This is a genomic window from Nocardioides dokdonensis FR1436 (assembly GCF_001653335.1).
GTDB lineage: Bacteria > Actinomycetota > Actinomycetes > Propionibacteriales > Nocardioidaceae > Nocardioides > Nocardioides dokdonensis.
In genome coordinates, this window is record NZ_CP015079.1 from 1475043 (window position 1) to 1531888 (window position 56846).

Consider the following 56846-nt stretch of genomic DNA (forward strand, 5'->3'; position numbering starts at 1 on the left):
CTCGCCCTGATGAAGCTCTCGCCGGTGGCGCCCTACCGGTGGGCGGCCACCATCTACATCGAGTTCTTCCGGGGGCTGCCCGCCCTGCTCGTGATCTTCACGTTCGCCTTCGCGGTGCCCATCGCCTTCCAGTGGCGCCCGCCGGGGGGGAGCGCCGGAGCCGGCCTGCTCGCCCTGATCATCGTCTCGGCGGCCTACATCGCCGAGACCATCCGCGCCGGCATCCAGGCGGTCCCCAAGGGTCAGGTCGAGGCGGCCCACTCGCTGGGCATGCCGGCGGGCTGGACCATGGTCTCGGTGGTGCTGCCCCAGGCGTTCCGGATCGTCATCCCCCCGCTCACCAACGAGCTGGTGGTCCTGATCAAGGACACCTCCCTGCTCTTCATCGCTGGGATGGCGATCCAGCAGCAGGAGCTCACCACCTTCGCCCGCGACTCGGTCTCCTCGGTGGGCAACTCGACGCCGCTGACGATCGCGGCCCTGATGTACCTGGCCGTGACCCTGCCGCTGACCCGTCTGGTGGCCTACATGGAGCGCCGCGGCGCGAGAGGACGATGACCACGTGACGAGCCCTGCCTACGACCACGCGATCGACGTCCAGAAGCTGCACAAGTCGTTCGGCGACAACGAGGTGCTCAAGGGCATCGACTTCCACGTCGACGACGGCGAGGTGGTCTGCGTGATCGGGCCGTCCGGCTCCGGGAAGTCGACCCTGCTGCGCTGCATCAACCAGCTCGAGGTGCCGACCAAGGGCCGGGTCCTGGTCGAGGGCGTCGACATGACCGACCCGGAGACCGACCTCAACGACGTCCGGTCCCGGATCGGGATGGTCTTCCAGTCGTTCAACCTCTTCCCGCACCTCACCGTGACCGACAACCTGACGCTGGCCCAGCGCCGGGTCAAGAAGCGGAGCAAGGCCGACGCCCGGCGCTGCGCCCTGGAGAACCTCGCCAAGGTGGGCCTCGAGGACAAGGCGGACGCCTACCCCGCCCACCTCTCCGGAGGTCAGCAGCAGCGGGTGGCGATCGCCCGGGCGCTGTCGATGGAGCCCGACCTGATGCTCTTCGACGAGCCCACCAGCGCACTCGATCCCGAGCTCGTCGGTGACGTGCTCGCGGTGATGAAGACGCTGGCCTCGGACGGGATGACGATGATGGTGGTGACCCACGAGATGGGCTTCGCCCGCGAGGTCGGCGACAAGCTGGTCTTCATGGACGAGGGCGTCATCATGGAGGAGGGCGACCCCGTCGAGGTGTTGTCGAACCCGCAGCACGAGCGGACCCAGGAGTTCCTCTCCAAGGTGCTCTGAGCCGGGCCCCAGCGGGGGCAAGCCGGGGCCTCGTGCCGCGGCACGCTGAGTCGTACAGTCGAGGCATGAGTCCCGGTGACCTGCTGGCCGACGCCCTGGGCCGAGTCGTGGAGGGCGTCGAGGCGGTGCTCGACGGCCTGGACGTCGACGAGCTCGCCTGGCGTCCCGCTGTCGGCGCCAACTCGATCGCGTGGCTGGTCTGGCACCTGACCCGGGTGTACGACGACCACGTCGCCGCTGCGGCCGGCCGGGACCAGGTGCACGTCGCGTCGGGGTACGCCGAGCGGTTCGCACTGCCGCTGGAGCGGGACGACACGGGCTTCGGCCACAGCGCCGACGACGCGGCCGCGGTGCGCGCGCCGGCCGACCTGCTGGCGGCCTACCTCGAGGAGGTGCACCGGACGGCGAGCGCCTGGATCCGCACCCTGGACCCGGCCGCGCTCGACCGCGTCGTGGACGAGCGGTGGGACCCTCCGGTCACGCTCGGGGTGCGGCTGGTCAGCGTGCTCGGCGACTGCACGCAGCACGTGGGCCAGGCGGCGTACGTCCGGGGGCTGCTCGACCGCTGACCTCCGGCCGGCAGGTCGGCTCACCGCGCCCGGGCGCCCCAGCCCACGGTCTGCGCCGCGTCCGCGATGCGCTGGGCGAGGTCGTCGTGACCCTCGACCACCAGGCCGCAGGTGAGCCGGACGTGGCCCTGCGGAGTCGGCAGCGCGGCGAACGGCGACCCGGCGCTGACCCCGATCCCCTGGCTGGCCAGGCGGACCACGGCCGCCGTCTCGTCCTCGACCGGGATCCACATGTTGAGGCCCTCGGTTCCTCCCACGCTGACACTGCGGGCGGCGAGCGCGTCCCGCAGGAGGCGCCGCCTCCGGGCGTACTCCTGCTGGGCCCGCTCCACCTGCGCCACCGCCGCCGGCTCCGTCAGCAGCCCGACCAGGATGCGTTGCAGCAGCCGGCTGCTCCAGCCCTGGCCCAGGTGGCGACGACGGTCGACGGCGCGCATGAGCTCCGGGGGGCCGCTCATGGCTGCGAGGCGCAGGTCGGGGCCGTAGGACTTGGAGAAGCTGCGGATGTGCACCGACTGCTCCGGGAGCCACTCGCCCAGGCTGAGCGCCGGGGTCGGGGAGAGGCCGTGGGCGGAGTCGTCCTCGATCACCAGCGTCTCGCCCAGCCCGACCAGCTCCGCCAGCCGGCGGGCCCGACGCCGGGTGGTGGTGACACCGGTCGGGTTCTGCCCACGGGGCTGGAGGACCACAGCGGCGACCGGGCGCTGCAGGGCCTGGGCGAACGCGTCGGGGTCGAGGCCCTCGTCGTCGACCGGCACCCCCACGATCTCGACGGACAGCGCCTCGAGCAGGTCGACCACGGGGGGGAAGCAGGGGTGCTCCACCACGACCCGGTCCCCCGGGCGCAGGGCCGTGCGGGTCACGAGGTCGAGCGCGTCCATGGCGCCGTCCACGACGGCGAGCCGAGGGGGCGGGTAGGGCCAGTCCGCGCGCAGCAGCTCGGCGAGCTCGGGCAGCACCGGGTCCTGCAGGTAGCTGTTCGGGGTGCCCGCCCGGTCGACCTGGCTCAGCACCACGCCCAGGGTGGGGAGGAGGTCCTGGTCGGGGACCCCGGTCGAGAGGTCCTGGGCCAGCGGCGCCGGCTGCGCCAGCGCACGCCGGTACCGCCCGACCCCGGCGCCGGTCACGTCGAGGACGGTGGTGCCGTGGCGCCCGGCGGTGCGTACGGTCCCGGACCGGGCCAGCAACGCCCAGGCCGAGGAGACGGTCGTCGGCGAGAGGGCGAGCTCGGTGGCGATGGTGCGGATCGGCGGGAGCTTGGTGCCCGGCACCAGCACCCCGTCCGCGATGGCGAGGGTCACGGCGGCGACGAGGCCTCGGGCCGTGGGGTGCTCCAGGCGCTCCTCGAGAGCCGACAGCAGCGCGCGCACATTTTGTAACATAACAGAGTGGCCTTTGTGCCACCCTGTCGCAGATCTACGCTTCCCGCCATGACCACTCGCATCTCGCACTGGATCGACGGACGCCCCTCCCCGGGGACCTCGGGCCGCACCTCGGCCGTCTACAACCCCGCTACCGGCCAGCAGAGCGCCGAGGTGGACCTCGCCGGCGCGGACGACCTCGAGCGGGCGGTCGCCAGCGCCTCGGCTGCTGCCAAGCAGTGGCGCAGCGCCTCCCTGTCGACACGTGCGGCAGTGCTCTTCGCGTTCCGCGAGCAGCTGCACCAGCGCAGCGACGAGCTCGCCGCGATCGTGACCGCCGAGCACGGGAAGGTGCTGGCCGACGCTGCCGGGGAGATCGCCCGCGGCCTCGAGAACGTCGAGTTCGCCACCGGGGTGCCCCACCTGATGAAGGGCGGCTTCTCCGAGCAGGCCGGCACCGGCGTCGACGTCTACTCGATCCGCCAGGCCCTCGGCGTGGTCGCCGGCATCACCCCGTTCAACTTCCCCGCCATGGTGCCGCTGTGGATGTGCGCCAACGCGATCGCGACCGGCAACGCGTTCATCCTCAAGCCGAGCGAGCGGGACCCCTCCGCGGCCGTGTTCCTGGCCGAGCTGTGGCGCGACGCCGGTCTCCCCGACGGCGTCTTCACCGTGCTGCACGGCGACAAGGAGGCGGTCGACGGGCTGCTGCGCCACCCGGAGGTGGCTGCGATCAGCTTCGTGGGGTCGACCCCGATCGCCCGCTACATCTACGAGACGGGGACCGCCCAGGGCAAGCGCGTGCAGGCGCTCGGCGGCGCCAAGAACCACATGGTGGTCCTCCCGGACGCGGACGTCGACATGGCCGCCGACGCGGCGGTCTCCGCGGCGTACGGCGCCGCCGGCGAGCGGTGCATGGCGATCTCGGTGGTCGTGGCCGTCGGTGACGTCGCGGACTCCCTGGTCAGTGCGGTCGCCGACCGCCTGCCCCGGCTGCGGATCGGCAACGGCGCCGACGACGGGGTCGACATGGGCCCCCTCATCAGCGGCGAGCACCGCGACAAGGTCGCCGGTTACATCGCGGCCGGGGAGGCCGCCGGCGCGCGGCTCGTCGTCGACGGGCGCCGGGCCTCGGTCCCGGCTGAGGGGTTCTTCCTCGGCACCACGCTGCTCGACGACGTGACCCCGGACATGACGGTCTACACCGACGAGATCTTCGGGCCGGTGCTGTCGGTGGTGCGCGTCGCCACCTACGACGAGGCCGTGGCGCTGATCAATGCCAACCCGTACGCCAACGGCACCGCGATCTTCACCCGCGACGGCGGCGCCGCCCGTGAGTTCCAGCTCGACGTCGAGGTCGGGATGGTGGGCATCAACGTGCCGATCCCGGTGCCGGTGTCCTACTACTCCTTCGGCGGCTGGAAGGACTCCCTCTTCGGCGACACCCACATGTACGGACCCGAGGGCATCAAGTTCTTCACGCGCGGCAAGGTCGTCACCTCGCGCTGGCCAGACCCCGCCACCTCCCAGGTGGACCTGGGCTTCCCCCGCACCCGCTGACCACGCCAGAGGAGAACGCCACGATGACCGAGACCTCCCTCCTGCCCTCGCTCTCCGAGGAGCAGGTGCGCCGCGACGACCGCGCCCACGTCTTCCACTCCTGGTCGGCCCAGGCGCAGATCGACCCGCTGCCGATCGCGGCGGCGCTCGGCTCGCACTTCTGGGACTACGCAGGGACCAAGTACCTCGACTTCTCCTCGCAGCTGGTCAACGTCAACATCGGTTATCAGCACCCCCGGCTGGTGGCCGCGATCCAGGAGTACGCCGGGCGCTTGTGCACGGTGGCCCCGCCCTTCGCCAACGACATGCGCTCGGAGGCCGCGCGGCTGCTGGCCGACCTGGCGCCCGGCACCTTGAACAAGGTGTTCTTCACCAACGGCGGGGCGGACGCCAACGAGCACGCGGTGCGGATGGCGCGGTTGCACACGGGCCGGAGCAAGGTGCTCGCCGCCTACCGCAGCTACCACGGCGCCACCGCCGGGGCGATCACGATGACCGGTGATCCGCGCCGGTGGGGGGCCGAGCCCGGCCTGCCCGGGGTCGTGCACTTCTGGGGGCCCTACCCCTACCGGTCGGCCTTCCACTCCAGCGACGTGGAGGAGGAGGGCGCGCGCGCCCTGCAGCACCTGCGCGACACGATCATGGTCGAGGGGCCAGGCACCATCGCCGCGGTCGTGCTCGAGACGGTCGTCGGGACCAACGGCATCCTGGTGCCGCCGCCGGGCTACCTCGAGGGTGTCCGGCAGATCTGCGACGAGCACGGCATCCTGCTGGTGGCCGACGAGGTGATGAGCGGGTTCGGCCGCTGCGGGGAGTGGTTCGCCGTCGACCACTGGGCGATCACCCCCGACCTGATCACCTTCGCCAAGGGCGTGAACTCCGGCTACGTCCCGATCGGTGGCGTCCTGATCTCCGACACCGTCGCCGCGACCTTCGACGACCGGGCCTACCCCGGCGGGCTGACCTACTCCGGGCACCCGCTGGCCTGCGCCTCCGCGGTCGCCTCGATGACGATCATGCGCGAGGAGGGCATCGTCGAGCACGCCCGCGACCTCGGCACCGACGTGATCGGGCCCGCGCTGGCCAAGCTCGCTGAGAACCACCCCAGCGTCGGCGACGTACGAGGGCTCGGCGTGTTCTGGGCCCTGGAGCTGGTCAGGGACCGTGACACCCGGGAGCCCCTGGTGCCCTACAACGCGTCGGGCTCCGACGCGGCGCCGATGGGCGAGGTCGCCGCCGAGTGCAAGCGCCGCGGCCTGTGGCCCTTCGTCCACTTCAACCGCGTCCACGTCGTCCCGCCGTGCACGACGACCGCCGACGAGGTCCTGGAGGGCATCGAGGTGCTCGACGAGGCGCTGGGCGTCGCCGATCGCTACTACCGCGGCTGACCGGGCTCCGCCTCGAGGGCGTCGGCGGCGTCGTCGGTCTCGAGCAGTGCCAGCAGAGACGTGCGCTCGGACTCGTCGACGTAGTCGGCGTAGTAGCCGTAGAGCGAGTTCTGGGCCATCCGGGCGGCCAGGGGGCCGTCGCCGGCTCGGATGGCGGCGAGCACGTCGCGGTGGTGCTGCAACGAACGATGCATCAGCTCGGTGCTGCTGTCCGAGCGGGTGATGCGGTCCGAGATCAGCGACAGCACCACGCCGCGCACCACCTCGGTGCAGACCTGGATCAGGCGGTTGCGACTGGCGCGGGCGACCTCCTCGTGGAAGGCGAAGTCGGCCTCGCTGAACGACGCGTCGTCAGCCCCGATCGCCGCCGCCATCTGCTCGATGCGCTGCTCCATCGCAGCCAGCTCGTCCTCGGTGCGCAGCCTGGCGGCCAGCAGGTTGGCCGAGCGGTCCAGGATCATCCGGAACGACACCAGCTCGGTGAGGTTGAGCTGCTCCACGTGGATCAGCATCAGCATCTGCTTCGCGAGCCGGTCGGAGGAGAAGGGCAGGATCTCGGGGCCTCGTGGGTCGCCGTGCCGCGAGCGGATCACGCCGTTGCTCTCCAGCACCCGCAGGGCCTCGCGCACGGTGGACCGGCTGGCGCCGAACTGGGTGACCAGCTCGCGCTCGCTGGGCAGCCGTGCCCCGGGCAGCAGGTCGCCGGTGGCGACCGCCGCCTCGATCTGCTCGATGATCCGTTCCGACAGGCGGACCGTCTGGACCTGCTGGAAGCTCATCGGTCCCCGCCGCCCTCGGGGGCGTGGGGCCACGCCGGCACGGCGCTGACGGGTCGCACCTGCTCGTACCAGGCCAGGACCCGCAGCACCCCGACGTCGTCGAAGCGGGGGCCGGCGACCTGGACCCCGATGGGCCGGCCGTCCCGGGTGGACCCGCAGTTGATCGTGCCTGCCGGTTGCCCGGACATGTTGTACGGGGCGGTGAAGCCGATGTGCGACATGCCCTGGCCCGGCGCGGTGAACGGCATCGGCTGCTCGGCAGGGAAGGCCGCGACCGGGGCCACCGGCGATATCGTCACGTCGTACGGCGCCGTGGCCGCGACCGTGCGCGACTGCATCTCCATGATGCTGCTGTAGCAGTCGAGGACCCGCGCCCCCGACACGTCGGCGCCCCGGTGCACCCAGTCGACGATGTACGGGAGGACCCGCTTCTTCCGGTCCGCGGGCAGCCGGCGGTAGTCGTTCCAGGACCGCACCTGCCAGAACTGGTCGAGGTCGTCCAGCAGGTCCTGGTGCAGGAACGGTGCCAGCTCGTCGACCGCGGCGCCCGCCGCTGCGAACGACTCCGCCACGGCGCGCACCGCCGCGGTCACCTCGGGGTCGACCGGTGCGCCGCACCCGGCGTCGAGGTGCAGCGCCACGCGCAGGCCACGGACGTCGATGGCCAGGTCGGACCAGGCGAGGTCCGCGGGGGGCAGGCTCGTCCAGTCCCGGTCGTCCCGACGGCTCAGCACGCTCATGAACAGGGCCGCGTCCGCCACGGTGCGCGTCATCGGGCCCGCCGCCCGACCGAGGTAGGGCTGGTCGAGGGCCACCCGACCGAAGCTGGGCTTCAGGGTGACCAGCCCGAGCCAGGACCCGGGGAGACGGATCGAGCCACCCACGTCGCTGCCGACGTGGAGCGGGCCGTAGCCACCGGCGGCAGCGGCCCCGGCGCCGGAGCTGGAGCCGCCGGTCGTCCACTCCGGGTTCCACGGGCTCCGGGTGATCCCGTGGATGCTCGAGACGCCGGACGAGAGCATCCCCCAGTCCGGCATCACGGTGGAGCCGAGCACCACGGCCCCGGCCTCCTGGGTGCGCTCGGTGATCGGCGCGTCGCGCTGCGGGACGACCGGCACCACGCCCGCCGTGCCGCTGGGCATCGGGACCCCGGCGCGGGCGACGTTCTCCTTGAGAGTCACCGGGACGCCGTCGAGCGGGCCGACGGGGGCGCCACGGCTCCACCGCGCCTCGCTGGCCCGCGCCGAGGCGCGCGACTCGTCGGGATCGCGCACCCAGAACGCGTTGAGCACCGGTTCACGTGCCTCGATCACCTGCTGGACGGCGTCGTGGACCGCCACGGGGGACAGGTCGCCGGCACGGAACCCCGCAAGCATCTCGGCCGCGGAGAGCCAGGCCAGTCGGTCGTGGGACATGCGGGCTCCTGCTCCAGTGGGTGAGGCGCAGGTCGGGATCGTCGACCCTGACACCTCTTGACTTATGAGAAGTGAGCAGCCACCGTAGCCTGAATTGTGACTGAGGTCACTGGTCAGACCAGTGGATCGGCACTCGGGAAGTCGGAGCCGTCGAAGGGAGTGTCGTGGACCGCCAGACCCTGCGCCTCGCCCTCATCCCCGGTGACGGGGTCGGGCCTGAGGTCGTCGCCGCCACCGTCCCGGTGCTGGAGGCGGCGCTCACCGTGCAGGGCGTCGCTCTCGACCTGCTCGAGCTCGACTGGGGAGGCGAGCGGTTCCTGCGTGACGGCGCGGCCATGCCCGTCGACGCCGCGGACATCGTCCGTGGCACCGACGCCGTGCTGTTCGGCGCGGTGGGCCGGCCCGACGTCCCGGACCACGAGCTCGTCTGGGGACTCATCATCGGGCTGCGCCAGCAGCTCGACCTCGCGGTCAACATCCGCCCGGTCCGGTCGTTCCCCGGTGTGCCCACCCAGGTCCGCGACACCGACGGCGTCGACCTGCTCATCGTGCGCGAGAACACCGAGGGCGAGTACGTCGGTGCCGGCGGTCTCGCCCACGCGGGCACCGGCGCGGACGTCGGCATCGAGGTGGCCGTCCACTCCCGGCCCGTGATCGAGCGGGCGGCCCACCACGCCTTCCGCCTCGCCCGGCAGCGCTCGGGTCGCCTGGCGCTGGTCACCAAGTCCAACGCGATGCGCCACGGCTACCCGCTCTGGGACCGGACCGTCCGCGAGGTCGCGGAGCAGTACGACGACGTCGAGCTCGAGGTGGTCCTCGTCGACGCGATGGCCGCCCGCATGATCCAGTCGCCGCGCTCGCTCGACGTGCTGCTGGCCGGCAACCTCTTCGGCGACATCCTCTCGGACCTGGCGGCCGTGCTCGCCGGGGGCATGGGGATGGCGCCGAGCGCGAACATCCGCCCCGGCGGGGACGTGCCCGGCATCTTCGAGCCGGTCCACGGGTCCGCCCCCGCCATCGCCGGCCGCGGGGTCGCCAACCCGGCGGCCTGCCTGCTCTCCGGCGCGCTCCTCCTCGAGGACACCGGCCACGCGGCGGCCGCGGCCGCCGTGCGCGACGCCCTCGCCGCCGCGCTGCTCGACCCTGCGCACCACACGCCCGACCTCGGTGGCGTCGCCACCACGGCCGACGTCTCGGCCGCCGTCCTGGAAGAGATGGAGAACCTCCGATGAACCTCCGACGCCGGAAGGCCGCGGCACTGCTCGCCACGGCCGGGATGCTGACGGTCTCCGCCTGCTCTGCGGGCTCCACCGACCAGGACGAGAACGACGGCGGCGACGGTGCCTCGGCCGCGTCCGGGGACCTGAGCATCGGTCTGGTCGCCGAGCCCGCGAACCTCGACTTCACCACCACCGACGGCGCCGCCATCCCGCAGGTGCTGCTCTACAACGTCTACGAGAACCTGGTGCAGCTCGACCAGGAGGGCACCGTCGTCCCCGGGCTCGCGGAGTCCTGGGAGACCTCGGAGGACGGGACGGTCTACACCTTCGAGCTGCGCGACGGCGTCACGTTCTCCAACGGCGAGGAGTTCAGCGCCGAGGACGCGAAGTTCTCCATCGAGGCCGTGCAGAACGACTGGAGCGTGTCGCTGGCCGCCGCGATGGACATCGTGGAGTCCGTCGAGGCCGTCTCCCCGACCGAGCTGGCGGTCACCCTCAAGCGCCCGAGCAACGACTGGCTCTACCGGATGACCACGCGCATCGGGGCGATGTTCGACGAGAAGGGCGTGGCGAACCTGGGCACCAAGCCCATCGGCACCGGCCCCTACACGCTGCGCAAGTGGAACCGTGGGGACTCGATCGTGCTCGAGCGCAACGACGACTACTGGGGCGACGCACCGGGCTTCTCCGAGGTGGAGTTCAAGTACTTCGCCGACCCGACCGCGCTGAACAACGCCTTCCTCACCGACACCATCGACGTGATCGGCACCGTGCAGACCCCCGAGTCGCTGGGCCAGTTCGAGGGCAACGACGACTACCAGGTGATCGAGGGCACCACGAACGGCGAGGTGCTGCTCTCGATGAACAACGAGAGCGGCCCGCTGTCCGAGCAGCCGATGCGTGAGGCGGTGCGCTACGCCCTCGACAACGAGGCCCTGCTGGAGACCTGCTGGGCCGGTCGCGGCGAGCTGATCGGCAGCATGGTGCCGCCCACCGACCCCTGGTACGAGGACCTCACCGACATGTTCCCCTACGACGTCGAGCAGGCCGAGTCGCTGCTGGACGAGGCGGGCTACGACGGGAAGCCGCTGCGTCTGCGGGTGCCCTCGCTGCCCTACGCGGTCGCGTGCGGACAGGTGGTCAAGAGCCAGCTCGAGCAGGCCGGCATCGAGGTCGACCTCGACCAGCTCGAGTTCCCCGCCGCCTGGTTGCAGACGGTCTTCACCGACGCCGACTACGACATGTCGATCATCAGCCACGTGGAGCCGCGCGACATGGGTGCGGTGTTCGGGGACCCGAGCTACTACACCCGCTACGACAACGCGGAGTTCCGCGACCTGCTCGAGGAGGCCGACCAGGCCAGCCCGGAGGAGCAGGTGACGCTGATGCAGGACGCCGCCGAGCTGCTGTCGCAGGACGCGGCCGGTGAGTTCCTCTTCGTGCTGCCGAACCTGATGGTCGCCGGCGCGGACATCACCGGGCTGCCCGAGAACGCCATCTCGGAGTCCTTCGACCTCACCAGCCTCGGCAGGGAGTGAGACACCGGCCCGGGCGCCCCGCCCGTACCGCCCACCGATGACGTCCTGACGAGAAGGGAGCGCCCGAGCCGATGGTCCTCCGCATCCTGCAACGCACCGCGATCCTCCTGGCCAGCCTCGCGGCCAGCTCGATCCTGGTGTTCGCCTTCATGGCGGTGCTGCCGGGGGACCCGGCCCGGGTGGCCCTGGGCGTCAACGCCTCGGAGGAGGCGGTGCAGGGGCTGCGCTCCCAGTTCGGGCTCGACCGGTCGCTGGTCGTGCAGTACCTCGACTGGGTGCGGGGGCTGGTGACCTTCGACCTCGGCACCTCCTACGTCACGCGGGCCCCGATCGGGGAGCTGATCGCCGACCGGCTGCTGGTGACCGTGTGGCTGGTGGTCTGCGCGATGCTGCTGGCGCTGGTGGTGGCGCTTCCGATGGGCACCCTGATGGCCGTGCGGCACGGGCGGTTGTCCGGCGTGGTGCTCACCGCGTTCTCCCAGCTCGGCATCGCCGTCCCGGCGTTCCTCGCGGGCATCCTGCTGGTGGCGGTCTTCGCCGTGAAGCTCAGCTGGTTGCCGGCCAACGGCTGGACGGCGCCGGCCGACGACCCCGTGATGTTCCTGCGCCAGCTCGTGCTGCCGGTCCTGTCCCTGGGCCTCGTGCAGGCCGCCGTCGTGGCCCGCTACGTGCGCAGCTCGATCCTCGACGTGCTGCGCGAGGACTACCTGCGCACCGCCCGGGCCAAGGGGTTGCGCCCGATGAAGGCGCTGGTGCGCCACGGGCTGCGCAACTCCGCGATCCCCGTCGTCACCGTCCTCGGGCTGCAGCTCGCCACGCTGCTGATCGGGGCGGTGGTCATCGAGCGGGTCTTCGTGATCCCGGGCCTGGGCAGCCTGCTGCTCGACTCGGTCTCCAACCGGGACCTGCTGATGGTCCAGGACGTCGTGATGATCCTGGTGGTGGCCGTGCTGGTCGTGAACTTCTTCGTCGACCTGCTCTACCTGGTCATCGACCCCCGACTGCGGACGGGGGCGCGATGAGCATCCAGGAGCCGCTGGGCACCGACCCGGCCGACGACCCGTCGGGCTCCGCCGAGCCGGGCGCCGCCGACCAGCCGCACCACCGCCTCGGGGCCACCCTGCTCATCGGCGCGTTCCTGGTGGTCAGCATCATCGTGATGGCGCTGCTGAGCTTCGTCTGGACCCCGCACGACCCGACGCTGGTGAACTCGACCGTCCGGCTGCAGACCCCGTCAGCGGACTACTGGCTCGGCACCGACAAGTTCGGCCGGGACGTCCTGAGCCGGATCCTGGTGGGCGCCCGCACCACGCTGTTCGTCGGCTTCGTCGCGGTCGGGGTCGCCGCGGTCATCGGGGTGCCGCTGGGCATCGTCGCCGGGATGGCGCCACGCTGGCTCGGCGAGCTCCTGATGCGCGCCAACGACGTGCTGCTCGCCTTCCCCGCCCTGCTGCTCGCCATCATGTTCGCCGCCGTGTACGGCGCCAGCACGCTGGTGGCGATGATCGCCATCGGCATCGCGACGATCCCCGCCTTCGCCCGGCTCGTCCGCAGCGGGACCCTGCAGGTGATGCGGACCGAGTACGTGCTCGCGGCCCGCGCGGCCGGCCGCTCGCCGTTCGCGATCGGGCTGCGCCACGTGCTCCCCAACGTCACGACCCTGATCACGATCCAGGCATCGGTCAGCTTCGCGATCGCCGTGCTGGCTGAGGCGGCGCTGTCCTTCCTCGGCTTCGGGACCCCGCCGCCGACCCCGTCGTGGGGCCGGATGCTCCAGGAGAGCCAGGAGCTGCTCTTCTCCGACCCACGCCTGGCCGTGTTCCCCGGGGTGGCGATCGCGCTCGCGGTGCTCGGCTTCAACCTGCTCGGCGACGGCCTGCGCGACCGGTTCGACCCGAAGCTGGAGGACCGATGACGAGCGCTCCCCCCACCGCCCCCGCGATCGGGCGCCCCGCCAGGGAGGACGACGTCCTCGTCGTGCGCGACCTCGCGGTCGGGGTGCACGGGCGTGACCTGGTCGAGGACGTCAGCTTCACGATCCGCCGTCGCGAGCGCGTCGGGCTGATCGGGGAGTCCGGCTCCGGGAAGTCGCTGACGGCGCTCACCCTGATGGGGCTGCTGCCCGAGGGCCTCGAGCCGAGCGGGTCGGTGCGGTTGGCGGGCCGCGACACCGATCTCGTCGGCGCCAGCGAGAAGCAGCTCTCGCGGGTGCGCGGCTGCGACATCGGCATGGTCTTCCAGGAGCCGATGACCGCGCTGAACCCGACGATGCGCGTCGGTGACCAGGTCGCCGAGGCGATGCTGGTGCACGGGACCCGCTCCGGGCGCCGGGCGGCGAGGGAGGCGTCGGTCGCGCTGCTGGCAGACGTCGGGCTGCCCGACCCGGCCGGCACGGCGCGCGCGTACCCCCACCAGCTCTCCGGCGGGCAGCGGCAGCGCGTCGTGCTCGCGATCGCGCTGGCCAACGACCCGGCGCTGCTGATCTGCGACGAACCCACCACGGCGCTCGACGTGACCGTGCAGGCGCTGGTGCTCGACCTCATCGTCCGCGGCGTGCAGGAGCGGCAGTCGGCGATGCTCTTCATCACCCACGACCTCGCGGTCGTCGCCACCGTGTGCGAGCGCGTGCTGGTGATGTACGGCGGTCGGGTGGTCGAGGCCGGTCCGGTGCAGGAGGTCTTCACCCGCCCCCGCCACCGCTACACGCAGGGGCTCGTCGCCGCCTCCGACCTGTCGATGACCGGCGAGGGACGCCTGCCGACGATCCCCGGGTCGGTGCCGCCGGCCGGCCAGTTCCCCGCGGGCTGCGTCTTCCGCAACCGGTGCTCGCACGCGAGCGACCTGTGCGCGACCCGGCCGAGCTGGACGGCGACCGGGGAGCACGGCCACGCGTGCTTCCACCCGGCGGACGCCGCGCCCGCCGACGCAACGGTGGAGGAGGCGCGATGACCGGCACGAGCACCACCCCTGCCCTCAGCCTGCGCGACGTCACCCGCGACTACCCGAGGCCGCGTCGCTCGCTGCTGCACGCGAGCCCACCCGTGCGCGCCCTGCGCGGGGTGAGCTTCGACGTGGCGCCGGGCGAGCGCTTCGGGATCGTCGGTGAGTCCGGGTGCGGCAAGTCGACGCTGCTGCGGATCCTCTCCGGGCTCGACCGGCCCACCACCGGGACGGTGAGCGTGGAGGGCCGGGAGATCTCCGGGCTGCGCGAGCGCAAGCTCGGCTTCCTCCGCGAGCGCCTGCAGCTGGTCTTCCAGGACCCGATGGGCTCGCTCGACCCCCGCATGCGGGTCGGCGAGATCATCGCCGAGCCGCTCGTGGCGCAGGGCCAGGGCAGCGGAGCCGAGCGCCGCGACCGGGTCGCCGAGCTGCTCCGGGCCGTGGGCCTGCGCGCGGACGCCGCCCGGCGCTACCCCCACCAGTTCTCCGGCGGGCAGCGCCAGCGGATCTCGATCGCCCGGGCGCTCGCGTCCGGCCCCGGCATCCTGGTCGCCGACGAGCCCGTCAGCGCGCTCGACGTCTCGGTCCGGGCCCAGGTGCTGAACCTGATCGCCGACCTCGTCGACGAGCTCGCGCTCACCCTCGTCTTCGTCTCCCACGACCTCTCGGTCGTGCGCCACGTGTGCGACCGCGTCGCGGTGATGAGCGACGGCGAGATCGTCGAGGTGGGTCCGACCGAGCAGGTCTACAACGACCCGCAGCACCCGTACACGAAGGCGCTCATCGCGGCCGTGCCCACCTTGCGCAAGGCGCTCGCCGGCGCCACCACCAGCGACCTGGTCGTGGACGAGGTCCGCGCCCTCGGAGCCGAGCACGAAGAAGGGCCGTCATGAGCACGCCACCGGTCGCCGGGGTCCGTTCCGGCGCCACGAACTCGCTGACCGACGTCATCGGCTTCCGGGTCGGCCACGCGCAGCGGATGGGTGAGGGGTGGCTCTCCGGCACCACCGTGGTGCTGGCCCCCGAGGGCGGCGCCGTCGGTGGGGTGGACGTGCGCGGCGGCGGCCCGGGCACCCGGGAGACCGATCTCCTCGACCCGCGCAACATGGTGGAGGCCGTGCACGCCGTCGTGCTCAGCGGCGGCAGCGCCTTCGGCCTCGCGGCCGCCGACGGCGTGATGCAGCGGCTGTACGACGCCGGGGTCGGGCTGCCGATCGGCGGGCCCGGCGAGGTCGTCCCGATCGTGCCGGCCGCGGTGATCTTCGACCTCGGGCGGGGCGGCGACTTCGCCGCGCGCCCGGGAGCCGAGCTGGGGGCCGCCGCCTACGACGCCGCGCTCGCCGACGGTGCCGGACCGGTGGCCGCGGGGGGCGTGGGCGCCGGGACGGGAGCCCGCGCCGGCGGGCTCAAGGGCGGGGTCGGCTCGGCGAGCGCCGTCCTGCCCGACGGCACCACCATCGCCGCGCTCGTGGTCGCCAACCCGCTGGGCTCGTGCGTCGATCCGCAGACCGGCGAGCTCTACGCCGCCCGCTTCGGGCTGGGTGCGGAGTTCTCCGCGCTGCGGGCGCCGGACGAGGCCGAGCTCCTGGAGGCCCTGCGCCGCGCCGAGACGCGGACCGCGGCGAGTGGGCAGCCGTCGACGCTGGCCACCACCATCGGCGTCGTCGCCACCGACGCCACGCTGACCAAGGCGCAGTGCGCCAAGGTCTCCGGGGTCGCGCACGACGGGATGGCCCGGGCCATCCGCCCGGTGCACACGATGTTCGACGGCGACACCGTCTTCACCCTCGCCGCCGGGGGCCGCCCGGCCCCCGACCCGGCCGCCTTCCACGCGCTGCTCGAGGCCGCCGGGGACTGCTTCACCCGCGCCGTCGGCCACGCCGTCCTCGCCGCGGAGTCGGTGGAGATGCGCGACGGGCGCTGCCGCTCCTACCGCGACGCCTTCAGCACGGCCTTCCCCCCGCCCGAGCGCGGCCACGAGAGGAGCTGACCCGATGCTGTTCACTCCCGAGTTCCCCGCGGGCCTTCCGATCGGTGACGGCTGGGTCGTCACCGGGCAGGAGCAGGACGTCCGCTTCCCCTACGACGACGCGCTGGTCGCCAAGGCGCCGGTGGGTGACGTCGCGTCGGCGCACACGGCACTCGAGGAGGCGCTCGCCGTGCGTCGCCAGGTGGGCCGGCTGCCCTCCCACGTACGACGGGCCGCCCTGCTCGGTGCCCACGACGCCCTGGCCCAGCGCCGCGACGACGTCGTGCACCTGCTGGTGCTGGAGACGGGGAAGCCCCTGGTCGACTGCGAGGTCGAGGTCGAGCGCACCCTGCTGACCCTGCGCACCGCGGCCGAGGAGGTGGCGCGGCTGCACGGCGAGACCGTGCCGCTGGACCTGCTGCCGAGCGGCGAGGGGCTGCAGGGCTTCTGGGTGCGCAAGCCGATCGGCGTGGTGGTCGGCATCGCCGGCTTCAACTACCCCCTCCTGCTGGCGACGCACAAGGTGGCTCCCGCGCTCGCGGCCGGCTGCCCGGTCGTGGTGAAGCCGGCCCCGCAGACCCCGCTCACGACCCTGTGGCTCGTCCACCTGGTCCGGGAGGCGCTGGTGGCGGCCGGTGGCCCGGCGGCTGCGGTGCAGCTGGTCACCGGAGGCCCCGACGTCGGCGCTGCGCTGACCACCGACCGCCGTCTCGGCGCCGTGTCGTTCACCGGCTCGGCCGCGGTCGGGCACCGCATCGCCCGCGACGCCGCGCCGACCAAGGTGCTGCTGGAGCTCGGGTCCAACGCCGCCCTCGTCGTCGCACCCGACGCCGACCTGGAGGCCGCCGCCGACGCGGTGGTGCGCGGCGGCTACTACGCCTCCGGGCAGGCCTGCATCAGCGTGCAGCGCGTCGTGGTCGTCGACGCCGTCCGGGAGCGCTTCCTGGACCTGCTCGCGGCCCGCATGGGCCGCGTGGTCGTCGGCGACCCCCGCTCGCCCGACACGCGGGTCTCCGCGCTCATCGACGCCGCGTCGACCCAGCGGGTGCTGACGTGGGTCGACGAGGCGCGCGACGGGGGAGCGCGGGTCGTCTCCGGAGGCGGCGCCGACGGCGGCGTGATCACCCCGACCGTGCTCGTCGACGCTCCGTCCGGGTCGGCTGTGTGGGACGAGGAGATCTTCGGCCCCGTGGTGGCGGTGCAGTCGGTGCCCGACATCGATGCGGCGTTCGCCGTCGTCAACGCCTCGCGCTACGGCCTGCACGCCAGCGTCTACACCGGCTCCCTCGACACGGCCTTCCGTGCCATCGAGGAGCTCGAGGTCGGCGGTGTCGTCGTCAACGAGGTGCCGGGCTTCCGGTCCGACGTGATGCCCTACGGCGGCGTCAAGGACTCCGGCGCGGGCCGCGAGGGCCCCCGCTTCGCCATCGAGGAGCTGACGGTGACCCGCATGGCGATCATCCGACCCACCGCGAAGAGGGGCTGACATGGCCGAGATCGACTACACGAGGCTGTTCCGGCTCGACGGTCGCACCGCCGTCGTCGTCGGCGCCGGCAGCGGCATCGGGCGCGAGAGCGCGCTGGCCCTGGCCGCCCACGGCGCGCACGTGGTGTGCGCGGACCGCGACCTCGAGGCGGCGCAGGCCACCGCTGCGACCGGGCCCGGCGGTGCCGGCTGGGGTGGCCTGTCGGCGTACGGGCTCGACGTCCTCGACGAGGCGCAGGTCCGGCGCTCCGCCGCGGACCTCGGGGATGTCGACGTCCTCGTCTTCACCGCCGCGACCAACGTGCGCAAGAAGGTCCTCGACTACTCCGGCGAGGAGTTCGACCGGGTGGTGTCGCTGAACCTGCGGGCGTCCTTCGACCTCCTGCGCGCGTTCGGGCCGGGGATGGCAGAGCGGGGCCGAGGGAGCATCATCGGCTTCAGCTCCATCCGGGCGGTCACGGTCGAGCCCGGGCAGGGCGTCTACGCGGCCACGAAGGCCGGCCTGGTCCAGCTGCTGCGCACCACGGCCGCGGAGCTCGGTCCGTCCGGCGTCCGGGTCAACGCGGTCGCGCCCGGCATCGTCGACACCCCGCTGACCGCGCAGATCAAGGGCGATCCCGAGTGGGAGCACGCCTACGCGAGCAAGAGCGCCCTGGGTCGGTGGTCGCGGCCCTCGGAGCTCGCCGGGGCGGTGGTCTACCTGGCCTCCGACGCCTCGTCGTTCGTCACCGGCACGCAGCTGTTCGTCGATGGCGGCTGGACGGCGATCGACGGCCGCTACACGCCGCCTGCCTAGACAGGCCTGAGCTCCGCGGCCCCTGCGGGTGGGTCAACGCTTCGCGGCGGCGGCCTCGATGCGGTCGAAGAGCCCCGAGCCGGCCCTCCTCGGCGGTGCGGGTGGCCAGGTCGACCGTCACGAGCGCCTCGGTGGCGCCGCAGGAGTAGGTGTCGGGGGGGGGCAGCGCGAGCCTGCCCGGCCGGTCGCGAAGGTGGACGACCGGCCGGTTCGCCTCGCGGGTGGATCAGTAGTGGGTGCCGCCGTCGACGCGCACCGAGGTGCCGGTGATGAAGGCGCCGTCGGAGCTGGCCAGCATCGCGACGACCCCGGCCACGGACTCGGGCCCGGCGAAGCCCTGCCCCAGCGCGGGCATCAGGCCGGAGAACAGGGACCAGTCGGCGTCCTCGGGGATGCCGGGGCCGACGCTCTGCTTGCTCTCGCCGACGCCGTCGGTCATCCCCGAGGAGATCGACCCGGGCTGCACCGCGGTGAAGCGCACGCCCTGCTTGCCGTACTCGGCGGCGAGCCCGTGGGTCATCGACTGGATCCCGCCCTTGCTGGCGGCGTACGCCGACATGTAGGGGTGGGCGAACTCGGCCGAGGTCGAGCTGAAGTTCACGACCGCGGGGCCCTCGCCCTCGAGCAGGGCCGGGATGGACTCGCGGATCATCAGGAACGTGCCGACGAGGTTGACCCGCAGCACCTTCTCGAAGTCGGCCAGCGAGGTCTGGTGGGTGTGCGAGGAGCGCAGGATGCCGGCGGCGTTGACCAGCACGTCGAGGCCCCCGAGGCCGGCGACGGCGCTGCGGACCCCGTCGACGACCGACTGCTCGTCACCGACGTCGATCTGCACGGTGCTCAGCCGGTCCTGGTGCTCCGCGGCCTTGGCGACGGTGTCGGCCAGGCCCTCGGGGCTGATGTCGGCGGCGACGACCTGCCCGCCCTCCTGCAGCATCCGCAAGGCGGTCGCCTGGCCGATGCCGGAGCCGGCTCCGGTCACGATCACTCGTCGGTCGGCGTAGCGGTTCATCGCGATCCTCTCGTGGGTGGCACGACGTGCCATGTGGGCAGATCGTGTCACAACGACTACCGTCATGTCATGGAGTCCCGGGCCACCACCCTCAACGCGCGCCGGCGCGCCGACACCCGGTTGTCGATCGCCCGGGCGGCCGCGGGACTGTTCGTCAACCAGGGCCTGGCCGCCACCACGGTCGAGCAGATCGCCGCCGAGGCCGGCGTGGGGCTGCGCACCTTCTACCGCTACTTCCCGAGCAAGCAGGACGCCGTGGTGCCCCTGCTCGCACAGGGGGCGGACGACTGGCACTCCCGGCTCTCCCGCCTGCCCGCCGACCGTCCCCTGCGCGAGGCCGTCGCCGAGGCCGTCGTCGAGCTGCTCGACCCGGTGGACGAACGCCGTGCCGCCGAGCTCGAGCTGGCGCGCGGGCTGGTGCGCACCGTGGCCGCCGACCGCGACCTGCAACGGGTCTGGCACGACGTGAACGGTGAGTCGCAGCGACTGCTCGTGCCGGTCCTGGCCCAGCTGGTCGACGACCCCGACCCCCTGGTGCCCCGCATGCTCGCGGCCGCCGTCACCGACGCCGTACGCATCGGGCTCGAGCTCTGGGCCGCGCTGGACGCCCCCGACGACCGGGGCCCCGCCACGCTCGCCCGGGACTGCTTCTGGGCGCTGTCGGCCTGGTACGAGCCGCGCGTCCCGGCCGCTCCGGGCGGCTGAGGCCTGCTGGGGCGAGGAGTCAGAAGGTGTCGCGCTGACCGTCGAGCCACCGCTTGGCATCGGGTACGTCGAACCACAACGAGACCACGTCGACCACCAGCAGCACCGCGAGGTACGCCGCGTAGGCGCCGCCGATCCCGTCGTGCGCTACCAGCGCGTAGAGCAGGACGCCGACGAGGGGAATCCAGAGCAGCACGTGCGGCAGCGCCATCGCCAGCGAGAACCCGCGGTCGAGCACCATCACGACGCCGTTGACCGCCAGCGCACCGACCGCGAGGCCGGCGACCAGCGGGCCCAGCGGCTGGCCGAGGACGGCCAGGGCCGCGAGGTTGACCGGCATCAGCACCACGAAGACCCACACCTGCACGCCCCGGGGCAGGCGCAGGGTGCTGGCCCAGATGTCCGAGACCACGTTCGTGCGGCTCATGGGCCTCCTCCTCGGGGTGAGCGGTTCGTCGTGTCAGCATGACCCTCGTCGAGGCCGGCCGGCCGACGACCCTCGGGCCGGGAAGGTGAAGACATGATCGACATCGTCTGGGGAGCCGGCGGCATGCTGGTGCTCCTCGCCATCGCCGTGCTCGCCTCGAGCGACCGCCGCGCCATCCGACCGCGCACCGTGGTCGGCGCGCTGCTGCTGCAGGTCGTCTTCGGCGTGGTCGTCCTCTACTGGTCCGTCGGCCAGCGCGCGCTGGAGGCGGCCTCGAGGGGCGTCCAGGCGGTCATCGACTCCTCCCGCGAGGGCATCGGCTTCCTCTTCGGGCCGGTGCTTCCCGAGGAGGGGCAGGTCTTCGCCTTCCAGGTGCTGCCGGTCATCGTCTTCTTCGCCTCGCTGACCGCTGTGCTCTACCACCTCGGCATCCTGCAGCGGGTCGTCAACGTCCTCGGCGGCGGCCTGGGCTGGCTGCTGGGCACCGAGAAGGCCGAGTCGGTCAACGCCGCCGCCAACATCTTCGTCGGGCAGACCGAGGCGCCGCTGGTGATCCGGCCGTACGTCGCCGGGTTGTCGCGCTCGGGCCTGTTCGCCGTGATGGTGGGCGGGCTCTCGACCGTGGCCGGGTCGGTCCTCGTCGGCTACTCGCTGCTCGGCGCGCGGCTCGACTACCTCATCGCGGCGAGCTTCATGGCCGCCCCCGGGGCGCTGCTGATGGCCAAGATCATCATGCCCGAGGAGCGGCTGGTGACGGCCGGCGCCGGAACCTCCGGCGCCGGGGCCACCGAGCGGGACGCCCGGGCGGTGGCCGAGCCCGACACGGACGAGTCCGGAGGTGCGGAGGAGCCCGCCGACGACGGGACGCGGGCGCGCAACGTGATCGACGCGGCCGCCAACGGGGCCGCCGACGGACTGCGCCTGGCCGCGACCATCGGCGCGATGCTGCTGGCCTTCATCTCCCTGATCGCGCTGCTCAACCTGGTCGTGGGCGGTGTGGGTGGCTGGTTCGGCGCCGGTGACCTGACGATCGAGCAGATCCTCGGCTACGTCTTCGCGCCGCTGATGGCGGCGATCGGCGTCCCGTGGGGCGAGGCGGTCGAGGCCGGCAGCTTCGTGGGGCAGAAGGTGGTGGTCAACGAGTTCGTCGCCTTCGCCAACCTCGGTGAGGTCATCGGCGGCTTCAGCGACAAGACCGCCGCCATCGTCACCTTCGCCCTCACCGGGTTCGCCAACCTCGGCTCGCTGGGCATCCTGCTCGGCGGCCTGGGCGGCATCGCGCCCGAGCGCCGTCCCGACATCGCCTCGCTCGGGCTGCGCGCGATCCTCGCAGCCACCTTGGCCAACCTGATGAGCGCCGCCATCGCGGGCGTGCTCATCGGTTGACCTCTCGGCGGTGCAGAACCGACCGGTCGGTGGTGCAGAGCTGATTGCTCGGTGGTGCAGAAGTGACCGCTCGGCGCGTGGGGGTGGGCGTCGGGGTGGGGAGTCAGGCGAAGGCGGCGACGGCTGCCTCGCAGAACGCATCGAGGTCACCGGGGTTGCGGCTGCTGACCAGGGTCCAGCCACCGCTCGGGCAGGTGTGCGCCTCCTCGTCGACCCAGGTCGCGCCCGCGTTGCGGAGGTCGGTCTGCAGGCTGGGGAAGCTGGTGAGCGTCTTGCCCTCGAGCCGACCGGTCTCGACCAGCGTCCAGGGCCCGTGGCAGATCACGGCCACGGGCTTGCCGGCGTCGATGTGCTCGGTCAGGAACGCCACCGCGTCCTCCTCGACTCGCAGCGCGTCGGCGTTCGTGGTGCCGCCGGGCAGCACGACGGCGTCGAAGGTGGCCGCGTCGGCGTCGCCCAGCGCCAGGGTGGCCTCGAACGAGCCGGCCTCGTTGACGTCGCTCTCGAAGGCCTGCACCTTGCCCGCCTGTGGGGCGATCAGCACGGCCTCGGCGCCGGCGTCCTCGATCGCCTGCCAGGGCTGGGTCAGCTCGGGCTGCTCCACGCCCGACTGGGCGACGAGGAACGCCACCCGCTTGCCGGTCAGGTCGTTGCTCACGAGGTCCTCCTGGGGGTCGGGGCCGTCGGGGCCCGCGTCGTCGTACGTCCTCCACTGCACCACCCGCTCCCGGCCCGTTCGACACCCCCAGGGGTGGGCGTGCCGGGGTAGACAGGACCCATGCAGACACGAGAGATCGGCAACGACACCGTCGGGCGCGTGCAGGTCGGTGCCATCGGGCTCGGGCTGATGACCTTCGACCAGTCCGGCGCGCAACCGCGCGAGCAGCTGCTGGACACGGTCCGCGCGGCGCTGGACGCGGGGGTGACCCTGCTCGACACCGCCGACGCCTACGGGCCCGGCGACCTCGGTGCCGACGCCCAGGGCGCCAACGAGCGGCTCGTCGCCGGTCTCCTCGACGAGCTCGGTGTCCGTGACCAGGTGCTGCTGGCCACCAAGGGCGGGCACGTGCGCGCCGGGGGCGGCGCCTGGGCGCTGGACAGCTCGCCGTCGCACCTGCGGGCGGCGGTCGACGCCAGCCTCGGACGTCTGGGTGTCGATCAGATCGCCCTGTGGCAGCACCACCGTCCGGACCCGAAGGTGCCCTACGAGGACGTCGTGGGCACCCTGCGGGAGATCGCCGAGTCCGGCAAGGTCGCCCGGGTGGGCCTCTCCAACGCCGACCCGGCCCAGATCCGGCTCGCGCACTCGGTGCTGGGTGAGTCGCTGGTGAGCGTGCAGAACCAGTTCTCGCCCGCCTTCCGCACCAGCCTCCCCGAGATCGAGGTGTGCGAGGAGCTCGGGCTCGCGTTCCTGCCCTGGAGCCCGCTCGGCGGCCTGTCGGACGCCAAGGAGCTCGCCGACAAGCACCCCGCCTTCGCCCAGGTGGCGCAGGACCGCGGCGTCAGCGCTCAACAGGTGGCGCTCGCCTGGGAACTGGCCCAGTCGCCCGTCGTCGTACCGATCCCCGGCGCGAAGCGACCGCAGTCGATCACCGACTCGGCCGCCGCCGCCGACCTCGAGCTCAGCGCCGACGAGCTGGCCGCGCTCGACGCCTCCTGAGGTCGGCCGGCCCACGGGCGTCGGCGTGCGCCCGGCGGTGAGCCGCCCCGTAGGATCCGTGGCGTGCGTGCCGTCCTGATGGAGACCTTCGGCGGCCCGTTGGAGGTCACCGAGCTGTCCGACCCGACCTGTCCCAGTGACGGGGTGGTGGTCCGGGTCGCGGCGACCGGCCTGTGCCGCAGCGACTGGCACGCCTGGCAGGGGCACGACGCCGGTGTGCTGCTGCCGCACGTGCCCGGCCACGAGCTCGCCGGCACCGTGGTCGCGATCGGTCCCGCGGTGACCTCCGTCGAGGTCGGCGACCGGGTCACCACCCCCTTCGTCCTGGCCTGCGGCGCCTGCCGCACCTGCCGTCGCGGCGACCAGCAGGTCTGCGAGCGCCAGGAGCAGCCCGGCTTCACCCGGTGGGGCTCCTTCGCCGAGCTGGTCGCGCTGCCCCGCGCCGACGTCAACCTGGTGCGGCTGCCCGACGCCGTGCCCGACGACGTCGCCGCCGGCCTCGGCTGCCGCGTGGCGACGGCGTACCGCGCGGTGGCGCAGGTCGGTGCGGTGCGTGCCGGCGAGCGGCTGGTGGTGCACGGCTGCGGCGGCGTGGGGCTGGCGGCGGTGATGGTCGGACGTGCGCTCGGCGCCGAGGTGTACGCCGTCGACCCGGCGCCCGCCTCCCGCGAGCTGGCCGCCCGGCTGGGGGCCACCACCCTCGACCCGGCGGACGGGCCGGTCGTCGACGCACTGCTCGACCTGACCGGAGGCGGCGCCGACGTCTCCCTGGACGCGTTCGGCAGCCGCGCCGTGGCCACCGCCTCGCTGCACTGCCTGCGCCCCCGGGGCCGGCACGTGCAGGTCGGTCTGCTCGGTGGCGCCGACGCGGACGCCGGCGCGTCGCTGTCGCTGGTGGTCGCGCGCGAGCTGCAGGTGCTGGGCAGCCACGGGCTCTCCGCCGCCGGCTACCCCGAGCTCCTCGACCTGGTCGCCTCCGGCGCCCTGCGCCCCGACCTGCTGCTGCGCGCCCGGGTCGGGCTGGCCGAGGGCGCGTTCCGCCTCGCCGCGCTGGGCGAACCCGGCGCCGGTGCCGGCGGCGCCACCGTGGTCCTGCCGCACAGCTGACCCGGCCCAGATATCGCGTCGACCCGGCGCAGATGTCGCGTCGACCCGGCCCAGATGTCGCGTCGACCCGGCGCAGATGTCGCGTCGACCCGGCGCATGTCCCGCCGCCGGTACGCCGGGGTGATCTGCGCCGGCTCGGAGGGACATCTGGGCCGACTGGGCGCGACATTTGGGCCGGGTCGCGGGGATGTCTGCGCCGGCTGGGCGGGATGTCTGGGCCGGGTCAGGTGGAGACGCCGCTGGGCGGGTCGAGGTGGCCGGTGCGCCACAGCCCGCCGGTGGCGGCCAGCCAGCGGTGGGCGTCGCGGCGACCCAGCGCGGCGGCCTCGTCGAAGAAGTCCGGGTCGAACAGCAGGTAGGAGAGCAGCTCGCCCTGCAACGGGCTGTCGCTGCCCATCAACCGGTGCATCACCTGCAGGTCGGGGTCGCCCAGGGTGCGGCGAAGGGTGCCGTGATTGCTGCGGAAGACCGACATCGCGAGCTGCGCGAGCTCCTCCCCGTGCTCGGGGGCCACAGCGGCGTACGGGACCACCCGCTGCGGCGCGCGACCGCGCTCGCGGCGGTGCCGGTCCAGGTGCGGCGCCAGGTCGGTGTCGCCGGCCAGCACGTTGGTCTCGGCGAACCGGCGCAGGTCGTGGCGCAGCGGGTCGTCCATCACCGCGCCCAGCAGGGTGGCGCCCCCGTCCCCGAGGTCGACCGCCTGCTGGTCCCGCTCGGGGTCCGGCTCGGCCGGCCGGAGGCTGCCGGTGCCGACGACCACGACGCGGTCGGCGCCGAGCTCGAGGGCCGGCGCGAGCGGGACCCGCCGCCGGGTAGCGCCGTCGACGTACCAGCCCGCCGCCTCCGCGGGCTCGTCGACCTGCACCGACGGGAACAGCGCCGGGATCGCGGACGAGGCCATCAGGTGCGGGACGCCGATGCGGGCGCGGACGTAGGCGCGGTGGTGCTCCCGGGGCGGGGTCGGCAGGTCGCCGTAGGCGCTCGTGGCCTCGGTGAACAGGGTGACCCGGGCCGAGCGCACCGAGGTCGCCGTCACGGCCAGCGCCTCCACCCGGCCGGCGTCGACGTTCGCGTGCAGGTCGTTCCACCCGATCGCCCGCGCGAGCGTCGCGGCCAGCGGTGCGGTGCCGAAGAGCCCGCGGAGCCGGAAGCCGGTCACCCCGAGCGTCTCGGAGGCGTAGCGTGCCGCGACCACGGGCGCCTGGCGCCACAGCGGCCGCATCACGTGCTTCTTGGTCGCCTGGCCCAGCACGTCCTCCAGTCGCTGGACCTGCTCCTCGGGATCGAGGTGGGCGGTGGCGCCCAGGGCTGCGGTCAGCAACGCACCGGCGCTGGTGCCGACCAGCACGGTGGGGCGGTGACCGTCCGCGGCGAGCGCGGGCAGCAGCACCCCCAGGGCGCCGACCTGGTACGCCGAGCGCGCACCGCCGGCGTCGAGGACCAGGCAGGTGCGGGGCGAGGACTCCGAGGTGACGGCCATCCACCCGAGCCTAGGCGATCTGGGTGCGGCCCCCGGGCAGCCGGCGCGCGGCCGAGAGCCGGGCGGCGGCCCCGGAGCGGGTGCCGGCCTCCCAGGCGGCCACCCCGCCGTCGAGCCCGGTGCGCCGGCGCCCCGCCTGCCACGAGCCGCGGGCCTGGGAGGTGCGGCTGTAGTAGCCGGCGACCTCCTTCTCCTTCTCGGCCAGCACCAGGGCGGTCGAGGTGCCCTGCTCGGGCTCGGCGTGCTCGAGCCGTTCGCGCTCGGCCCGCTCCTCGGCCTCCTTGCGCGCCGTCCACAGCCGGGTCGAGACCTGGTCGATGAACGCCTCGTAGAACGCCAGCCGCGCGGTCTTCTTGTGGGGCGGGCCGAAGGTGCGGGTGCGCGGGTCCCACACGGCCCCCTCGACGAGGTGGGCGTCGCTGGCCAGGAAGACCGACGCGTCGTGGACCATCTGCAGCGCCAGGTGGACGTAGAGCGCCTCGACGACCTCGAGGTCGGCGGCGAAGCCGTAGGCGTAGACGGTGGTGGAGTCGCGGGCGATGTCGGTGCGCACGTCGTTGGGCCGCGCACAGGCCAGGAACAGCGAGACCAGCCGGGAGTTGCCCATCGCCCGGTGCTCGCCGATCGTGATCGTGCGCTGCACCGGCTCGGGGCGCTGCTCCTGGCGCGCGGTGTGCTGCCGGGCGCTGGCCAGGTCGATCGACCACCGCGTGGACAGGTACTGGGCCTTGGCCAGGAACGCGTCGGCCTCCTCGGGTGTCGAGGCGGCCTCGGCCTGGGCGAGGACCTTCGAGAGCTTGTCGAGGAAGGCGCTCACAGCGGTGCTCCTGTCGTCACGCCGCGCTCGGCCAGGGCCACGCGCAGCAGGTGGGCGGCCTCGGGGCCGATGACGTGCTCGTAGAGGTGCAGCAGGTGGGCCAGGAACGCGGGTCCGTGGGGTGGCCGGTCGGGGCACAGGTGGTGGGCGAGCTCGTGCAGCACCGTGGTCTCGGTCAGGGCCCAGGCGCCCCCGGCGCGGTACGGCGGCACCGCGATCGTGGGCCCGGCCTCACCGGCCGGCTCGTAGTGGGCGGCCCGGGCGCCGCGGCGCTCGCGCACCGCGACCGGGATCCCGGCCCGGGGCAGGGCGGCGACCGGGGCGAAGGCCAGCACCCGGTCGAGGTAGGCGGGCACGTCGGCGACGTCGCCGAACCTGCGCAGCCCCGGCAGCACCAGGGTCGAGCCGTAGTGCTCGATCGTGCCGCCGCGCTCCAGCACGCGCCCGACGACGTCCTCGGCGTCGTACACGGCGCTGCGCCGGGTGTCGCGCGGTGGGCTGGTGGCGGTCACGGGCTGCTCCTCCGGGGGCGTGGGGATCTCGGGCGGTCGGGGTGGCGAGGCTCATTCCTACCTGGTCGTGCCGACACCACGGGCGTCTCCTCCACAGGCGGTGCCCGGCGGGGTGGGGTCGCCCCGTCATGATGGGGGGGTGCGCTTCACCGAGAACGAGATGACCCAGGCGATGGCGGGGGCGGCCAAGTCCGTGCTCGCGACCCGCAAGGACGTGCGCAAGAAGCAGCTCGACGTCGACCAGGTGTGGGAGCAGATGACCCGCTACGAGCGCTTCCAGGTGCTCGACGCGCTGGGCGACCAGGTGCTGCCGGTGCTGGTGGCGCTGCCCGACGTCGAGGTCGAGTCCGGCACCCGGCCCACGTTCACCGACGAGCAGGTCCGCGAGACCGTCGAGGCCACCATCGCCTCCGACGTCGGTCGGCTGCAGCGCGCGGTCCTGCAGCGCACCCGCGTCGCGCTCGTGCAGGCCGCGCTGGCCGCGGTGCCCCCGCGCCAGGACCCCGACGCGCTGATCGTGCCCGACCACCTGTGAGCCCGCGCCGATGAGCCCCTCACCGACGAGCCACGCGCCGACGAGCCCTGCAGCGGGCCCGGACGAGGCGGTCGACCCGGTCTCGGCGATGTTCGCGAGCCGGTCCGTGGCCGAGCACGTCGTGCGCGGGGTGCTCGGGCTGGTCCTGGTGGTCGTCTCGCTGGCCCACGCCCGCGAGCAGCCGTGGGCGATGCTCGGCCTCGTGCCGGCGGTGCTCCTGTGGCGCGGCTGCCCCACCTGTTGGTTGATGGGGCTCGGCGCCACGCTCGCGGGTCGCCCCCGCACCTGTCCCGCGCCCACGGCGCGCTGAGGCCCCGGCAGGCTCAGGCGGGGTCGGTGGGTGCGCCGGCCTGCACGTCGCCGGCGTGCGAGGTGCCGCCCCGGACCCCCAGCGACCGGGCGATGGCCTCGTCGAGGCCGGTGAAGGTGTGGCCCGGCACCAGGTCGCGGCGTACGTCGTCCTCCTCGCAGACCATGTCGTGCGAGAGGCTCTCGGCGAGCGCCTTGACGGTGCCGCGCGGCATTCCGGTCAGCAGCGCGCTGGCCCGGCCCACGAGCCACATCGGGACCCCCGGCACCACCGGCCGCCGCCGCCGCAGCCCGGCCACCTCGGCGTAGCGGGCCAGGAGCTGGGGGTAGGTCAGCACCTCGTCGGCGCCCAGGTCGTAGTGCCGGTTGCGGGGCTCGCCCCCGATCGCGGCGAGCAGCACGTGGACGACGTCCTCGACGGCGACGGGCTGCAGCCGCCGGTTCATCCAGCGCGGCACCGGGGTGATCGGGAGCCGGTCGCTGAGGCGGCGCAGCAGCTCGAACGAGGTCGATCCGGCGCCCACGATCATCGCGGCACGCAGGACCGTGGCCGGGACCGGTGCGTCGAGGAAGACCTGCTCCACCTCGGCGCGGGAGCGCAGGTGGTCGGACAGCTTACCCGGCGGGACCAGGCCCGAGAGGTAGACGATGCGGCCCACGCCCGCGTCGTCGCTGGCGCGGGCCACCAGCTCGGCGGCCTCGCGGTCCTTGCGCACGAAGTCGCCGTCGCCCATCGAGTGGACCAGGTAGACGACCGCGTCGACGCCTCGGACGGCGGCCGCGACGAGCTCCTCGTCGGTGATGTCGAACTGCCGGGCCTCGACCTCGTCACCCCATGGGTAGCCGTCGAGCGCCTCCTCGTCGCGGGTGGCGGCGAGCACCTCGTGCCCGGCCTCGAGGAGGGCGGGGATCAGCCGGGAGCCGACGTACCCGGTGGCTCCGGTGACCAGGACCCGGCTCACGACCGGACCGCCGAGCGGGCCGCGGGCAGCGCGGAGGGGTGGACGAGGGGGGTGAGGCGCGGGAAGAGGGGCACCTTCGGAACCTAGCCCTCCCGGCCGGGGCGCGCGTCACCCCCGCGAGCGTGGCGGCGAGCACACGCGCGGGTGGTGTCCGGGCCGGGAGCGCCTGCCTACCGTGGAGAAACCGATTCCCACGAGCCCCGGGAGCCGAGCACCCGGTCCCGGGCGGACCGCCGCGTGCCGGCGCCGGACCGACCAGAGGACCTCCCGTGAACCTGCTCGACCCCTTCGGACTGCTCACGAGCGTGCTGCCCGTGCCGCCGGTCCCGACCACCGATCCCTCGGTGGTCGTCGTCACCGGCGCCACGAGCGGGATCGGGGAGGCGACCGCGCTGCGGGCCGCCGCGGCCGGGCACCACCTCGTGCTGGTGGCGCGGCGCGAGCCCGAGCTCGAGAAGACGGCGAGCGCCTGCGACGACGAGGGGGCCGCCTCCACGCTGGTGGTGCCCACCGACCTCGCCGACGACGCCGCCGTGGCCGCCATGGTGGCGCAGGTGGTGGAGCGGCACGACCGCATCGACGCCGTCCTGCACTGTGCCGGCGTGGTGTCCTACGGCCGCACCGAGGACACCACGGCCGAGGACTTCGCCGACGTCGTGACCACCAACCTGCTCGGCACCGCGTGCGTGGCCCGGCACGTGCTGCCGGTGCTGCGCCGCCAGCGCCGCGGCGACCTGGTCGTGGTCGGGTCGCTGCTCGGCTACATCGCGGTGCCCGAGATGACGCCGTACGTCGTCAGCAAGTGGGGGGTGCGCGCGCTCGTGCGCCAGCTGCGCATCGAGAACGTCGACCTGCCCGACGTGCGGATCAGCCACGTCTCGCCGGGCAGCGTGGACACCCCCATCTACGACAACGCCCTCGACTCGGCCGGCGCGGTCAACACCCCGCCGCCGCCGTCGATCAGCCCCGAGCGGGTGGCCCGCGTGGTCCTCGCCCAGGTCGGTTCACGTCGGGCCGGGCGCCAGACGGCGCTGAGCAACTACGCGCTCCTCGCCGCCTTCAACCTGGCCCCGGCCGCGGTGTACGACCGCGTGGTCGGGCCGCTGTTCCACGTGGCGTCGCGGCGGCTGCGCCCCGACGCCACCGCGGAGGCCGGGGCGAGCGACCGCGAGGGCGCTGCATGAGCCGGGTGGTGATGGTCGTCGGGGGCACCTCCGGGATCGGCCTGGCCACCGCCGAGCAGCTGGTGCAGGCCGGGGACCACGTCGTGGTCGTCGCCCGCGACGAGCAGCGGGTGCGCGACGTGGCCGCCGCACTCGCGGGTCGCGCCGGGCCCGCCAGCGCGAGCGGGGTCGTCGCCGACGTCACCGACGAGGCGTCCGTGCGGGCGGCGGTCACGACCTGCCTGGCCGAGCAGGGCCGCCTCGACGCCGTGGTCCTGACGGCGCAGGTGATGGCCTACGGCACGGTCGAGGAGGTGCCGGCCGACGTCTTCGGCCACGTCATCGACACGGGGCTGCGCGGCACCGTCCACGTCGCGCAGGCGGTGCTGCCGCACTTCCGTGAGCACGGCGGCGCGCTGGTGGTGGTCAGCTCGCTGCTGGCGCAGATCGCGGTGCCGTCGATGAGCAGCTACTGCACCGCCAAGTGGGGCCAGCTCGGGCTGGTGCGCTCCCTGCAGAACGAGCTCCGTGGCGTCCCCGGGGTCAGCGTCTCCCTGGTGCTGCCGGGCGCCGTCGACACCCCCGTCTACGAGCAGTCCGCGTCGTACGCCGGCCGCGCCGGGCACGCCCCGCCCCCCGTCGTCGGCCCCGACCGGGTCGCGCGCGCCTGCGTGCGCGCCATCGACCACCCCCGCCGTCAGGTCCACGTGGGCCCGGGCAACCGGCTCACGTTGCTCGGCTTCCGGGTGCTGCCCGGTGTCTACGACCGGCTGGCCCCGGTGCTGGTGGACCGCGTCGCCCTGCGTGGCCCCCGGGTCGAGCCGCACCCCGGCAACGTGTGGCGCGCCCGTCCCGAGAAGGAGGCGGTGCGCGGTGGCTGGTCGTTCCTCGGCCGCCGCGGGAGGTAGGTCGAGCGCCCGAGCGCGTCGTTGGTCGAGCAGCGAGGGCCGCAGGCTCGAGCGCCCGTCGAGGCACCGTGACTGAGTGGGGTACGGCGAGCGCGCACGGCACCGGGTCTCGACTGCGTTCGTCGCTGGCGCTCCTCACTGCTCGACCAACGTCAGGTCGTTGGTCGAGCAGCGAGGGCCGCAGGCTCGAGCGCCCGTCGAGACCCCGTGACTGAGCGGGGTACGGCGAGCGCGCACGTCACCGGGTCCCGACTGCGTTCGTCGCTGGCGCTCCTCACTGCTCGACCAACGGCGGTCAGCCGGTGTTGCGGAGCCCCGCGGCGATGCCGTTGATGGTGAGCAGGAGCGCGCGCTGCAGCTCGGCGGGCGGCTCCTCGCCCTCCGGCACGGCGCGCACCCGCGCCAGCAGCGACACCTGGAGGGCGTGCAGCGGCGCGAGGTAGGAGTCGCGCAGCTCGAGGGTCTGGCGCAGCACCGGCGCGCTCTCGAGGAGCTCGTCCTGGCCGGTCACGGCGAGGACCTCCGCGACCGTGCGGGCGTGCTCCTCGCGGATGTGGTCGAAGAGCCCGGCCGCGGCGTCCGGCACCAGCGTGCGCACGTAGCGCGCGGCGATGTCGAGGTCGGTCTTGGCCAGCGTCATCTGCACGTTGGACAGGAAGGTGCGGAAGAACGGCCACGAGGCGTACATCTCCTGCAGCACCTCCTCGCGCCCGCCCTCGCGGGCGGCCGCCAGGCCCGACCCGACGCCGTACCAGCCGGGCAGGATGATCCGCGACTGGGTCCAGCCGAAGACCCACGGGATCGCGCGCAGGTCGTCGAGCCCGCCGTCGCCGCCGGGACGCTTCGCCGGGCGGGAGCCGATGTTCATCTTGCCGAGCTCGTCGACGGGCGTCGCCGCGACGAAGAACCCGACCAGCCCGGGGTCGCGCACCAGCGAGCGGTACGTCGTCTGGCCGCTCGCCGCGACCACGTCCATGGTGTCGTCCCAGGCGTCGAGGACGTCACGGGGCAGCAGCCGGTCGCGGTGCAGCACCGAGGCCTCGACGACCGCGGCGAGGGCGCCCTCGAGGTTCCAGCGGCCGAGCTCGGGCAGCAGGTACTTGTCGGAGATGACCTCGCCCTGCTCGGTGATCTTGATCGGACCGTCGAGGCTGCCGTTGGGCTGGGCGAGGATCGCCTCGGCGGTCGGCCCGCCGCCACGCCCCACGGACCCCCCGCGGCCGTGGAAGAGCCGCAGCAGCACGCCGTGCTCGCGGGCCACGTCGCGCAGCGCGCGCTGGGCGCGGTGGATCTGCCACTGCGACGCCGCGATGCCGGCGTCCTTGGAGGAGTCGGAGTAGCCGAGCATGATCTCCTGCACGTCGCCGCGCGCCGCGACCACGCGGCGGTACGACGCGTCGCTGAGCAGCTCGTCGAGGAGCGGGCCGGCGGTCTCGAGCTCGGCGACGGTCTCGAAGAGGGGCGCGAACCCGATTCGCGCCGTGGCTGGCCGGGTCTCCGAGCCGAGGTCGACGAGCCCGGCCTCGCGGGCCAGCACGACGACGGCGAAGAGGTCGTCGACGTGGTGGGTCATCGAGACGATGTAGGTCTCCACCACGTCGGGCCCGTAGGTGTCCTGGGCCCGGCGCAGGGTGCGCAGCAGGCCCAGCGACGCCGCCGCGGGTCCGTCGGGCGGCACCTGCCCGGTGCCCACGAGCGGCCGGCGCCCGGCCATCTCGGCGCGCAGCGCCTGCGTGCGGGCGGTGTGGTCGAGCTCGCCGTAGGGCCGCTCGAGCTCCCCGAGGCGGTCGTACAGCTCGGCCAGCGCCTCGTGGTGCTTCCCGGAGTGCTCACGCACGTCGAGGGTGGCCATGCCGGTGCCGAACGCGGTGGCCGTGCGCAGCAGCCGCAGCACCGACCCGTCGGCGGTGAGCCGGTCGCCGTCGGCGAGCATCGAGTCGCGCACCAGGCGCAGGTCCTCGAGCAGCTCGCCGAGGTGCGCGTAGTCGCGGCCCGGCTCGTGGGCGGTGGCGTGGGCCAGCCGGTCGCGGGTGCGCAGCAGCCGCACCCGCACGAACGACAGCTTGAGCCGGTAGGGCTCCTCGGCGTTGAGTCGGCGGATCGTCGAGTAGGTGATCGGCAGCGCCTCGGCGTCTGCCTCGAGCGAGGCCAGCAGCTCCGCGCTGGCGGCCACGACGCGGGTGGAGGCGGAGACCTCGGTGAGGATCTCGTCGACCTGGGCCACCAGCTCGCGCAGCCCGGCGTCGTGCTGGATCGCGAGGACCTCCAGGGTGACCTCCGGGGTGACGTTGGGGTTGCCGTCGCGGTCGCCGCCGGCCCAGCTGCCGAAGCGCAGCGGCCGCGCGGTCACCGGCAGCTCCACCCCGATCGCGGCCAGGCGCCGGTCGAGCTCCTGGAGCAGGTCGGGCACCACCCGCCGGGCCAGCTGGCCCAGGTAGTACAGCGAGGTGCGGGCCTCGTCCCGGGGGTCGGGCCGCGCGATCCGGAGCTCGTCGGTCTGCCACAGCACGTCGACCAGCTCGGCGAGCCGGCGCTCGTGCCGCTCGGCGTCGCCGGGACGGGCGCGGGGGTCCTCCGAGGCGTGCACCACGTCGGCGATGGTGCGCAGCAGCGCCAGGACCGTGCGCCGGCTGGCCTCGGTCGGGTGCGCGGTGAACACCGGCCGGTACTCCACCCGGCGCAGCACGTCGGAGACCAGGGCGACGTCGACGCTGCCCTCGGCGAGCGCCTCCCCGATGCGCCCCACCGCCACGGCCAGCGGGCCCTCGTCCTCGGCCGTCACCTCCTGCCAGCGGTGCAGCTGCTCGGTGACGTTGACGAGCTGGAAGTAGTTCGTGAACGCGCGGGCCAGCACCACCGCGGTGTCGTCGTCGACGCCCTCGAGGAGGTCGTGCAGCGCGCCGTCGTCGTCCTCGCGCGCCAACGCCCGCACCTGCTCGACTAGGGCGAGGAGCTCCGGCCCCTCGTGCCGGGTCAGCGCCTCGCCGAGCAGGGCTGCGAGCTGGCGCACCGAGGCCCGCAGCGCCGTGTGCTGCTCGTCGGAGGAGACGCCGGTGGCGTAGCGGGTCACGTCGGGCTGGTCGGTGTCGGCCATGGGCCCAGTCTGTCGTGACCGGCCCGAGTCGTGGCGGCCCGACCGCGACGTGGGCATCGCCCGGGCGGGTGGCAGCATGCGGGCATGGCTGTCCTCGACGTCGACCGTGTCCGCGCCTGGTTCCCCGCCCTCTCGTCGGGGCCGGACTCGCGGGAGGCCCGCTTCGACGGACCCGGCGGTTCCCTGGTGCCGAGCCGGGTGGCCGAGGCCGTGGCGGAGGCGATGACCGCCGGGATGTGCCAGCGGGGCGCGTTGACCCCGACGCAGCGGCGTACCGAGGCGACGGTGGGGGACGCCCGGGCCGCGATCGGCGACCTGCTCGGCACCGACCCGCGCGGCGTCGTCCTGGGCCGCTCGATGACAGCGCTGACCTTCGAGATGGCGCGCACCCTGGCGCAGGACTGGGGTCCCGGCGACGAGGTCGTCGTCAGCCGCCTCGACCACGACAGCAACATCCGGCCGTGGGTGCTGGCCGCCGAGCGGGCCGGGGCCGTGGTGCGGTGGATCGACTTCGACCCGGTCACCGCCGAGCTGGACCCGGTCGGCACCGTGCGCGGGCTGCTCTCCGAGCGCACCCGGCTGGTCGCGGTCACCGCCGCCTCCAACCTGTTCGGCACCCGCCCCGACGTCGCCGCGATCAGCGCCGCCGCCCACGAGGTGGGCGCGCTGACGTACGTCGACGCGGTGCACCTGGCTCCGCACACGCTCGTCGACCGGGTTGCGCTCGGTGCCGACCTGGTGGCCTGCTCGCCGTACAAGTTCTTCGGTCCGCACCTCGGCGCGGTCGCGGGCGACCCGGCGCTGCTCGAGACGCTGCGGCCCGACAAGCTGCTGCCGTCCTCCGACGCGGTGCCCGAGCGCTTCGAGCTCGGCACGCTGCCCTACGAGATGCTCGCCGGCGTCACGGCCGCCGTCGACGCGCTCGCCGACCTGCTCGACCAGCCGGGCGACCTGCCGCGCCGCGAGCGGCTCGCCGCGTCGATGGCCGCGGTGGGCGAGCACGAGGACGCGCTGCTGGCCAGGCTGCTGGGCGGTGTCGACGACCTCCCGGGCGTACGGGTGCACGGCAGCCCCGCGCGGCGTACGCCGACCGTGCTGCTCGGCGTCGACGGGCACGACCCCGCCGCGGTGCAGCAGCACCTCGTCGACCGCGACGTGCTCGCCCCCGCAGGCAGCTTCTACGCCCTGGAGGCGTCGCGCCACGCGGGCCTCGGCGACGCCGGCGGGGTCCGGGTGGGGCTCTCGCCGTACTCCACCGCGGCCGAGGTGGACCGGCTGCTCACCGGGCTGGCCGCGCTCTGACGAGCAGTCACTTGTGCACCACCCACCGGTCAGGTTCGCACCACCCACCGGTCAGGTGGGCAGGACCTCGCCACGCTGCTCCAGGAGCGCGGTCGGGGCGGTGAGCCGCCAGGCCTCGAAGACCAGCTCGGCGAGCTCGTCGCGCTGCACGTGCTCGAGGTGGGCCACCACCCAGCCGAAGCCGCCGGCGGTGAACTGGACCTCGAAGACGTCGGGCCGCATCGCGACCAGGGCCAGCTGCTCGGCCAGGGTCTGCTTCAGCCCGACGGTGACGGTCGGCTCCCACAGGTAGCCGAAGGTGCGCCCGGCGACGCTGAGCTTGACGTAGCGGTCGTGGTCGGCGCGAGCGGTGCCGGGCAGCTGGTCCACGAGCTCGACGACGTCGAGGGTGCCGCTCATCGCCCCTGCGCCGCTCAGGTCAGCCGGGCGAGGGTGACCGCGAAGTCGCCGGCCGGGTCGGTCCAGCTCTCGCGCACCTCGAAGCCGGCCGCGCCGAGCTCGCGGGCCACCTGCGCGGGGCGGAACTTGGTCGAGATCTCCACCTGGATCTCCTCACCGGCCGCGAGGTCGAGGACCAGCTCGGCGCCCGGGACCCGCACGGTCTGCGGCACCGTCGCGCGCAGCCGCAGGTCCATCCGGCCCATGTGGGCGTCCCACAGCGGCACGTAGTCGAACCGGTCGGGCTCGAAGTCGGCGCCGAGCTCGCGGTTGAGCACCACCAGGCAGTTGCGCACGAACGCCTCGGTGATCCCCTGCGAGTCGTGGTACGCCGCGACCAGCCGGTCGGCGTCCTTGACCAGGTCGGTGCCGAGCAGCACCCAGTCGCCCGGCGCCAGAGAGTCGGCCAGGGCGCCGAGGAAGGCGCCGCGCTCCTCGACGTACAGGTTGCCGATGGTGCTGCCGAGGAACGCCACCAGCCGGCGCTGGCCCTCGGGCAGGTGACCCAGGTGCAGGGTGAAGTCGCCGACGATGGCCTCGACCGTGGTGTCGGGGTAGCGCTCGCCGAGCATCGTGGCGGCGTCGCGCAGCGTCTGCTCCGAGACGTCGACGGGCACGAAGCGGTGCAGCGCGCCCGCCTCGGCGAACGCGTCGAGCAGCAGCCGCGTCTTGTCGCTGGTGCCGCTGCCGAGCTCGACGAGGGTGGTGGCGTCGCAGGCCGCCGCGATGTCGGCGGCGTACGTCGCCAGGATCGAGCGCTCGGCCTCGGTCGGGTAGTACTCCGGCAGCCGGGTGATCTCGTCGAAGAGCCGCGAGCCCTCGTCGTCGTAGAGCCACTTCGGCGGCAGCCGCAACGGGCGTCCGCCCAGCCCGCGGCGCACGTCGGCGACCAGCGAGCCGGACGCCCAGTCGGTGTCGAGCAGGACCTGGACGACGGGTTCGGGGGTGCTGCTCACGTGGGTGCTCCTGCTGTGGTGGTCGAGGGGGCGCCGCCGTCGGCGAGGCGCACCCCCGAGAGCGCCCAACGGGCGCCGTGCGGGAAGAAGTTGCGGTACGACGTGCGGGCGTGGCCCGGGGCGGTCAGCGCGCAACCGCCGCGCAGCACCATCTGGTTGGACATGAACTTGCCGTTGTACTCGCCGATCGCGCCCGCGGGCGGGTGGAAGCCCGGGTAGGGGTGGTAGGCCGACGCGGTCCACTCCCAGCAGTCGCCGTGGACCTGGCGCAGCCGGCTGCCGGCCGGTGCCGGCGCGGCCGGGCGCGGGTGGAAGGACCCGTCGTCGCCCAGGTTGCCGGTGACCCGGTCGTCGCGGCCGTGCTGACCGCCCTGGCCGTCGGTGACCACCGCGTGCTCCCACTCGGCCTCGGTCGGCAGCCGCTTGCCGGACCAGGTCGCGAAGGCCTCGGCCTCGTAGAAGCTGACGTGGGCGACCGGCAGCCCGGGGTTGACCGGCCAGGTGCCGTGCAGCGTGTGCTCGAACCAGAGCCCGTCGTGCTCGGTCCAGTAGAGCGGCGCCCGCCACCCCTCGGCCCGGATCCGGGCGAGACCGTCGGAGAGCCACAGCTCGGGGCGCTCGTACCCGCCGTCGGCCATGAAGGCCAGCCACTCGCCGTTGGTGACCAGCCGGTCGGCCAGGCGGTAGGGCTCGAGCCACTGCCGGTGCCGGGGCAGCTCGTTGTCGAAGGAGAACCCCGCGCTCTCGTGGCCGACCTCGACGAGGCCGCCCTCCACCTCCACCCAGCCGAGGTCGTCGGGCTCGCAGCGCTCGACCGGCCGCCCGGCGTACACGGGTTGGAGGGGGTTGCGCGACAGCACGTGCTTGATGTCCATCAGCAGCAGCTCCTGGTGCTGCTGCTCGTGGTGGAAGCCCAGCTCGATGACCGGGACCAGCTTCTCCAGCGTCCCCTCGTCGAGGGTGTCGACGAGGTCGCGGACCCGGGCGTCGACGTGGGCGCGGTAGTCGCCGACCTCGTGCACGCCCGGCCGGGTCACCAGACCGCGGTCGGGGCGCGCGTAGCGCGGGCCGAGGGTCTCGTAGTAGGAGTTGAAGAGGAACCAGTACTGGTCCTGGAACGGCGCGAACCCGGCCTCGGCCTCGGCCAGGAGGAACGTCTCGAAGAACCACGTCACGTGGGCGCGGTGCCACTTGGTGGGAGAGACGTCGGGCATCGACTGGACCGTCTGGTCCTCGGGCGACAGGGGGGCGGCGAGCGCCTCGGTCCGGCTTCGCACCTCCTCGAAGCGCTGTCCGAGCGAGGCGGCGTCCCAGGGGTCGGTTCGTGGGTCGTGCTGCGTGCTGGTCGGGATCATCTGCCGGCAGTCCTTTCGGTTCCGGTGTGAGGAGGCGGCTCGACGAGCCGCCTCCACTGTGTCGCACAGGTGGTGAGAGGTCGACCACCCGCGGGTGGAGAACCGGCGTACATCTGCGCCGGGTCGACGCGACATCTGGGCCGGGTCGCGGAAATCGGTGGCGGAGCGGCGCCGTCCAGGCGGATCGTGGAAGCGTGACCTCGTACGACGACCCCGTGTGGCGCGCCGGCTTCCTCGCCTGGGTCGAGGAGCGGCTCGACGTCTTCGGGCTGCAGCTCGAGGGCCAGGTCACCCAGCCGCACGTGCGCGCCTGGGGCACGGTGCTGCGGGTGCCCACGACGGCCGGCCCGGTGTGGGCCAAGGCGGTGGGGGAGTCGCTGCGCCACGAGGTGGCGGTCACCGCCCTGGTGGCGCGGCGTCGCTCCGACGCCGTCGCGCCGCTGCTCGGCGCCGACCCGCAGCGCGGGTGGCTGCTGACCGCCGACGCCGGGGAGACCCTGCGCGAGCTCGGCGCCCGCGAGCGCACCCTGGCCCCGTGGCACGACGCCCTCACGCTCTACGCCTCGGTCCAGCGCGACCTGGCCGCCGACGCGGCCGACCTGCTCGCCGCGGGGCTGCCCGACCTGCGGCTGCCCCGCATCCCCGACCTGTACGCCGACCTGGTCGAGCGGATCGCCCCCGAGCTCGGGGACGTGGCCGCACCGGCGCGGGCGGCCGTGCCGCTGGTGCGCGACCTGTGCGCGGAGCTGGCGGCCACCGGGCTGCCCGACACCCTGCAGCACGACGACCTGCACGACGCGCAGGTCTTCGTCCGCGACGGGCGGGTGCGCATCCTCGACTGGGGCGACGCCTGCCTGACCCACCCGTTCCTGACCCTGGCGGTGACCCTCGACGGGGTGATCGCGTGGGGGCTCGACGACGAGGCGGGCTCCGAGGACACCGCGCCCTACCGCGACACCTACCTGGCGGGCTGGGCCGGCTCGACGGCGGCCGGCCACGAGGAGCTGGTGCGGGCCGCGGACGTGGCCCGCCGGCTGGGCTGGGCCTGCCGGGCGGTCAACGGACACCTGCCGCGGGACCCCTCGACCACCCGGACCCGGGTGCGGATGCTGCTCGGGCTGCAGGTCTGACTGTGCTGCCTAGCCGGAACGGCCCGCGGTCCTGACGGCCTCGTCGACGGGCTTGTCGACGGGGCTGCCGAGGGGGTCGGCGTACACGATCACGTTGCTGTCGTAGGCGCTGCCGTCCCAGTCGGCGCAGGAGACGAGCACCAGCCTCCCGGTGCCGCCGTCCTGGCCGAAGACCTGCGCGGCGTGCCGGGCCAGCTGTTCCTTGTCGTAGACCTTGGTGCGGCGCACCTGGTAGCGCATCGTGCCTTTGCGGGTCAGCACGTCGACCACCGCTCCGCGGCGCACGTCGGCGAGCCGGTCGAGCGAGCCCCCGCCGGTGAGCACGGTGTGCCCGGCGATGACCGTGCGGCCGGACTCCTGTCCGGGCAGCGCGCTGGCGTCCCACCAGCCCACGTCGAGCACGTCGACCGGGGGGTCGAGGACCCGGTCGGCGCCGACGGTGACGGACCTGACGGGCGCCTTGATGTCGAGCGAGGGCACCGAGAGCCGCACGGGCGCCGCCGGGTCGAGGGAGGTGAACCCCGAGTCCTCCGGCCCGCCGGGCAGGACGGCCCCCAGCAGCACCATCCCGAGCGACAGCACGCCCAGCGCGGAGGTGGCTGCGCTGAGCCGTGCCGACACCGAGGTCATGACGTCAGCGCTCAGCCGCGCAGGCTGCGTCGCCAGCTGGCGACGCCGGCCGCGCCGGCCAGGGCCAGCAGCGCGCCGAGGGAGAGGTTGCCCGCCAGGCCCATGCCGTCACCGGGGGCCGCGGCCGTCTCCACGCCGGCCGGGACCGATGTCGGGACCGGAGCCGGGGGCTTGGTCGGGTCCGGGGTCGGCTCGGGGTCCGGCGTGCCGACCTTGCCGGTCGGGCCGCAGTGCGAGGTGCCGATCGCGGCGCTCAGCAGCTCGACGTCGAACTCCTGGGCGGCCGGCAGCACCGCCAGGTCCAGCGCGGTCACCTCGATCTCGTCCTTGGCGATCTGGGTCTGCTTGTTGAGCGTGATGTCGAGGACGTTGTCCTCGAGCGGGGCGAGCTGCTCGCCGACCTGGCCGAGCGCCTCGGCCAGCACCTCGGCGCCGTCGACGACCGCGGTCAGGGGGCCCAGGGCGCCGTCGATGGCGGTCTCGAGCTCGGTGCGCACCGCGTCGAGGACCTCCTGCACCACGACGCCGAGGTCGGTGACGACCTTGGTGTTGGGGGCGGGGTTGACCGGCAGGGCCACCAGGTCGACCCGCGTGCCGCCGACCTCGACGTACGCCGCCGCGTCGACGATCTGCGCGTCGCCGGCGGAGGTGCCGGGACCGGCGGTGCACTGGCTCTGGATCACACCGGCGTCGAGGAACACGCCGAGGTCGCCGAGGCCGGTGAGGGCCTGCTCGAGCCCGTCGGAGAGCGCCGGCAGCAGCTGGTCGAGGACCGGCGCGAGCGCGTCCTGGAGCGCCTGGTCGAGCCCGGCGAGGAACTCGGCCTTCACGATCCGCAGGCCGGACAGGTCCACGGTCCCCGCGTCGAGCCGCACGTTCTGGCCCGGCGTCAGGCAGCCGCCCTCACCGACGCCCGCGACGACGGCACCGTCGCCGGCGAGCCCGGAGCAGGCCTCGGCGTACCCCAGCCTGTTCTTGACGCTGGTGCGCGCGTCCTGGGCCAGGGTGCCCACCTGGATGAAGCGCTGCCCGGTCGCCGCGGAGATCGCGGGCTGGTTGGAGCCCGCGGTGCTCTCGTCGTCGCCGTCGTGGGTGGAGGAGAACGCCCCGGAGTCGGTCGGCGTGCTGGCGATGGTGAGCGTCAGCGCGGTGGCCTCGGCCTGCGCGACGGGAGTCGCCGCGGTGGCCGGCGCGGCGGAGAGCGCGAGCAGGCCGGAGGTGGCCAGCAGCGCCAGGCCGCGTACGGGCGTTCGTGTCATGGTCAGGTCCTCCCAGGGGGGCGTCCGAGCGCCGGTGAGTGCAAAGCGGAGCACCCCTCGGACCAGGGGTCGGAGGACACGCTCGAGGGTCCAACTACTCACCCGGTCAAGAGTTATGCCCTCGGGGGCTTCGTCCACCAGGCGGATCCCCGTCCGAGGTGGTCCGGGGTAGCGTCGCAGGCATGGACGCCACCGCCCCCGAGGACGACCGCCCGACTGCTGAGGCGGTGGCCACGCGCTCCGACCTCCTTCCCGAGGAGCAGCAGGCGGGCAGCGACGACCCGCAGGCCCAGGCCGAGGCGATCCTCGAGGACTCCCAGGAGCGCACCGACGACCCGGAGGGCACCCGGGCCGAGTCGGCCCAGACGCCCGACTGACCGGCTACATCACCCAGCGGAACAGCGGGCTCTCCGGAGCCACCGCCTCGACCCGCAGGGGTGAGACCTCCATCCGGGCGAGCAGCCCGGGCAGGTCGCCGGCGTCGGCGAGCTCGACCCCGACCAGGGCCGGGCCGGTCTCGCGGTTGCTGCGCTTGACGTACTCGAAGAGCGTGATGTCGTCGTCGGGACCGAGGACCTCGTCGAGGAAGCGCCGCAGCGCGCCCGGCTCCTGGGGGAACTCCACCAGGAAGTAGTGCTTGAGCCCCTCGTGGACCAGGGCGCGCTCGACCACCTCGGCGTAGCGGCTGACGTCGTTGTTGCCGCCCGAGACGATGGCCACCACCAGCGAGCCCGGCGCCAGCACCGGGCCGCCGGCGTCCATCGGCAGGCGCAGCGCCGCGCTGGCGAGCGCCCCGGCGGGCTCCGCGATGATCCCGTCGGACTGGTAGAGGTCGAGCATCTCCACGCAGGCCAACCCCTCGGGGACGCGCACCAGCGGCGGCTGGTGGGCGGCCACGACGGCGTGCGTGCACACCCCGACCCGGCGTACGGCGGCACCGTCGACGAAGCCGTCGAGCTCGTCGAGGTCGACCGGCTCGCCGGCGGCGAGGGCTGCGGCCATGCTGGCCGCGCCGGCCGGCTCGGCGCCGACCACGCGGACCTGGGGGGCGTGCACGGCGAGGTGGGTGAGCATCCCGGCCAGCAGCCCGCCGCCGCCGACCGGCACCACGACGGCGTCGGGGGTGCGCCCGGTCTGCGCGTCGAGCTGGGCGAGGACCTCGCGCGCCACGGTGCCCTGGCCGGCGATCGTGCGGGGGTCGTCGAAGGCCGGCACCGGCGTCGCGCCGCTCTCGGCGGCGTACGCCGCGCTGGCCGCGGCCGCCTCGTCGTAGGTGTCGCCGACGATCACGACCTCGACGAGGCCGCCGCCGAGGACCGCGACCCGCTCGCGCTTCTGGCGCGGGGTGGTGCGCGGCAGGTGCACCCGGGCGCGCACGCCGGAGCGTGCGCAGGCGAAGGCGACACCCTGGGCGTGGTTGCCCGCGCTGGCGCAGGTCACGCCCCGCTCGCGAGCCTCCTGGGAGAGCTGGTCGATGAGGGTGAAGGCGCCGCGCAGCTTGTAGGAGCGCACCGGCTGCAGGTCCTCGCGCTTGAGCCACACCTCGAGCCCGAGCAGGGTCGAGAGCCGGTCGCTGCGGTGCAGCGGGGTCGGGCCGAGCACGTCAGCGAGCCGGGCGGCGGCCGCGTCGACGTCCGCGGCGGAGGGGAGATCCACCAGCCCAGCCTCCCATCCCTCGGTCCTCTGCCCCCACGGCACCTGGGCGCAGCGCCCACGGAGCGGGTGGGCAGCGGGGTCAGGAGTGGCTGATCGCCCCGGCAGCGTCCTTGTCGAGCGAGCGGGCGATCACCATCCGCTGGATCTGGTTGGTGCCCTCGAAGATCTGCATCACCTTGGCCTCGCGCATGTAGCGCTCGACGGGGAAGTCGCGGGTGTAGCCGTAGCCGCCGAGCACCTGCACGGCGTCGGTGGTGACCGCCATCGCGTTGTCGGTGGCGACCAGCTTGGCGATCGACGCCTCCCGACCGAACGGCAGCCCGGCGTCCTTGAGACGGGCGGCGTGCAGCACCGTGGCCCGGGCGCTCTGGACCTTGGCCTCCATGTCGGCGAGCACGAAGGCCAGCCCCTGGTGCTCGATGATCGGCTTCCCGAAGGTCTCGCGCTCGCGGGCGTAGGTCAGGGCGTGGTCGAGGGCGCCCTGGGCCAGCCCGGTCGCGACGGCGGCGATGCCGAGGCGCCCGGAGTCGAGGCCGGCCAGCGCGATCTTCAGTCCCGCGCCCTCGGCACCGAGGCGCCGCTCGACGGGGATGCGGACGCCGTCGAAGCGCATGGTCGCGGTGGCGGAGCCGGTCAGCCCCATCTTGCGCTCGGGCGCGTCGGCCACCAGGCCCGGCGTGTCGGCCGGCACCAGGAAGCAGGAGATGCCGCCGCGGTCCTCGGAGGTGCGGGCCATCACCTTGTAGAAGTCGGCGTGCCCGCCGTGGGTGGTCCACGCCTTGGCCCCGTCCAGGACGTACTCGTCGCCCTCGCGGCGGGCGGTGGTGCGCATCGCGGCCGGGTCGGAGCCGGCGTGCGCCTCGGAGAGGCAGTAGGCGCCGAGCAGGTCACCCCCGAGCATGTCCGGGAGCCACTGCGCGCGCTGCTCGTCGGTGCCGAACTCGGCGAGGCCGAAGCAGCTCAGTGCGTGCACCGAGACGCCGACGCCGACCGAGGACCACACCGCGCCGATCTCCTCCAGCACCTGCAGGTAGACCTCGTAGGGCAGACCGGCCCCGCCGTGCTCCTCCGGGTAGGGCAGCCCGAGCAGCCCGCTGCGCCCCAGCAGCCGGAACACGTCGCGGGGGAAGGCCTCGTCGGCCTCCGCCTCGGCCGCGCGGGGAGCCAGCTCGTCGGCGGCGATGCGGCGTACGAGGGCGAGCAGCTCGGCGGCCTCGTCGGTGGCCAGGACACGGCGGGCGGGCATGGTTCCTCCAGGAGGGCCGGGTGCGGATCGAGTACCAGCGTACGCGTCCTGGTACTCGACACGCTTCGCGAGACCTAGGCTGGCCCGGTGAGCCCGGTCGACCCCACCGCGCGCGCCCACCAGCGGCGCAGCGAGCTGCTGGACCGTCTCGTCGCGCTGTACCTGGCCGAGGGGTTCTCGTCCTTCGGCATCGGCGACCTCGCGGCGCGGATGCGCTGCTCGCGCACCTCGCTCTACCTGGTGGCCGACTCCAAGGAGCAGATCGTGCTGGCGGCCGTCCGCGGCTACTTCCGAGGGGCCGCGCAACGGATCGAGGCGCGCGTCGAGGCCGAGCCCGACCGGGCCGCCCGGCTGCGCACCTACCTGCTCGCGGTGGCCGAGGAGCTGGCTCCCGTCTCGGCCCGCTTCTACGCCGACCTGGCGGCGTACCCGCCTGCCGGCGAGGTCTACGAGGAGAACACCCGCCTCGCCGCCCAGCGGGTCCGCGACCTCGTCGACGAGGGCGTCGCGGCCGGTGCGCTGCGACCCGTGGCCGCCGACTTCGTGGGCGCGGCGGTCGCGGAGGTGATGACCGGCATCCAGGCGGGACGGGTCGGCGCGGCGTCCGGGCTCAGCGACGCCGAGGCCTACCGCGCGCTCGCCGACGTGGTCGTGGGCGGCCTGGTCCGCGACCGGGAGTGACCTCGGGGGATCGGACGCGGGGACGGACGCGTGGGGTTCACCCGTTGGGGGGAACGTCGAGGCGTGTCTCGACGGTGTCTTTACACTGAGGCGGCACAGCGCTCCGGCCGGACCGTCCACCGGTCGGAGAAGGTAGACGGACATGGGGGTCCGAGTGGGTAGGGAGCAGTCGCGCGGCGCGCCGCTCAAACCGCTCGACGACCCGACCCCGATCACCGGCGCGACCATCGACGTGGCCGTCCGGATCGGCTGGCTGCTGCGGATGGCGCGGCTCACGGCGCCCGGCCGGTCGGTGCCCCGGCTGGCCGACATGGTCACCCGCCTCCAGGGGCTCGGCCTCAGCACCAGCTCCTCCTCGCTGCACCGCGTCGAGACCGGGGCGGTGCGCGACGACCGGGTGGTCGAGGCCTACGAGCGGGCCCTGGGCCTGCAGCCCGGCTCGCTGCGCGCCTGCATCGACATCGTGTGCCGCACCTTCCCCTACGCCCCCACCGAACGCGCGCCGCTCGAGCGCGTGACGAGCCCGGAGGAGATGTCCCGGCTCCACGAGCCGGTCCTCGAGGGCCGCGCCCACGGCGGCCAGTGGCGCGACTGGGCCCGCGCCCTGGCCCAGCCCGGCAACATCGCACTGCCGGCGTCGGTGGCTCGGGAGCGCGTGGTGGCGCTGATGCAGGAGACGGTGCGCGCGGTGGGCTGCTCCTACCTGACCCGGTACGACGCCCTGGCCCTGCTGCGGCGCAGCGCCTACGGCGAGGTGGTGCGCTCAGCCGCCGCGCAGATGCTGGACGACCCGCACGTGCAGATCGTCAACGAGACGTTGAGCGCCGTGGGGGAGGCCGCCGACCCGGAGACCCGAGCCTGGCTGGTCGACCTGCTCGCGGACCCCCGCGACGTCGTGGTGCAGGGCGCCGCGATCGGGCTGGGGACCATGGTCGAGACCCACGGCGCGCCGGACTTCTGGAGACCGGTCCTCGACCGGCTCGTGGATCTCTACAACGAGGCCGGGCCCGAGGGGGAGCGCTGGGGCTGGCTCTCCCACGTGCTGCGCCTGCTGCCGCCCGACGACCTGGCGGCCGCCCGTCCGCGGTTGGCGCACCCGCCGGCACCGGCGGGCCGGATCCTGCACAAGGAGAGCCGCGACGCGTTCGTGCGCGAGTGCCAGGTGCACGCGGAGGAGGCCTCGGCGGCGCTCGGCCTGCCCTACCAACCGATGCTGGCCCGGCTGCTCTTCGAGGTCGTCGCCGACGGCCGCTCCAGCCGCTCGCAGACCAGCGCGCTGCTGCTCGCCACCCTGCCGGCCGTGCGGGAGGCCTCCATCGACGCGATCGCCACCATCGCCCACGAGCACGAGGACGCCTGGCTGCGCGAGCGCGCCTCGTACCGGATCACCGCGCTGATCGAGGATCGGGCGCCGCGGGTGCGGGCACCCGCGCCCGACGAGGAGGTCCCGTTCCTCGATGTGCTCTGGCAGGTCAAGGCCGGGGTGCCCCTCCCGGAACCGACCCTGCTGGGAGCCCTGAGGACCGGCGGTGTCGGACCGGGTTCCGGCATCCACGCGGTGGGGTGGTCGGGCTCCCCGATCCTCGAGCGGGTCGCCGCCGGGGAGGGGGACTGGCCCGCCGAGATCCGCGGCGCGGCCGCATGGTGGCTCCGGACCGGGAGCCGCCTGCAGGACCCCACCGACGAGCGGTCACTTTCGCACCACTGAGCGGTCACTTCTGCACCTCGGTGCGGGTCGGAAGTGACTGGTCGACGGTGCGAAAGTGACCGCTCGTCCGTCGGGGTCAGGGGAGGCAGAGCGGGATCGGCAGCGGGACCGGCAGGCAGGTGGGGTCGTCGGTCGGGGACGGGCCGGGCGAGCCCGAGGCGGTGGGCGACGCGGTGCCGGTGGGGCTGGTGCTCGCCGTGCTCGTCGGGCTGGTGCTCGGGCTCGAGGTCGCGGAGCCGGTCGGGCTGCTCGTGCCGGTGGGGGAGGCCGCCTGGGACTCGCACTCGTCCAGCTCCTGCTCGGCGCGGCGCAGGTCCGCCCGGGCGGCCTTCCTGTCCCGCTTGGCCGCCTTGAAGCTCCGGCGCGCCTTCGTGAGCCTCGCGCGCGCCTTCTTCTCCTGGGCGCGGGTCTCGGCCTCGTCGACGGCACGCTCCGCGGCGCGGGTCCGCTTGGCGGCCCGGCGCACCATGGTCTTGGCCTCGGTGAACGCCTCCTCGGCGTCCTGGACGGCCTGCTCCTCGTCGCTGCAGCCGGCGACGGCGTACGCCGCGACGGCGGCGGGCTCGGGCGCCGCGCCGGTCCTGGCCCAGCCGGCGGTGGCCAGCGAGGCGGTGGTGGCGAGCAGCGCGACGCTGAGCACCGAGGTGAGGGCGATCCTGAGACGGGTGGGCACGAGGGGGTCCCTTCCGAGGCGGCGAGCGGTCTGCTCCCCGACAAGGTAGGCCCGGCACGCGCCTGTGGGGCAGCCTTTGTGCACTCCGGCCGCCCCACAGCAACACGCGCGGTTCAGACGGCCGCGGCGACCTGCTCCCGGTCGTCGATGCCCCCGTCGATGCCGGTGCTGCGCGAGATCCGCTCCTGGCGCACGGCCCAGACGATGCCGCTGATCCACAGGACGGCGAGGGTCCCGGCCAGCAGGGCGACCTGGGTGCCGGTGGCGCCGAACGCCTCCGCGATGGTCTTGGAGTTGGTCACCACGATCAGGCCACCGGCGGCGACACCGAGGACGCGCGCGGCCATGATCTTCACCAGCCACGCGGCGATCGGGGCGGCGATCACACCACCGGAGAGCAGCGCCAGCGCGTAGGACCACGGGATGCCCTGCGAGCCGAGCGCCCAGATGAAGCCGAGCGAGCCGCCGACGGCCACCACGAACTCCGAGGTGTCGATGGAGCCGACCACCTTGCGGGGCTCGAGCCGACCCGACGACAGCAGGGTGGTGGTGCCGACCGGGCCCCAGCCGCCGCCGCCGATGGCGTCGAGCGCGCCGCCGACCAGGCCCATCGGGGCCAGCATCCGCGCCGAGGGGCGCGAGCGGAACTCCGGTTGGCGGCCCCCGAGGACCAGGAAGCGCCAGATCACGTAGAGGCCGAGGCTGAGCAGGATGCCGGCCACCCAGGGCTTGGCCGTGCCGCCGTCGAGGTTCGACAGGAGGGTCGCGCCGGCGAAGGCGCCCACGAAGCCGGGCACGGCCAGGATCGAGACGGTGCGCCAGTCCACGTTGCCGAGCTTGTGGTGCGAGAAGCCCGAGACCAGCGAGGTGCCGATCTCGGAGAAGTGGACGGCGGCGGAGGCGGCGGCCGGGGCCAGGCCGACGGCGAGCAGCATCGTCGAGGAGGTGACGCCGTACGCCATCCCGAGTGAGCCGTCGATCAGCTGGGCCAGCAGGCCGACGAAGCCGAGCACGAGGAGCTTGCGCATGGGGGGAAGCCTTTCAGGAGTGCTTCTCTAAAGTTGAGTGAACTACTAGAGATTATGCACATTGAAGCGGCCGAAGGCGGGTTCTGCTTGGATGTGGGCGTGGTCACACCCCGCGAGACGCCCGGTCCCGCTCCCGCTCCGTTCGCCGCGGACGAGATCCGCGAGGCCTACGCCGCCCTGCACCGCAAGGTCGCCGGCTTCGCCGAGAGCGGGGACTGGCACGGCTTCGCCGACCTCTTCACTCCCGACGCGGAGTACGTCGAGCACGCCTACGGCACGTTCCACGGCCGCGAGGAGATCCGGGCGTGGTCGGTGGCGACCATGACGGCGTTCCCCGGCTCGGTGATGACGGGCTTCCCGCTCGCGTGGCAGGTCGTCGACGAGGAGCGCTCACGACTGGTGTGCGAGGTGCGCAACCTGATGCCCGACCCGGGCGACGGGACGATGCTGGAGCAGTCGAACCTCACGATCATGACCTACGCCGGCGACGGGCTCTTCCGGCGCGAGGAGGACGTCTACAACCCGCTGCGCTTCCTGGGCATGAGCCTGCGCTGGGCACGCATCGCCGAGGCCCACGGACGTCTCGACGAGCAGGGGCGGGCCTACCTGGCCCGGCACGGGTCCGACCACGGGTCGAAGCCGCGGCAGTAGGGGCAGCGGGAGCCCGGCCGGGTGGCCGCTCGGGGTCTGGCCGGGCTTGGCCCGCTCTGGGATGCTCGTGGCCATGAAGTCCGCTGCGCGCCGCGTGAGCCTCGAGGTCGTCGGCTGGACCCTCGTGGTCGCCGGTGTGGCCGCGCTGGTGCTGCCCGGTCCGGGCCTGTTGATGCTCTTCGCCGGGATGGCGGTGCTCTCCCAGCAGTACGAGTGGGCCGAGAAGCGCCTGGCGCCGGTGAAGTACCGCGCGCTCCGCGGCGCCGCCGACAGCGTCTCGACCTGGCCCCGCATCCTCGCCAGCTCGGCCGCGGCCCTGGTCGTGGCCGGCCTGGGCGTGCTCTGGATCGTGGGCCCGGCTGCGCCGTCGTGGTGGACCTTCGACGACGACTGGTGGCTGTTCGGCGGCGCGGCGACCGGCACCACCCAGGTCGTCTCGGCCGCGATCGCCCTCGGGCTCATCGTCTACAGCTACCGCCGCTTCCACGACAAGCCCGAGGCGCTCGCCGAGCTCGAGGCCGAGCGGCAGGACGCCGAAGCCACCTCCTGACGCCGGGGTCCGCCCCGGGTGTCGGTGCCGCGTGCGATGCTGCCGCCGTGCCGCTCCACCTCCACCGCGCCACGCGCACCGACCGGCTCGTCGACGGCCTCGGCGAGCTGCTCGCCGTGCCCCTGGACGACCCGTTCGCCCAGGAGGTCGTGGTGGTGCCCGCCAAGGGCGTGGAGCGGTGGGTGACCCAGCGGCTCTCGCACACCCTCGGCGCCGGGCCGCGCGGCGGCGACGGCATCTGCGCGGGCGTGCGGTTCCTGACGCCGCGTTCACTGGTCTCGCTGCTGCTCGACCGCGACCGCGACGACCCGTGGGACCCCGACCGGCTGGTCTGGCCGCTGCTGGGCGCCATCGACGCCTCGCTCGACGAGCCGTGGTGCGCCACCCTGGCCCACCACCTCGGACACGGTCGCTCCGGGCAGGACGCCGAGCTGCGCCGCGACCGGCGCTGGTCGGTGGCGCGGCGCCTGGCCGGGCTGATGGCGGCGTACGCCGTGCAGCGACCGGCGCTGGTGACCGACTGGCGCGAGGGGCGTGACACCGACGGCGCGGGCGGGTCGCTGCCCGAGGACCTGGCCTGGCAGCCTGAGCTGTGGCGGCGCCTGCTCACGCGGGTGCCCGCCGACCCGCCCGACGTGCGGCTGGCGCGCACCGTGGCCGCGTTGGAGAGCGGCGGGGCGGGCCTCGACCTGCCCGCTCGGCTCTCGCTCTTCGGCCACACCCGGCTGCCTGCCGGCGAGGTCGCACTGCTGGGCGCCCTGGCCCGCGCCCGGGACGTGCACCTGTGGCTGCCGCAGCCCTCGCCGGCGCTGTGGGAGAGCCTGCAGGATCTGCCGGAGGGACGGGGCGGCCCGGTCCGCCGCTCCGAGGACCGCTCGGTCGAGCGCGCCGACCACCCGCTGCTCGCCTCGCTGGGCCGCGACACCCGGGAGCTCGCCCGCACCCTGGCGCCGCTGGACCCGCTGGACGAGCCGGTCGACGAGCCCGCCGAGGTGCCGGCCACCCTGCTGGCGCGCCTCCAGCACGACCTGCGCGCCAACCACGCGCCCACGCCCGAGGAGCGGGCCCGCCGGGTCCACGACCCGGCCGACCGCAGCCTGCAGGTGCACGCCTGCCACGGCCCGGCCCGCCAGGTCGACGTGCTGCGCGAGGTGCTGGTCGGCCTCCTGCAGGACGACCCGACCCTCCAGCCGCGCGACATCCTCGTGATGTGCCCCGACATCGAGACCTACGCCCCGCTGGTCTCGGCCGGCTTCGGCCTGGCCGACGCCGTCGACGAGACCGAGGGGGGCGGCCACCCGGCGCACCGGCTGCGGGTACGGCTGGCCGACCGGGCCCTGACCAGCACCAACCCGCTGCTCGCCCTCGCCGCCTCCCTGGTCGAGCTCGCCGGGGGCCGGGTGAGCGCCTCCGACGTCCTCGACCTCGCGGGCTCGGCCGCCTGCCGGACCCGCTTCGCGCTCGGCGACGACGACCTGGAGCGGATCGGGCGGTGGGTCGGCAGCGCCGGCATCCGCTGGGGGCTCGACGCCCCGCACCGCGGCGCGTTCTCGATGGCCGCCTTCGAGCACAACACCTGGCGCGCCGGGCTCGACCGGGTCCTGCTCGGGGTCGCGATGAGCGGCGACGACCACCGCCGCGTCGGGCGCGGCCTGCCCCTCGACGACGTGGGCAGCTCCGACGTCGACCTCGTGGGCCGCTTCGCCGAGCTCGTCGACCGGCTCGACGCCTGCATCACCGCGCTGTCGAACGCCGAGGACGCCGCGACGTGGATGGGCGCGCTCGCCGACGGCGTGCGCAGCCTGGGCGACGTGGCCCCCGACGACGCCTGGCAGCTGGCCCAGCTCGACCGCGAGCTGGCCCGGGCCGCCGCCGCTGCCGCCACCGACGGGCCCGGGGTGCGGCTGCGCCTGGCCGACGTGCGTGCCCTGCTCGCCTCCCGGCTCGGCGGACGCCCGACCCGGGCCAACTTCCGCACCGGCACCCTCACCGTCTGCACGATGGTGCCGATGCGCTCGGTGCCGCACCGGGTGGTGTGCCTGGTCGGCCTCGACGACGGCGTCTTCCCCCGCAGCCTGACGCCCGACGGTGACGACGTGCTCGCCCGCGACCCGCTCACCGGCGAGCAGGACGTGCGCAGCGAGGACCGGCAGCTGCTGCTGGACGCGGTGCTCGCCGCCACCGAGACGCTGGTGGTCACCTACACCGGCGCCAACGAGCACTCCGGGGCCCCGCGCCCGCCCGCGGTGCCCCTCGGCGAGGTGCTCGACGCCGCCGACCGGACCTGTGCCGCAGCGGTGCGCGCCAGCGTGCTGACCCGCCACCCGCTCCAGCCCTACGACGCCCGCAACCTGACGGCCGGCGGGCTGCTGGTGCACGAACCGCGGCCCTTCAGCTTCGACACCGCGGCGCTGGGCGGCGCCCGGGCCGCCGCCGGCGAGCGGATCGCGCCACCGCCGCTGCTGACCGGCGACCTGCCCGCGCTGGAGCGTGGCGACGTCAGCCTGGCCGACCTGCGCTCCTTCTTCGCCCACCCGGTGCGCAGCTTCCTGCGCCAGCGCCTCGACGTGTCCACGCCGCTGGAGCCCGACGAGGTCGGCGACGCCATCCCCGTCTCCCTGGACTCGCTCGAGACCTGGGCCGTGGGTGACCACCTGCTCCGCGAGGTGCTGGCCGGCCAGGACCCGGTGGCCGTCATGACCGCCGAGCAGCTGCGCGGCACGCTGCCGCCCGGCGTCCTGGGCGAGCTCGCGCTGCGCGGCGTGGTCGAGGAGTCGCAGCGGCTCTTCGAGCGCACCGCCGACCTGCGCGTCGGCTCGCCACGCACCCTCGACGTCGACGTCGACCTGGGAGACGGGCGGCGGCTGACCGGCACCGTCACCGGTGTCCACGGCAGCAAGGTGCTCTCGCTGGGCTACTCCCGCCTCGGCGCCAAGCAGCGGCTCTCCTCGTGGGTCGACCTGCTCGCGCTCTCGGCCGCCCACCCCGACGAGGTCTTCACGGCCCACGCCGTGGGCCGCGAGCGGGCCGGGCCGCGGCGGGCCCTGGCCGGCCCCGTCGACCACCGGGCGGTGGACTGGTTGCGCCGGCTCGTGGAGCTGCGCGACCTCGGGCTTCGTCGTCCCCTCCCGATCCCGGTGCGCACCGCGGCCGCCTGGGCCGAGGGCCACGCCCGCAGCCTCCAGGGCGACGACGTGTCGCCCGAGGACCTGGCCCGCAAGGCCTGGGAGACCGACCCGCACCACCCCCTCGGGATCCTGGGCGAGGACGCCGACGCCTACCACCGGCGCACCTTCGGCGACGGCGCCGACCTCTCGGTGCTGCTCGACGCCGGGCTCGCCGAGCACGCGTGGACCCTCTGGGAGCCGTTGCTCACCGGCGGTGAGCAGATGGGACCCCTCTGATGACCACCGACTTCGACGTCTGCGCCCCGACGCTGCCGGCCCCGGGCACCACCACCCTGCTCGAGGCCAGCGCGGGCACCGGCAAGACCTGGACCATCGGCGCGCTCGTGACCCGCTACGTCGTCGAGGGCGTGGCCCGGCTCGACGACATGCTCGTGGTCACCTTCGGCCGGGCCGCCAGCCAGGAGCTGCGCGAGCGGGTGCGGGCCCAGCTCGTCGAGGCCGAGCGCGCCCTGGCCGGGGACCCCGACGTCCCTGCCGGCAGCGACCTGCTGCGCCTGCTGGTCGGCGACGGCAGCGACCGGGAGGTCCGGCACCGGCGCGTCCTCGAGGCGCTGGCCGGCTTCGACGCCGCCACCATCGCCACCACCCACCAGTTCTGCGCCCTGGTGCTGGAGTCCCTCGGTGTCGCCGGTGACACCGACTCCCGGGCCCGGCTCGTCGAGGACCTCGACGACCTGGTGCGCGAGGTGGTCGACGACCTCTACCTGCGGGCCTTCGCCTTCGCCGAGACCGACCCCGTCTTCAGCCACGCCGACGCCCTGGCGATCGCCCGGGCCGCGGTCCGCGACCCGCAGGCCCGCCTCGAGCCCGCCGACGCCGACCGGTCCACGCCGGTCGGCCGCCGGGTCGGCTTCGCCGAGAAGGTCCGTGAGGAGCTCGACCTGCGCAAGCGCCGGCTCGGGATCCTGTCCTACGACGACCTGCTGCTCCAGCTCTCCCGGGCGCTGGAGGCCGAGGACTCGCCGGCGCGCACCCGCATGCAGGAGCGCTGGAGCGTGGTGCTGGTCGACGAGTTCCAGGACACCGACCCGGTGCAGTGGGAGGTCCTCGACCGGGCGTTCAGCGGCGTCGCCACGATGGTGCTCATCGGTGACCCCAAGCAGGCCATCTACGCCTTCCGCGGCGGCGACGTCACGACGTACCTCAAGGCGGCCCGCACCGCCGACCGGCGCGAGAGCCTCGGCGTCAACTGGCGCAGCGACGCCGCCCTGCTGGCCGCCTGCCAGGAGCTGCTCGTCGGCGCCCGGCTCGGCGACGAGCAGATCGTGGTGCACCCGGTGACCGCCCACCACCGCGACCGTCGGCTCGAGGGCGCCCCGGTCGAGGCGCCGCTGCGGCTGCGCGCGGTGCGCCGCGACACCTTCGCCCGCCGGCCCACCACGATGCTCACCGTCGCGCAGGTGCGCCCGCACGTCGCGCGCGACCTGGCCCTCGACGTACGCCGCCTGCTCGCCTCGGGCGCCACCTTCGACGGCCGGGAGCTGGAGCCGCGCGACGTCGCGGTCATCTCCTACCGCCACGCCGACCTGGCCGCGGCCCAGCGCGCGCTCGTCGAGGTCGGTGTCCCGGCCGTGATCGCCGGCGGGGGCAGCGTCTTCGCCACCCCGGCGGCCGTGGAGTGGCTGACCCTGCTCGAGGCGCTCGAGCAGCCGCACCGCAGCAGCCGGGTGCGCGCCGCTGCGCTGACCTGCTTCGTGGGCCGCACCGCCGAGGAGATCGACGCCGGGGGCGGGCCGGAGGCCGACCGGGTCACCGACGAGGTCGCCGACGTGCTGCGTCGCTGGGTCGACCTGGTCGCCCGGCGTGGCGTGGCCGCGGTGATGGAGGCGGCCTCGGCGTCCGGGATGCCGGCGCGGGTGCTGCGCGAGATCGGGGGCGAGCGTCGCCTCACCGACCTGCGCCACATCGGCGAGGCGCTGCACGAGACCGCCCAGCGCGAGCACCTCGGGCTCGTCTCGCTGCTCGCCTGGCTGCGCGAGCAGGTGGCCGAGGGTCGCGCGGGCCGCGGCGCGGAGCGCACCCGCCGGCTCGACTCCGACGCGGCCGCCGTGCAGCTGGTGACCATCCACGCCAGCAAGGGGCTGCAGTACCCCGTCGTCTACCTGCCGGCCCTGGCCGACCGCTTCGTGCCCAAGCCGGTGCGGCCCCTCTTCCACGACGACCGCGGCGTGCGCTGCCTCGACGTCGGCGGCCAGCGCGACGCCGGCGCCGAGGGCTGGGGCGAGAGCGTGCGGCGCTGGGCCGACGAGGAGGCCGGCGAGTGGCTGCGGCTGCTCTACGTCGCGCTGACCCGCGCCCAGGGCCAGGTCGTGTGCTGGTGGGCGCCGACCAAGAACGCGACGTCCTCCCCGCTGCACCGCCTGCTGATGCGGCCCGAGGGCGGCCCGAGCGTGCCCGACGCGCCCGCGGTGCCCGGCGACGACGAGGTCGTCACCCTGTTCTCCGCCTGGGCGCAGCGGGGCGGGCCGGTGCCGGAAGCGGCCCTGTGGGGCGACCCGCCGCCGGTGCCGCCGCGACCCGAGGTCGGCCACCTGGAGGCCCGGCACTTCGAGCGCGCCGTCGACACCGCGTGGCGGCGGACGTCGTACTCCGCGCTCACCGCGACGCTGACCGCCGAACCGGCCACCGGCGCCGCCGGTCTCCCCGGCGCGGGGCCCGCCGGGTCCGGTGCCGCGGTCGGCAGCGAGCCTGAGGTCACCCCGCGCGACGACGAGCCCGACGGCCCGGCGACGGCGAACGCCCCCACCGCGGCGCCGGACGAGCCCGGCACCGCCGCACCCGTGCCCGCCGAGCTGCAGCTCGACTCCCCGATGGCCGCGCTGCCGGTCGGCGCGACCTTCGGGTCGCTGGTCCACGCCGTGCTCGAGCACACCGACCCGCACGCCCCCGACCTGCACGCCGAGCTCCTCGGGCACGTCGTCGAGCAGCTCGTGTGGTGGCCTGTCGACGTCGACCCCGAGGCGCTCGCCACAGCGCTGGTCGCGGTGTGCGAGTCACCGCTGGGCGGTGCCGCGCCGGGGCTGCGGCTGCGGGACGTCGGCCTGCGCGACCGGCTGCGCGAGATGGACTTCGAGCTGCCCCTCTCCGGCGGCGACCTGGCCCCCGGCGCGGCGGACGACCCGGCCGCGCAGGTGCGCCTCGGCGATCTCGCGCCGCTGCTGCGCCGGCACCTGGACGACGACGACCCGGTGCGCGGCTACGCCACCGCGCTCGAGCAGCCGGCGCTGGGCGACCAGCCCCTGCGGGGCTACCTGACGGGGTCGGTCGACGTGGTCCTGCGCACCCCGGGGTCCGACGGCCCGCGCTACGTGATCGTCGACTACAAGACCAACTGGCTGGGGCCCATCGACGAACCCCTCACCGCGCACGCCTACCGTCCCGAGGCGCTCGACGCCGCGATGGTGCACTCCGACTACCCCCTCCAGGCACTGCTCTACGCCGTGGTGCTGCACCGCTTCCTGCGCTGGCGCCAGCCCGGGTACGACCCCGAGCGGCACCTGGGCGGGGTGCTCTACCTCTACCTGCGCGGCATGTGCGGCGCGGACACGCCCTGGGTCGACGGCGAGCCCTGCGGCGTCTTCCGCTGGACCCCGCCCGTGGCCCTGCTGGAGGCCGTCTCGGACCTGCTCGACGGAGGCGCCCCGTGACCCAGCCCGACCCGCTGCCCGCCCACGACCACCGCCGCGCGCGCTCCGCCTCCGGGCTGCTGGCGCGCTTCAACGACACCGGCCTGGTCGAGACCGCCGACGTGCACGTGGCCCGCCGGGTTGCGGCGCTGGCCGGTGAGAGCGACGACCAGGTGCTGCTCGCCGTGGCGCTCGCGGTGCGCGGGGTGCGCTCCGGGTCGGTCTGCGTCGACCTCGCCACCGTCCCGGCCCTGCTCGAGCACCCCGACTGGCCCGAGCCGGGGGCCTGGGTCGCGGCGGTCGCCGCCTCCCCGCTGGTCGACCAGGGCGTGCTGCACGTCGAGGACGGCACCGTCTACCTC

At 74.2% G+C, this 56846-nt stretch carries 52 protein-coding genes (2 of these 52 cut by a window edge); 32 read left to right on the forward strand and 20 right to left on the reverse strand.

Annotated elements, in window-relative coordinates:
- From I601_RS07010 to I601_RS07020, 3 genes are all read left to right on the forward strand, one after another.
- Positions 1-558 carry the 3' portion of an amino acid ABC transporter permease gene (locus I601_RS07010; RefSeq protein ID WP_068107718.1) on the forward strand. Its footprint begins 228 nt before the window's first position, so 558 of the gene's 786 nt are visible here — the last part of the coding sequence; the start codon falls outside the window, past its left edge; it ends in the stop codon at positions 556-558.
- A 4-nt stretch (positions 559-562) separates the two neighbouring features.
- Positions 563-1309, forward strand: a complete 747-nt coding sequence (locus I601_RS07015; protein ID WP_068107720.1) for an amino acid ABC transporter ATP-binding protein — start codon at positions 563-565, stop codon at positions 1307-1309.
- A 65-nt stretch (positions 1310-1374) separates the two neighbouring features.
- Positions 1375-1878 carry a mycothiol transferase gene (locus I601_RS07020; RefSeq protein ID WP_068107722.1) on the forward strand — a complete coding sequence of 168 codons (504 nt, stop codon included), beginning with the start codon at positions 1375-1377 and terminating at the stop codon, positions 1876-1878.
- A 20-nt stretch (positions 1879-1898) separates the two neighbouring features.
- Here the strand turns inward: I601_RS07020 and I601_RS07025 are convergent, their stop codons facing one another.
- Positions 1899-3248, reverse strand: a complete 1350-nt coding sequence (locus tag I601_RS07025) for an aminotransferase-like domain-containing protein (RefSeq protein WP_084527289.1) — start codon at positions 3246-3248, stop codon at positions 1899-1901.
- A gap of 60 nt (positions 3249-3308) precedes the next feature.
- On the opposite strand from I601_RS07025, the gene I601_RS07030 reads away from it, so the two are divergent.
- Complete coding sequence (locus tag I601_RS07030; protein ID WP_068107726.1) at positions 3309-4799, forward strand: CoA-acylating methylmalonate-semialdehyde dehydrogenase; 1491 nt, start codon at positions 3309-3311, stop codon at positions 4797-4799.
- A gap of 23 nt (positions 4800-4822) precedes the next feature.
- Positions 4823-6187: an aspartate aminotransferase family protein gene (locus I601_RS07035; protein ID WP_068107728.1), complete on the forward strand. Its 1365-nt coding sequence runs from the start codon at positions 4823-4825 to the stop codon at positions 6185-6187.
- Here the strand turns inward: I601_RS07035 and I601_RS07040 are convergent.
- The gene (locus I601_RS07040) at positions 6175-6966 is read right to left on the reverse strand and encodes a FadR/GntR family transcriptional regulator (RefSeq protein ID WP_068107730.1); all 792 of its coding nucleotides are present in this window, start codon (positions 6964-6966) and stop codon (positions 6175-6177) included. The two genes, I601_RS07035 and I601_RS07040, sit on opposite strands and share 13 nt — an antisense overlap.
- Positions 6963-8381 (reverse strand): amidase, encoded by a 1419-nt coding sequence (locus I601_RS07045; protein ID WP_068107733.1) that lies wholly within the window; start codon positions 8379-8381, stop codon positions 6963-6965. The genes I601_RS07040 and I601_RS07045 overlap by 4 nt, the downstream gene beginning before the upstream one ends.
- 164 nt (positions 8382-8545) lie before the next feature.
- On the opposite strand from I601_RS07045, the gene I601_RS07050 reads away from it, so the two are divergent.
- The 9 genes from I601_RS07050 to I601_RS07090 all read left to right on the forward strand — a co-directional run bounded on the left by I601_RS07050 (position 8546) and on the right by I601_RS07090 (position 18330).
- Positions 8546-9613 carry an isocitrate/isopropylmalate dehydrogenase family protein gene (locus I601_RS07050; protein ID WP_068107734.1) on the forward strand — a complete coding sequence of 356 codons (1068 nt, stop codon included), beginning with the start codon at positions 8546-8548 and terminating at the stop codon, positions 9611-9613.
- Positions 9610-11139, forward strand: coding sequence for an ABC transporter substrate-binding protein (locus I601_RS07055; protein ID WP_068107736.1), 1530 nt, complete (start codon positions 9610-9612; stop codon positions 11137-11139). The genes I601_RS07050 and I601_RS07055 overlap by 4 nt, the downstream gene beginning before the upstream one ends.
- Before the next feature lie 71 nt (positions 11140-11210).
- Positions 11211-12161, forward strand: a complete 951-nt coding sequence (locus tag I601_RS07060; RefSeq protein ID WP_068107737.1) for an ABC transporter permease — start codon at positions 11211-11213, stop codon at positions 12159-12161.
- Positions 12162-12298: 137 nt separating this feature from the next.
- Entirely contained in the window at positions 12299-13054 is a 756-nt protein-coding gene (locus I601_RS07065) for an ABC transporter permease (protein ID WP_237089614.1), read from the forward strand.
- On the forward strand, positions 13051-14088 hold the full coding sequence (locus I601_RS07070) for an ABC transporter ATP-binding protein (protein WP_068107740.1): 1038 nt from the start codon (positions 13051-13053) through the stop codon (positions 14086-14088). Before I601_RS07065 ends, I601_RS07070 begins: the two co-directional genes overlap by 4 nt.
- On the forward strand, positions 14085-14972 hold the full coding sequence (locus I601_RS07075) for an ATP-binding cassette domain-containing protein (RefSeq protein WP_068107742.1): 888 nt from the start codon (positions 14085-14087) through the stop codon (positions 14970-14972). The genes I601_RS07070 and I601_RS07075 overlap by 4 nt, the downstream gene beginning before the upstream one ends.
- Entirely contained in the window at positions 14969-16069 is a 1101-nt protein-coding gene (locus tag I601_RS07080; protein WP_068107745.1) for a P1 family peptidase, read from the forward strand. Before I601_RS07075 ends, I601_RS07080 begins: the two co-directional genes overlap by 4 nt.
- 4 nt (positions 16070-16073) lie before the next feature.
- Complete coding sequence (locus I601_RS07085; protein WP_179948560.1) at positions 16074-17534, forward strand: aldehyde dehydrogenase family protein; 1461 nt, start codon at positions 16074-16076, stop codon at positions 17532-17534.
- A gap of 1 nt (position 17535) precedes the next feature.
- The gene (locus tag I601_RS07090; RefSeq protein WP_179948561.1) at positions 17536-18330 is read left to right on the forward strand and encodes an SDR family NAD(P)-dependent oxidoreductase; all 795 of its coding nucleotides are present in this window, start codon (positions 17536-17538) and stop codon (positions 18328-18330) included.
- 226 nt (positions 18331-18556) lie between these two features.
- Here I601_RS07090 and I601_RS07095 read toward each other — a convergent pair whose 3' ends face one another.
- Entirely contained in the window at positions 18557-19375 is an 819-nt protein-coding gene (locus I601_RS07095; protein WP_218917766.1) for an SDR family NAD(P)-dependent oxidoreductase, read from the reverse strand.
- Between the two features lie 36 nt (positions 19376-19411).
- Here I601_RS07095 and I601_RS07100 point away from each other — a divergent pair, with 36 nt between their 5' ends.
- On the forward strand, positions 19412-20047 hold the full coding sequence (locus I601_RS07100; protein ID WP_068107747.1) for a TetR/AcrR family transcriptional regulator: 636 nt from the start codon (positions 19412-19414) through the stop codon (positions 20045-20047).
- Positions 20048-20066: 19 nt separating this feature from the next.
- On the opposite strand, the gene I601_RS07105 is transcribed toward I601_RS07100, so the two are convergent.
- Positions 20067-20474, reverse strand: coding sequence for a hypothetical protein (locus tag I601_RS07105; protein ID WP_218917767.1), 408 nt, complete (start codon positions 20472-20474; stop codon positions 20067-20069).
- Between the two features lie 93 nt (positions 20475-20567).
- Here I601_RS07105 and I601_RS07110 point away from each other — a divergent pair, with 93 nt between their 5' ends.
- Positions 20568-21860, forward strand: coding sequence for a NupC/NupG family nucleoside CNT transporter (locus tag I601_RS07110; RefSeq protein ID WP_068107749.1), 1293 nt, complete (start codon positions 20568-20570; stop codon positions 21858-21860).
- A 103-nt stretch (positions 21861-21963) separates the two neighbouring features.
- On the opposite strand, the gene I601_RS07115 is transcribed toward I601_RS07110, so the two are convergent.
- Entirely contained in the window at positions 21964-22578 is a 615-nt protein-coding gene (locus tag I601_RS07115) for a type 1 glutamine amidotransferase domain-containing protein (RefSeq protein ID WP_237089577.1), read from the reverse strand.
- Between the two features lie 60 nt (positions 22579-22638).
- Here I601_RS07115 and I601_RS07120 point away from each other — a divergent pair, with 60 nt between their 5' ends.
- Positions 22639-23520 carry an aldo/keto reductase gene (locus I601_RS07120; protein WP_068107751.1) on the forward strand — a complete coding sequence of 294 codons (882 nt, stop codon included), beginning with the start codon at positions 22639-22641 and terminating at the stop codon, positions 23518-23520.
- Positions 23521-23583: 63 nt separating this feature from the next.
- The gene (locus I601_RS07125) at positions 23584-24627 is read left to right on the forward strand and encodes an alcohol dehydrogenase catalytic domain-containing protein (RefSeq protein WP_068107753.1); all 1044 of its coding nucleotides are present in this window, start codon (positions 23584-23586) and stop codon (positions 24625-24627) included.
- A 223-nt stretch (positions 24628-24850) separates the two neighbouring features.
- Here the strand turns inward: I601_RS07125 and I601_RS07130 are convergent, their stop codons facing one another.
- From I601_RS07130 to I601_RS07140, 3 genes are read right to left on the reverse strand one after another with little or no spacing between them, the layout of a single operon-like run.
- Positions 24851-26107, reverse strand: a complete 1257-nt coding sequence (locus tag I601_RS07130) for a patatin-like phospholipase family protein (RefSeq protein WP_068107755.1) — start codon at positions 26105-26107, stop codon at positions 24851-24853.
- 10 nt (positions 26108-26117) lie between these two features.
- The gene (locus I601_RS07135; protein WP_068107757.1) at positions 26118-26924 is read right to left on the reverse strand and encodes a DUF2786 domain-containing protein; all 807 of its coding nucleotides are present in this window, start codon (positions 26922-26924) and stop codon (positions 26118-26120) included.
- Positions 26921-27436: a TIGR04338 family metallohydrolase gene (locus I601_RS07140; RefSeq protein ID WP_068107759.1), complete on the reverse strand. Its 516-nt coding sequence runs from the start codon at positions 27434-27436 to the stop codon at positions 26921-26923. The genes I601_RS07135 and I601_RS07140 overlap by 4 nt, the downstream gene beginning before the upstream one ends.
- A gap of 139 nt (positions 27437-27575) precedes the next feature.
- Between I601_RS07140 and I601_RS07145 the strand changes: the two genes are divergently transcribed.
- On the forward strand, positions 27576-27971 hold the full coding sequence (locus I601_RS07145) for a hypothetical protein (protein WP_068107761.1): 396 nt from the start codon (positions 27576-27578) through the stop codon (positions 27969-27971).
- 10 nt (positions 27972-27981) lie between these two features.
- Entirely contained in the window at positions 27982-28281 is a 300-nt protein-coding gene (locus tag I601_RS07150) for a hypothetical protein (RefSeq protein ID WP_157519947.1), read from the forward strand.
- 13 nt (positions 28282-28294) lie between these two features.
- Here the strand turns inward: I601_RS07150 and I601_RS07155 are convergent, their stop codons facing one another.
- Positions 28295-29242: an NAD(P)H-binding protein gene (locus I601_RS07155; RefSeq protein ID WP_068107766.1), complete on the reverse strand. Its 948-nt coding sequence runs from the start codon at positions 29240-29242 to the stop codon at positions 28295-28297.
- A gap of 269 nt (positions 29243-29511) precedes the next feature.
- Between I601_RS07155 and I601_RS07160 the strand changes: the two genes are divergently transcribed.
- Together I601_RS07160 and I601_RS07165 are read left to right on the forward strand one after the other, a co-directional pair.
- On the forward strand, positions 29512-30426 hold the full coding sequence (locus tag I601_RS07160; protein WP_068107768.1) for an SDR family NAD(P)-dependent oxidoreductase: 915 nt from the start codon (positions 29512-29514) through the stop codon (positions 30424-30426).
- Positions 30423-31313: an SDR family NAD(P)-dependent oxidoreductase gene (locus I601_RS07165; protein WP_068107769.1), complete on the forward strand. Its 891-nt coding sequence runs from the start codon at positions 30423-30425 to the stop codon at positions 31311-31313. Before I601_RS07160 ends, I601_RS07165 begins: the two co-directional genes overlap by 4 nt.
- Positions 31314-31608: 295 nt before the next feature.
- Here the strand turns inward: I601_RS07165 and ppc are convergent, their stop codons facing one another.
- Entirely contained in the window at positions 31609-34407 is a 2799-nt protein-coding gene (ppc, locus tag I601_RS07170) for a phosphoenolpyruvate carboxylase (RefSeq protein ID WP_068107771.1), read from the reverse strand.
- An 84-nt stretch (positions 34408-34491) separates the two neighbouring features.
- Between ppc and I601_RS07175 the strand changes: the two genes are divergently transcribed.
- Positions 34492-35709 carry a cysteine desulfurase-like protein gene (locus I601_RS07175; protein ID WP_068107773.1) on the forward strand — a complete coding sequence of 406 codons (1218 nt, stop codon included), beginning with the start codon at positions 34492-34494 and terminating at the stop codon, positions 35707-35709.
- 51 nt (positions 35710-35760) lie between these two features.
- Here I601_RS07175 and I601_RS07180 read toward each other — a convergent pair whose 3' ends face one another.
- Genes I601_RS07180 through egtB form a run of 3 tightly spaced genes read right to left on the reverse strand, consistent with a single transcriptional unit; the run spans position 35761 to position 38458 of the window.
- Positions 35761-36108 carry an MmcQ/YjbR family DNA-binding protein gene (locus tag I601_RS07180; protein WP_068107775.1) on the reverse strand — a complete coding sequence of 116 codons (348 nt, stop codon included), beginning with the start codon at positions 36106-36108 and terminating at the stop codon, positions 35761-35763.
- A 14-nt stretch (positions 36109-36122) separates the two neighbouring features.
- On the reverse strand, positions 36123-37103 hold the full coding sequence (gene egtD / locus I601_RS07185; RefSeq protein WP_068107776.1) for an L-histidine N(alpha)-methyltransferase: 981 nt from the start codon (positions 37101-37103) through the stop codon (positions 36123-36125).
- Complete coding sequence (gene egtB, locus I601_RS07190; protein WP_068107779.1) at positions 37100-38458, reverse strand: ergothioneine biosynthesis protein EgtB; 1359 nt, start codon at positions 38456-38458, stop codon at positions 37100-37102. Before egtB ends, egtD begins: the two co-directional genes overlap by 4 nt.
- Positions 38459-38652: 194 nt before the next feature.
- Here egtB and I601_RS07195 point away from each other — a divergent pair, with 194 nt between their 5' ends.
- A complete protein-coding gene (locus I601_RS07195; protein WP_068107781.1) occupies positions 38653-39588 on the forward strand; it encodes a phosphotransferase in 936 nt (311 codons plus the stop codon).
- Positions 39589-39597: 9 nt separating this feature from the next.
- Here I601_RS07195 and I601_RS07200 read toward each other — a convergent pair whose 3' ends face one another.
- Both I601_RS07200 and I601_RS07205 read right to left on the reverse strand, forming a co-directional pair.
- Positions 39598-40218, reverse strand: coding sequence for a class F sortase (locus I601_RS07200; protein WP_068107783.1), 621 nt, complete (start codon positions 40216-40218; stop codon positions 39598-39600).
- Positions 40219-40229: 11 nt separating this feature from the next.
- Positions 40230-41477, reverse strand: coding sequence for a hypothetical protein (locus tag I601_RS07205; protein WP_068107785.1), 1248 nt, complete (start codon positions 41475-41477; stop codon positions 40230-40232).
- Between the two features lie 182 nt (positions 41478-41659).
- On the opposite strand from I601_RS07205, the gene I601_RS07210 reads away from it, so the two are divergent.
- Complete coding sequence (locus I601_RS07210) at positions 41660-41854, forward strand: hypothetical protein (RefSeq protein WP_068107787.1); 195 nt, start codon at positions 41660-41662, stop codon at positions 41852-41854.
- A 4-nt stretch (positions 41855-41858) separates the two neighbouring features.
- On the opposite strand, the gene ilvA is transcribed toward I601_RS07210, so the two are convergent.
- Positions 41859-43133, reverse strand: coding sequence for a threonine ammonia-lyase IlvA (gene ilvA, locus I601_RS07215; protein ID WP_218917768.1), 1275 nt, complete (start codon positions 43131-43133; stop codon positions 41859-41861).
- 79 nt (positions 43134-43212) lie between these two features.
- Entirely contained in the window at positions 43213-44379 is a 1167-nt protein-coding gene (locus I601_RS07220) for an acyl-CoA dehydrogenase family protein (protein ID WP_068107791.1), read from the reverse strand.
- A gap of 87 nt (positions 44380-44466) precedes the next feature.
- Here I601_RS07220 and I601_RS07225 point away from each other — a divergent pair, with 87 nt between their 5' ends.
- Positions 44467-45060 (forward strand): TetR/AcrR family transcriptional regulator, encoded by a 594-nt coding sequence (locus I601_RS07225; RefSeq protein ID WP_068107793.1) that lies wholly within the window; start codon positions 44467-44469, stop codon positions 45058-45060.
- A 154-nt stretch (positions 45061-45214) separates the two neighbouring features.
- Positions 45215-46768 carry a hypothetical protein gene (locus I601_RS07230; RefSeq protein WP_068107795.1) on the forward strand — a complete coding sequence of 518 codons (1554 nt, stop codon included), beginning with the start codon at positions 45215-45217 and terminating at the stop codon, positions 46766-46768.
- A gap of 76 nt (positions 46769-46844) precedes the next feature.
- Here I601_RS07230 and I601_RS07235 read toward each other — a convergent pair whose 3' ends face one another.
- Both I601_RS07235 and I601_RS07240 read right to left on the reverse strand, forming a co-directional pair.
- Positions 46845-47441, reverse strand: coding sequence for a hypothetical protein (locus tag I601_RS07235; RefSeq protein ID WP_068107796.1), 597 nt, complete (start codon positions 47439-47441; stop codon positions 46845-46847).
- 113 nt (positions 47442-47554) lie between these two features.
- Positions 47555-48469 (reverse strand): sulfite exporter TauE/SafE family protein, encoded by a 915-nt coding sequence (locus I601_RS07240; RefSeq protein WP_068107799.1) that lies wholly within the window; start codon positions 48467-48469, stop codon positions 47555-47557.
- 99 nt (positions 48470-48568) lie between these two features.
- Here I601_RS07240 and I601_RS07245 point away from each other — a divergent pair, with 99 nt between their 5' ends.
- From I601_RS07245 to recD, 5 genes are all read left to right on the forward strand, one after another.
- The gene (locus I601_RS07245) at positions 48569-49120 is read left to right on the forward strand and encodes a nuclear transport factor 2 family protein (protein ID WP_068107802.1); all 552 of its coding nucleotides are present in this window, start codon (positions 48569-48571) and stop codon (positions 49118-49120) included.
- Between the two features lie 73 nt (positions 49121-49193).
- A complete protein-coding gene (locus I601_RS07250) occupies positions 49194-49670 on the forward strand; it encodes a PGPGW domain-containing protein (protein WP_068114521.1) in 477 nt (158 codons plus the stop codon).
- Positions 49671-49717: 47 nt separating this feature from the next.
- Entirely contained in the window at positions 49718-53074 is a 3357-nt protein-coding gene (recC, locus tag I601_RS07255) for an exodeoxyribonuclease V subunit gamma (protein ID WP_068107803.1), read from the forward strand.
- Positions 53074-56505, forward strand: coding sequence for a UvrD-helicase domain-containing protein (locus I601_RS07260; protein WP_068107805.1), 3432 nt, complete (start codon positions 53074-53076; stop codon positions 56503-56505). The genes recC and I601_RS07260 overlap by 1 nt, the downstream gene beginning before the upstream one ends.
- On the forward strand, positions 56502-56846 hold the start of the coding sequence (gene recD, locus I601_RS07265) for an exodeoxyribonuclease V subunit alpha (RefSeq protein WP_084527297.1). 1479 nt of this gene lie beyond the right edge of the window; 345 of the gene's 1824 nt are visible here — the first part of the coding sequence; the start codon lies at positions 56502-56504; the stop codon falls past the right edge of the window. Before I601_RS07260 ends, recD begins: the two co-directional genes overlap by 4 nt.

What these genes read in the sequence shown, in the direction of transcription:
- I601_RS07120 (WP_068107751.1), top strand. Translation starts at nt 22,639, where the DNA reads ATGCAGACACGAGAGATCGGCAACGACACCGTCGGGCGCGTGCAGGTC.
- I601_RS07030 (WP_068107726.1), top strand. Translation starts at nt 3,309, where the DNA reads ATGACCACTCGCATCTCGCACTGGATCGACGGACGCCCCTCCCCGGGG.
- I601_RS07040 (WP_068107730.1), bottom strand. Translation starts at nt 6,966, where the DNA reads ATGAGCTTCCAGCAGGTCCAGACGGTCCGCCTGTCGGAACGGATCATC.
- I601_RS07260 (WP_068107805.1), top strand. Translation starts at nt 53,074, where the DNA reads ATGACCACCGACTTCGACGTCTGCGCCCCGACGCTGCCGGCCCCGGGC.
- I601_RS07045 (WP_068107733.1), bottom strand. Translation starts at nt 8,381, where the DNA reads ATGTCCCACGACCGACTGGCCTGGCTCTCCGCGGCCGAGATGCTTGCG.
- I601_RS07180 (WP_068107775.1), bottom strand. Translation starts at nt 36,108, where the DNA reads ATGAGCGGCACCCTCGACGTCGTCGAGCTCGTGGACCAGCTGCCCGGC.
- I601_RS07200 (WP_068107783.1), bottom strand. Translation starts at nt 40,218, where the DNA reads ATGACCTCGGTGTCGGCACGGCTCAGCGCAGCCACCTCCGCGCTGGGC.
- I601_RS07065 (WP_237089614.1), top strand. Translation starts at nt 12,299, where the DNA reads ATGGCGCTGCTGAGCTTCGTCTGGACCCCGCACGACCCGACGCTGGTG.
- I601_RS07250 (WP_068114521.1), top strand. Translation starts at nt 49,194, where the DNA reads ATGAAGTCCGCTGCGCGCCGCGTGAGCCTCGAGGTCGTCGGCTGGACC.
- I601_RS07060 (WP_068107737.1), top strand. Translation starts at nt 11,211, where the DNA reads ATGGTCCTCCGCATCCTGCAACGCACCGCGATCCTCCTGGCCAGCCTC.
- I601_RS07210 (WP_068107787.1), top strand. Translation starts at nt 41,660, where the DNA reads ATGGACGCCACCGCCCCCGAGGACGACCGCCCGACTGCTGAGGCGGTG.
- I601_RS07055 (WP_068107736.1), top strand. Translation starts at nt 9,610, where the DNA reads ATGAACCTCCGACGCCGGAAGGCCGCGGCACTGCTCGCCACGGCCGGG.
- I601_RS07085 (WP_179948560.1), top strand. Translation starts at nt 16,074, where the DNA reads ATGCTGTTCACTCCCGAGTTCCCCGCGGGCCTTCCGATCGGTGACGGC.
- I601_RS07130 (WP_068107755.1), bottom strand. Translation starts at nt 26,107, where the DNA reads ATGGCCGTCACCTCGGAGTCCTCGCCCCGCACCTGCCTGGTCCTCGAC.
- I601_RS07080 (WP_068107745.1), top strand. Translation starts at nt 14,969, where the DNA reads ATGAGCACGCCACCGGTCGCCGGGGTCCGTTCCGGCGCCACGAACTCG.
- ppc (WP_068107771.1), bottom strand. Translation starts at nt 34,407, where the DNA reads ATGGCCGACACCGACCAGCCCGACGTGACCCGCTACGCCACCGGCGTC.
- I601_RS07075 (WP_068107742.1), top strand. Translation starts at nt 14,085, where the DNA reads ATGACCGGCACGAGCACCACCCCTGCCCTCAGCCTGCGCGACGTCACC.
- egtB (WP_068107779.1), bottom strand. Translation starts at nt 38,458, where the DNA reads ATGATCCCGACCAGCACGCAGCACGACCCACGAACCGACCCCTGGGAC.
- I601_RS07090 (WP_179948561.1), top strand. Translation starts at nt 17,536, where the DNA reads ATGGCCGAGATCGACTACACGAGGCTGTTCCGGCTCGACGGTCGCACC.
- I601_RS07220 (WP_068107791.1), bottom strand. Translation starts at nt 44,379, where the DNA reads ATGCCCGCCCGCCGTGTCCTGGCCACCGACGAGGCCGCCGAGCTGCTC.
- I601_RS07150 (WP_157519947.1), top strand. Translation starts at nt 27,982, where the DNA reads ATGAGCCCCTCACCGACGAGCCACGCGCCGACGAGCCCTGCAGCGGGC.
- I601_RS07035 (WP_068107728.1), top strand. Translation starts at nt 4,823, where the DNA reads ATGACCGAGACCTCCCTCCTGCCCTCGCTCTCCGAGGAGCAGGTGCGC.
- I601_RS07205 (WP_068107785.1), bottom strand. Translation starts at nt 41,477, where the DNA reads ATGACACGAACGCCCGTACGCGGCCTGGCGCTGCTGGCCACCTCCGGC.
- I601_RS07105 (WP_218917767.1), bottom strand. Translation starts at nt 20,474, where the DNA reads ATGAGCCGCACGAACGTGGTCTCGGACATCTGGGCCAGCACCCTGCGC.
- I601_RS07165 (WP_068107769.1), top strand. Translation starts at nt 30,423, where the DNA reads ATGAGCCGGGTGGTGATGGTCGTCGGGGGCACCTCCGGGATCGGCCTG.
- I601_RS07175 (WP_068107773.1), top strand. Translation starts at nt 34,492, where the DNA reads ATGGCTGTCCTCGACGTCGACCGTGTCCGCGCCTGGTTCCCCGCCCTC.
- I601_RS07095 (WP_218917766.1), bottom strand. Translation starts at nt 19,375, where the DNA reads ATGGCACGTCGTGCCACCCACGAGAGGATCGCGATGAACCGCTACGCC.
- I601_RS07020 (WP_068107722.1), top strand. Translation starts at nt 1,375, where the DNA reads ATGAGTCCCGGTGACCTGCTGGCCGACGCCCTGGGCCGAGTCGTGGAG.
- I601_RS07240 (WP_068107799.1), bottom strand. Translation starts at nt 48,469, where the DNA reads ATGCGCAAGCTCCTCGTGCTCGGCTTCGTCGGCCTGCTGGCCCAGCTG.
- I601_RS07110 (WP_068107749.1), top strand. Translation starts at nt 20,568, where the DNA reads ATGATCGACATCGTCTGGGGAGCCGGCGGCATGCTGGTGCTCCTCGCC.
- I601_RS07070 (WP_068107740.1), top strand. Translation starts at nt 13,051, where the DNA reads ATGACGAGCGCTCCCCCCACCGCCCCCGCGATCGGGCGCCCCGCCAGG.
- I601_RS07100 (WP_068107747.1), top strand. Translation starts at nt 19,412, where the DNA reads ATGGAGTCCCGGGCCACCACCCTCAACGCGCGCCGGCGCGCCGACACC.